The organism is Actinomadura sp. NPDC048394, from assembly GCF_040651755.1.
Lineage (GTDB): Bacteria > Actinomycetota > Actinomycetes > Streptosporangiales > Streptosporangiaceae > Spirillospora > Spirillospora montaniterrae.
Genome location: NZ_JBEZJL010000002.1, coordinates 1 through 57,671 on the forward strand (window position 1 = coordinate 1; position 57,671 = coordinate 57,671).

Genomic DNA, 57,671 nt, shown 5'->3' on the forward strand with positions numbered 1-57,671 from the left:
GCCCTCGTGCCGTACGGGACGAGGGCGGCACGCCACGGCCCGGCGGTGTCGCGGGCTCTGGGCGGGCGGGTCGCGGCATGAGACGATCCGCCGGAGTGGCGACGCGAAGGGGCGGCATGGAGCGGGACGGCGCGGACGGACGCGGGCGGGCGCCCGGCCGGCTCCCCTCCGGGCGGCACCGGCTGTCCCGCGACTACGTCGCCGGGCACCAGGTCGCGCGCATTCTCGCCGCCGTCGTGGAAATCGCCGGGACCGCCGGATACCGCAGCCTGACCGTCGATTCCATCATCGCCAATGCGGGCGTTTCCCGGGCGACGTTCTACGTCCATTTCAAGAACAAGGACGACGCCTTTCTGCGGGCCAGTGACGTCATCGTCGAGCAGATGATGGACCGCGTGGTCGAGGCCTATCAGGGCGAGCCGGACGCGCCCGGCCGGGTGCGCGCGAGCCTGGGCGCGCTGCTGGGCTACCTGTCCGAAAATCCGCGCGCGGCGCGGATGTGCGTGGTGGAGTCGATGTCGGCGGGCCCGCTCGCGGCCGAGCGCCGCGACCGGGCGCTGGCCGCGTTCGCGCAGGTCGTGACGGACAACATGCACGAGCTGTTCCCGCACTACCCGAACCCGGAGCTGATGGCGGAGACCATCGTCGGCGGGATCTACCAGGTCGCGTACTCGCGGATCGCGCGCGGCGAGACCGAAAGCCTGCCCGGACTGCGCGACGGCCTGCTCTACACGTTCGCGGCGCCGGACCCGGAGCGCTGGGGCCCGGACGCCCCGGCCCGCGAACCGGAATCCGCCGCGCGGGAGGCGCAGCCGTCCCGGAGCGAGTAGGGCGGCGGCCGGCGGCCATTCCGGCGGGCGCGCGGGAGTTGGCAGCGGGCGCGCAAATTCCAGAAACGCAGACGTTTTTCATTAGCGTCCGGCGCGCCCCGCCCGGACCGGCCCGCCGCCCGCCCGCAGCGGCGGCGGGGCGGCGGCAGGGCGCATTGGTCCAGTTGAAGCCCGCGATGCCAGCGGTCGCCGGGAAGGTCGGCGAAACCGGTGGCCGGATACGGCCAGCCGGACCGGGAACCGGAATGACCGGCCAGTCAGATCCGGTGCGGCCACCCGGTCACCGCGCACCTGCGCGTTCGCCGGCCGCCTCCACGCAGCGTGACCGCTATCACACCGGAGCGTCGGTCATATTCGGACACCGACCGGCGCCATAACCCGAAAGCTGAAACCCGGTCGAGGGCCGCGCCGGAATGGCCCCCCTCTTGATGAACGCCGTCATTCATGATTCTGTCCGGTTGCCGCGGCGTCCACCGACGCGGCCCCGGGCCCAGGCCGTGCGGACGCCCGCGCTCCCGCGTCTCCCACCCTGAAAGAGACAGCATGAGAAAGCTCGGCAAAATCGCCATTCCGCTCATCGGCTCGACCGCGCTGCTCATCGGCATGACCGGCTCCGCGTTCGCGTCCGGCACCATCACCTCCGGCGGCTCGCCCTACACCGGGAACGTGCTCGCCACCAACCTCGGCAACGTGACCCTGTCCGGGCTCAGCAGCCTCGGCTCGATCATCAACACCTGCACCGGCGCGTCCCTCGGCGCCTACACCAAGTCCGACGGCACCGGCGGGCAGCTCAACAGCGTGTCGCTGACCGGCTGCACGAACAACCGCGGCGGCACCACCACGGTCACCGCGCTCAACCTGCCGTACACCGGCGGCCACGTCGACTACGACTCCGCGCACACGAGCAACCGCGACGGCACGATCACCATCAACGCGCCGAACGCCTCGGTGGACGTCAAGGCCATCCTCACCCTGCCGGCCTGGGGCATCTCCAGCATGGAGTGCCACTACGGCCTGACGACCTCCACGCCGCTGACCATCAACGTCTACAACCCGACCAACGCCAACAAGCCCGTCCCGTCCAACTCGCACGGGCAGGGCAAGCTGGCGGGCCAGGCGCTGCAGTTCATCTCCGGCGACAGCAGGTGCCCGGCCTCGGCCTCGGCGAACGGCAACTTCCAGATCGTCACCGACCCGGGCGGCGCCGACCTGACGCTCGGCCCGTGATCCCGTCCCTCTGACCCCACCCCCACCCCCACGGGACGGGCCGTGATCCCACGGCCCGTCCCACCCTCTTCGCCCGGAGCACCCATGCGCCTGTCCCTCCGCCGCCGCCTCCAGGCCGGCGCCGCCTCCCTCGCCGTCACCGGCGGCCTGCTCGGCGGGATCGCCACCGCCCCCGCCGCGTCCGCCGACACCCTGCCGTCGTTCGACTTCTCCGCCTGCCCGGCCCTGCCCTCCGGCGCCGACCCGGCGTACGCGCAGTGCAACGTCGCCGTCACCACCGGCGGGTCGATGCAGCTCGGGTCCATCAAGGAGACGATCTCCTCCCCGATCACGCTCACCTACACCACCGGCTTCGACCCCGTGACGCTGGAGGAGTACACGATCTTCGGCTCGTTCAAGGCGAGCCGGTTCCAGGTGCAGCCGGGGCTGTTCGGCGACCCGTTCGTCACGGCCATCTACGCCCAGCCGCAGTACGCCGGCGGTCTGAACACCGACGGCGGCACGCTGAACCTGAACCTCAAGGTGAACGTGCAGAACCCGCTGCTCGGCGGCAAGTGCTACATCGGGTCCAACGCGAACCCGATCGCGCTGCACCTCACGCCCGGCACGACGAGCCCGCCTCCGCCGAACACCCCGATCTCCGGTACGCCGCCCGAGGTCGTCGGCACCAACCCGACCGTGCTGAAGACCACCGTGGTCGACAACGCCTTCGCCGTGCCGAAGGCCGACGGCTGCGGGCTGGATCTCGGCGTCGAGAACTGGGCCGTCAACCTCTACGCCGGACTGCCCTCGGCGGCCGGGCACAACACGGCGATCTTCAACCAGTACGTCGCCTACAAGACCTACACCGACCTCCCGTAGCCCGGCGCGACGGCAGCGCCGCAACCGGCCCGCGCCCGCACTCCCCCGCCGTGGGGCGCGGGCCTTTCATCCCCCCATGGAGTTGACACGATGAGAGCACCCTTCAGGCGGCTCACCGCCACGGCGCTCGGCGCGGGGCTCGCCGCCCTGGCCGTCGCCGGCCTGTCCCGGCCGGCGAGCGCGGACGTCCCGCCCGGCCTGGACTTCAGCGACTGCCCGACCGCCGACCAGCTGCCGCCCGGTTACGACCCGACCTTCGCGCTGTGCACCGTGACGGTGATCGGCGGCGGGGAGCTGAAGATCGGGAACATCGACCAGACGATCACCCAGCCCATCAAGATGACCTGGGCGAACGGCTACGACCCGGTCACCCTCGAACCCTGGGCCGTCTTCGGCCCGATGCGGGCCGAGCCGCAGCGGGTGAAGGGCGGCGTGCTCGGCATCGAGGGCTCGGACTTCATCCCGCTGCTGCAGATCAGCGCGCAGCCCCAGCTGGCCGCCGACCCGGAGCTGGCCCCCGAGGGCACGGTCGCGCTGCGCCTCAAGCTCAAGCTCAAGACGATCAACCCGCTGCTCGGCGACACCTGCTTCATCGGCAGCGACACCGACCCGATCGTGCTGAACCTCACCTACGTGACGACCGACCCGCCGCCGCCCAACAAGCCGATCACCGGGACCGGCCCGCACGACATCGGCGACGGCGTCCTCGCCTCCACGCCGGTCGACAACGCGTTCGCGGTGCCGAAGTCGTCGGGCTGCGGCTGGAACGGCATCCTCAACGGGATCGCCGACTTCCGCGCGGGCCTGCCGTCCGCCGCCGGCAACAACACGGCGATCTTCGAGTCGTACTCGAAGTACCAGGGCTACCCCGCGCTGGCCAAGACGTCCGCGAAGTACGGCGCGCAGAAGTAGGGACGCAAAAGCAGCGGCGCGGAAGCATCTGCGCTTTTGGCCGGTCCGCCCCGTCCGGTGCGGACCGGCCGTGCGTCTGCGGGGCCGGAGGGGGCGCGCTCAGCCCGCCTTGCGGGCGACGTGCAGGGCCCAGCCGATGAGGGGCGCCTGGAAGGGGAGGCGGCCGTAGGCGGCGGCGCGGAGCGGGAGGGGCTTGTCGCGCCAGTCGTAGGCCATCTTGATGTTGGCGGGGAAGACGGCCGCCATGAGGCCGGCCGTGGCGAGGGCGCCCGCGCGGCGGGTGCGCGGGTAGGCGACGGCGGCGGCGCACGCGAGCTCGGCGGCGCCGCTGAGGTAGGTCCAGGTCCGGGCGCTGCCGGGCAGCCGCTTCGGGATGAGCGCGTCGAACGGCCTGGGGGCGATCATGTGGGCGGCGCCCATCCCGGCCATGAGGGCGGCGAGGCGGCGCGTCGCGCGCGACGAGTCGGTCATGCCCGAAGTCTGGCAGATCAGACGATGCGTCCAATAGTGCCGGGGCGCGGCGAACCGATGTGACCGAGGTCACGCCCGCTGACCTGTGTGGCGGCCGGTAGAGCGGTCACGTGTCTGATGTCACCGATTCGTCGGGTGTGTTCGGTTTCCAGCGAGAGCTATCTTTGCACTGACCGGTCAGTTCAAAAACGCTCCGCGGAGGTACCGATGGCATCCGAGACTCCAGGGGCGGTCGCCGCGGCCGGGGGGACCGCCGCGGCCGTCTCTGGACCCTCCCGCGGCTCCGGGACTGGCGGGGGCCGTCCCGGAGCCGGACGCGGCGCCGCCGCCGGACGCGGCGCCGCCGCGCACGGCACGGCGGCGGCCGTCCGCACCCGCGGGCTGTCGCTGCGCGGCTCCCGCGGGTGGGTGTTCCGGGACGTCGACCTGGACGTCCCCGCCGGCACCCTCGCCGCGGTGAGCGGCATCGCCGGGTCCGGGCGCACCGCCCTCCTGCTGGCCCTCGGCGGCCGCATGAAGCCGGCCGCCGGCACCGGCACCGTCGGCGGGCTCGCGCTGGACGACCTGCGGGCCGTCCAGCGGATCGCGGCGCTCGGGATCGTCCCGGGGGTGACCGGGCTCGATCCGGCGCTGACCGTCCGGGAGCACGTGCGCGAGGCCCTCGCGCTGCACGAGGGGATCCTCGGCCGGTTCCGGGGCCGGAACGCCCGGATGCGCGCCGCCCTCGGCCGCGCGGGCCTGGACGCCGAGCCCCGCACGCTCGCCGAAGACCTCGACCCCGACGAGGCGCAGCTGCTGGGCGCCGCGCTCGCGCTCGTCGGCGCCCCCCGCCTCCTGCTGCTGGACGACGTCGACGAGGGCCTGCCCGCCGACCGGCAGCGCGCGCTCTGGCGGCGGCTGCGCGCGATCGCCGACTCCGGCGTCACCGTCATCGCCACCTGCCACGACCCGGCCCCGGCCATGGGCATCGCCCAGACCGTCGTCCACCTCTCCTAGCCGAACCCCTTCAGACACAGGGAGATCCCCCCGATGAGGCTTCCCGCGTTGACGCCGGGCGGTCTGGAACTGCGCCGGTTCGCCCGGAACCGGCTGACCCGCATCGCGCTGGCCGGGCTGGTGCTGCTGCCGCTGCTCTATGCCGGTCTCTACCTCTGGTCCTTCTGGGACCCGTACGCCCGGCTGCGGCACGTGCCGGTGGCGCTCGTCGTCGAGGACCGGCCCGCCACGGCCGGCGGGAAGACCGTGCACGCGGGCGCCGACCTCGCCGACGAGCTGAAGAAGCGGCAGGTCTTCGACTGGAAGACCGTCTCGGCGGAGAAGGCCGCGAAGGGCGTCCGCTCCGGGAAGTACTACATGTCGCTGACGATCCCGGCGGACTTCAGCGCGCGCATCGCGTCGCCGTCCGGGAGCGGGACGCCGACGGCGGCGGGGCTCCGGCTGCAGATGAACGACGCGAACAACTACGTCGTCGGGACGCTCGCGCAGGCCGCGTTCAAGGAGATCAGCGCCGCCGCGGGCGGGAACGCGGTGCGCGGCTACCTGGACCAGATCTTCCTGTCGTTCGACAAGCTCCACACGAAGCTCGGCAAGGCCGCCGAGGGCGCGGGCGAGCTCGCCGACGGGTCCGGGCAGGCGCACGACGGTGCCGGGAAGCTCGCGAAGGGCGCGGGCGACGCGAAGGCCGGCGCCGGGAAGCTCAAGGGCGGCATCGACGAGGCCCGGTCTGGCAGCGGGCGGCTCACGTCCGGGCTGGACGACCTGCGCACCGGGACCGGGCAGGTCGCGGCCGGCATGCAGAAGCTGACCACGACCGTCGACAGGGCCGGCGACACGCTCGTCCCGCTGCTGCGCGACCGCGCGCCGGAGATCAGGCAGGCCGCGCTGCTCGTCGCGCAAGGCGCGGACGTCCTCGCCGACGGCGCCGGACGGCTGCCCGAGCAGACCGGCGCCGCCGTGAAGCAGGCCGAGAAGGCTCAGGCCGAGCTGGAGACCTACCTCGCCGCGCACCCCGAGGTCCCGGCGAACGTCCGGCAGGACCTCACCCGGGCCGCTGCGCAGGTCGTCACCGTCGCCCGGCAGGTCGACGGCTACGTCCGCGACCACACCGGCGACCTGCGCAAGGTCGCCGCCGACGCCCGGACGGTCGGGACCGCCGCCCGCAGGCTCGCCAAGGACGCCCCGACGCTCGCCGCGAAGGTCGAGAAGGCGCGCCGCGACGTCGACCGCCTCAACGCCGGGACCAAGCAGGTGAACGCGGGCGCCGGGCAGCTGCTGTCCGGATCGTCGCAGCTCACGAGCGGTCTCGGCGCACTGTCGGGCGGCGCCGGCCAGCTGGAGGGCGGGCTCGGGCGGCTGTCCGGCGGCGCGGTGACGCTGGAGACGGCCCTCGCGCAGATCGCCGACGGCAACCAGCAACTCGCCCACGGCCTGCACGAAGGCGTCGCGCAGATCCCGTCCTACAGCGACGGCGAGCGGAACGCGCGCGACGACATGATGAGCAACCCCGTGCGGCTGGCGTCGTCGACGGAGAACAAGGCCCCGAACTACGGCACCGGCTTCGCGCCGTTCTTCGTGCCGCTGTCCCTCTGGGTCGGCGGGATGATCATCTACATGCTGCTGCGGCCGCTGAACCCGCGCGCGCTCGCGGGCACGGCGCCGGGCCGCCGCGTCGCCCTCGCCGGATGGCTGCCCGCCGCCGTGATCGGCGCCGCGCAGGCCTGCGTCGTGCTGGCCGTCCTGCACTTCGCGCTCGGCCTGCGCGCCGAGCACTGGGCCGGGCTCGCCGGCTTCCTGGCGCTGGCGTCCGCCGCGTTCCTCGCCGTGATCCAGTGGGTGAACGCCCGGTTCGGGCCGATCGGCCGGATCATCGCGCTGGCGCTGCTGATGCTCCAGCTCACCTCCGCCGCCGGCACCTACCCGATCGAGACGAGCCCCGGCTTCTTCCAGGCGATCCGGCCGTGGCTGCCGATGCCGTGGGTCGTCGACGCCGTCCGCCACCTGATCAGTGGCGGCGACCTGACCTCGGTATGGCAGGGTTGTGCGGTGCTGGTCGCGTTCCTGGCCGGCGGGCTCGCGCTCACCGCCCTGGCCGTCCGGCACAACCGGGTGTGGACGATGAAGCGCCTGCACCCGGCGCTGGAGCTGTAGAAGGCCCGACCGTGGGAGGCAGGCACGTGGCGCGCAGCGCGACCCGGGAGAAGCTGTTCACCGCGGCGATCGAGCTGATCGCCGAGAGCGGGCTCGCCGCCACCACCGTCGACCAGATCGCCGAGCGCGCCGGCGTCGCGAAGGGCACCGTCTACTACAACTTCGGCAGCAAGGCGGCGCTGTTCGCGGCGCTGCTGGAGTACGGGGTGGACCGGCTCGCCGGCGCGCTGCGGGACGCCGCGTCCGGCCGCCCGCCGCTGGACGCGCTGGAGGCGGTGGTGAGCGCCGAGCTGGCGTTCATCGGCGAGCACGAGTCGTTCGCGCGGCTGCTGATCGCCGAGACGTGGCGGTCGGGCGGCGACTGGCAGCACACCGCCCGGCTCATCCGGGAACGCGCCATCGGCGTGGTCGCGGACGTGCTGCGCGCCGCCGTCGAGGCGGGCGACCTGCGCGCGGACCTCGACACCGGCACCGCCGCGTCCGCGGTGTTCGGCATGGTGCTGACCGTCGCGCTCGACTGGCGCGCCCTCGACCCGGACCGCTCCTTCGCCGACGTCCACGCCACCCTGATGGACCTGCTGCGGGGCCGCCTCACCGCCCGGTGAGGCCCGGCGGCCGCGCGTCAGGGCAGGCCGCGCCTCCAGGAGGCCGCGTCGGGGAGGCCGCGCGTCAGGGCAGGTCGCGGACCTGCTCGATCACGCCGGGCATGGCGGCGTTGTTGGACCTGATCCAGTCGAGGAGGACGGCGATCTGCTCGTCGCTGTAGGACGCGAGGCGCTCGCGGAACACGCGGGCGATGGGCTCGAAGTACTCGCCGAACCGGGCGACGTTCTCCGGGACGAGCTCGACGATCACGCGGCGGCGGTCGTCGGGGTCGCGGGTCCGCTTGACGTAGCCGGCCTTCTCCAACCGGTCGATCACGGCGGTGATGGCGCCGCCGGTGGTGATGCCCATCAGCTCGGCGAGCCGGCCGGGGGTCTGCGGGCCGTCGAGGGTGAGCGCGTTGACGCACTGCGCGTCGGTGACGTTCATCCCCGCCTTGCTCGCGGTCGCGTGGTGCAGCAGCACGGTGAACATCGTGGAGCGCTGCATCCCCGCCTGCAGTTCCGCCATCATCCGCTCGCGGTCCGGGATCGCCACGCCCCACCCCTCGTCTTCTTTTCTCTGAAATAGAGAGGCTCAGTCTAATGCTCCGCGCGCGGAGCGGACCAGCCGGGGGACGGTCTCCGGCTGTGTCGCACGAGACACCGCGGAGGAACCGGGGCGGAACGGAACGCCACTAAACTGGTTTTTGTTAGGACCACTAAACAGGCGGTCCGCTCCTGGCCCCGGATCCCACGAAGGTTCGGGGCCGCCCCCTATCCGGCCCCCTCGCCCCCGACGCTGATCAGCCGCCGTCGGCCTCGCCGGCGACCTGCTTCGCCCACCGGTAGTCCGCCTTCCCGGCCGGCGACCGCTTCATCTCCGGCACGAACGCGTACACGCGCGGCACCTTGTACCCCGACAGCTCCTTGCGGCAGTGCGCGTCCAGCTCCTCGGCCGACGGCCGGTCGCCCGACGGCTGGATCACCGCCGCGACCCGGTTGCCCCACCGCTCGTCCGGAACGCTCGTCACCACCGCGTCGTACACGCCCGGATGCCCCTTGAGGACGGCCTCGACCTCCTCCGGGAACACCTTCTCGCCGCCGGTGTTGATCGCCTGCGACCCCCGCCCGTAGACGGCGATCGTCCCGTCCTCCTCGACGGTGGCGATGTCGCCGGTGAGCAGCCACCGCTTCCCGTCGACGACCGGGAACGTCCGGGCCGTCTTCTCCGGGTCGTTGTAGTAGCCGTGCGCGATGTAGCCGGTGCGCGCCACCTGCCCGATCACGCCGGACCCCGGCTTCACCGGCTGGAGCGCGTCGTCCAGGACCGTCACGTTCTCCACGTCCGGCGCGAACTTCAGGCCCTTCTCCGGCGTGGAGCCCGCCGTCGCCTCCGCCGTCGAGCCCGACTCCGTCGACCCGAACCGGTCGAGGATCATCGTGTTCGGCAGCAGCTTCTGGATCCGGTCGCGGACCGTCCCGGTCAGGATCGCGCCCGTCGACACGAACGCCAGCAGCGACGACGTGTCGTACCCGCCGCGCGCCAGCTCCTCCGCCATCGGGATCGCCATCGCGTCGCCGGTGATCGTCAGCGAGTTGACCTTCTCCCGCTCGATCGTCCGCCAGATCCCCGCCGCGTCGAACTTGCGCGCGTAGACCAGCGTCGCGCCCATGAACCAGGCGATCCACGTGGCCATCTGCGCGGCGCCGTGCATCAGCGGCGCGATCGGCATCATGATCATCGGACCGCCGTTGCGGGCCAGGTCGACGACGTCCTCCGGCTTCTCCGGACGCGGGAACGTGGGGTTCCAGAACGCCAGCAGCATCTGCTCGGTCGACCACATGACGCCCTTCGGCATCCCGGTCGTCCCGCCCGTGTAGATGATGTAGGTGTCGTCGGCGGAGCGGGCCGGGAACCCGCGCGTCCCCGGCTGCGCCGCCAGCGCCTCGTCGTAGGGGACGGCGCCGTCGATCGACGGCGCGCCCCCCACGGCGATCAGGTGCCGCAGCTCCGGCGCCTCCGGGACCGTCGCGGCGACCCGGTCCTCGAACTCCACGTCGTACAGCAGCGCGACGCTGTCGGAGTCCTTGTAGATGTAGAGGAGCTCGCTCTCCACGTACCGGTAGTTGACGTTGATCGGCACGGCCCGGATCTTCAGCGCCGCCAGCAGCGCCGCCGCGTACTCGACGCCGTTGTACAGCTGCATCGCGACGTGCTGCCCGGGCCGCACGCCCGCCGACTCCAGATGGTGCGCGAGCCGGTTGGCGTGCTCGTCCAGCTCGGCGTAGGTGAGCCGCCGGTCGCCGCAGACCACCGCGACGCGGTCCCCGATCGCGTCCGCGACTCCTTCGAACAGGTCAGCGTGGTTGTACTCCATCGGACGTCCTCCGGAGGTCTGGTCGCGCCTAACGGAACACGGACAAGAAGGGGAAACGGGAGCCTACGGCTTCTCGGCGCCGACGACCCACATCGCGAAGAACTGGGCGCCGCCGCCGTAGGCGTGGCCGAGGGCGCGGCGCGCCCCGTCCACCTGGTGCTCGCCGGCCTGCCCGCGGACCTGCAGCGCGGCCTCCGCGAACCGGATCATCCCGGACGCGCCGATCGGGTTGGACGACAGCACGCCGCCCGACGGGTTCCACGGGATGTCCCCGTCGAACGCGGTCGCGCCGGCCTCGGTGAGCTTCCAGCCCTCGTTGTCGCCGCAGAACCCGAGGTTCTCCAGCCACATCGGCTCGTACCAGGAGAACGGCACGTACACCTCGGCGCAGTCCAGCTCGCGGCGCGGGTCGCTGATACCGGCCTGCCGGTACACGTCCGCCGCCGCGTCCTTGCCGCCCTGCGGGCTGACGCTGTCGCGGCCCGCGAACTGCATCGGCTCCGACCGCATCGACGTGCCGTGCACCCACGCCGGCTTGCCCGGCGCCTTCTTCGCCGCGTCCTCGGACGCCAGCACCATCGCGCAGGCGCCGTCGGACGACGGGCAGGTCTCCAGGTAGCGGATCGGCTCCCACAGCATCGGCGTCGACTCGACCATCTCGCGGGAGATGCCGGGGATCTTCAGGTGCGCGTACGGGTTCCGCAGCGCGTTCTGCCGGTCCTTCACCGCGACGAGCGTGCCGATGTGGTCGGGCGCGCCGGACCGCGCCATGTAGGCGCGGATGTGCGGCGCGAAGTAGCCGCCCGCGCCGACGACCAGGGACGTCGTGAACGGCCCGTTCACCGTCAGCGCCCACGTCGCGTTCGACTCCGACTGCTTCTCCCACGCGATCGTGAGGACCCGCTCGTGCACGCCGGACTGGATCAGGTTCGCCGCGACGATCGCCGTGGACCCGCCGACCGAGCCCGCCGTGTGCACCCGCATCAGCGGCTTGCCGGTCGCGCCGAGCGCGTCCGCCAGGAACAGCTCCGGCATCACCACGCCCTCGAACAGGTCGGGCGCCTTCCCGACCACGACGGCGTCGATGTCCTTCCAGGTCAGCCCGGCGTCGTCGAGGGCGCGGCGGGCCGCCTCGCGGAGCAGGCCCGCCATCGACACGTCCAGCCGCTTGGTCTTGTACTGGGTCTGCCCGACGCCGATGACCGCACAGGGGTTAGCCATTGTTCTTCTCTCCCGACATCACGCAGACGAGGTTCTGCTGCAGGCAGGGGCCGGACGCGGCGTGCCCGAGCGTCCGGGACGCCGTCCCGTCGTGGATGCGGGACGCGGCCTCGCCGATGCGGATCAGGCCCGCCGCCATCACCGGGTTCGCCGACAGCGCCCCGCCGGACGGGTTGACCGTCACGCCGTCGCCCAGGCCGAGCGCCTCGCGCAGGATCAGCTCCTCGTGGCTGAACTGGGCGTGCAGCTCCGCGACCTCGACCCCGGCCGCGCCGGCCTTCTCCCCCGCGAGCCGGGCGGCCTCGGACCGGGTGAGGTCCCGGACGCCGAGGGCGTGCGGCTCGGTGCGGTGGTCGATCCCGGTGATCCACGCGGGCCGCTCGCACAGCTCCCGCGCCCTGTCGCCGGCGGCGAGGACGATCGCCGCCGCGCCGTCGGTGACGGGCGCGACGTCGTAGGGGTGCAGCGGCGCGACGTCGTAGTCGTCGCCCTCGGGGTCCGGCAGGTGCAGCGCGAACTCGTTGTCGCGGCCGGACGCCCGGGACCGCGCCGCGACGGCGCGCAGGTCGTCCTCCTTCACGCCCGCCTTGTCCATGTACGCGCGGGCCTGCATGGCGGCCATCGACACCTGGTCGACGCCGAGCGGCGCCAGCGTGTACGGGTCGAGCTGCTGGTTCATGATCGCGCGCAGGTCGCCCTGGGACGACTTGCCGAACCCGTACACCAGCGCGGTGTCGATCGCGCCGATCTGGAGCTTCACCCACGCCTCGTACAGCGCCCACGCGCCGTCCATCTCGACGTGGCTCTCGGAGATCGGCGGCCACGCGCCCAGCGTGTCGAGCGCGGACACGAACGCGAACGGCGCGCCCTGCAGGTAGTCGCACGAGCCCGAGCAGGTGAACCCGAAGCGGGACAGGCCCGTCCGCTCCTTGATCTCGGTGATCACCGGCAGGACGATCTCGGTCTCCGCGAGCCCCTGGTCCTCGGCGCTGTGATGGCTCTGTGCGAACGCGACGACTGCGACATCACGCATTACATGAAGTCCTTGATCTCTTCGAAGGGGACGTCGGGCTCGTCGATCGGCTCGAACCACTTGATGTTGGCCATCGACCGGTCCCACTCCTCGCGGGGCCGCCACGCCGCCTTCACCCGCATGCCCATCCGCACCTGGTCGGCGGGGACGCCCGCGATGAGCGTCAGCATCGTCAGGCCCGCGCCGTCCAGCAGGACGTAGCCGGACACGAACGGCACCTCGGGGGCGCGCGGGTCGGGGATGTTGTTGACCGCGAAGGTGGTGACGGTGCCGGTGTCGGGCAGCTCCACCTCCTCGGTCGTCGGCACGCCGTCGCGCGTGCAGAACCCCTTCATCGGGACGATGACCTTCTCGCACACCGGGCACCGCTGCCCGATGATGCGGCCCTCCGCGATGCCGTCGAGGAACCGGCCGAGCGCCTTGCCGCCCTTCAGCCGGAACTCCAGGCTCGCCTGCGGGTTGATCATCGTGACCTCGGGCAGGAAGCACTCGATGTCGCCGATCGTCCCGGTCCGCTCCGCGCGGTACTTCGGCCGCACCCGCATCCCGGTCTTCAGCACCTTCGGCGGCTTCGCGCCCGCCTCGAAGACGCCGAGGTCGAGGGCGTGCAGCAGCGCGGTGTCGGCGCCGTCCGGGCGGATCAGCGCCCACGCGAACGGCCGGTCGAACGGGTGCTCCTTCGCCGGGTTCGGCACCCACGACCAGGTCGTCACGGTCCCGGCGGGGCCGACCTCGACGAACTCGCCTGTGACGTCCTCGCCGGTCTCCGGGTCGCACTCCGCCGGCGGGACGAGCACCCGGCCCGCGGCCGTGCGGACGCCGACCAGCCGGCCGTCGCGCAGCTCGCTCAGGAAGCGCCCGATCACCGGGCCCACCGAGCGGGTGTAGCCGCCGGGGAACTCGACGACGTGGTTGATGTCAGATGGCACTGTCGCGGTCCTTCCAGTACGGGTCCCGCAGCTTGCGCTTGAGCAGCTTGCCGTTGGGCTCGCGCGGCATGGTCTCGATGAAGTCGATGGTCCTCGGCCACTTCATCTTCGCCAGCCGGCCCTCGAGGGACTTGAGGATCTCCTCGGCCAGCTCGGGCCCCGGCTCGACGCCCTCGGCGGGCTCCACCACGGCCTTGATCTGCTCGCCCCACTCGTCGTCGGGGATCCCGAACACGGCGACGTCCGCGACCTTGGGGTGCAGGGTGATCTCGTTCTCGATCTCGGCCGGGTAGATGTTCGCCCCGCCCGAGATGATCATGTCGGCCTTGCGGTCGGACAGGAACAGGAACCCGTCCTCGGTCAGGTAGCCGATGTCGCCGACCGTGAAGAAGTCGCGGAGCCGGTTCTTCTCCGTCTTCTCCTTGTCGCCCTTGTACTCGAACTGGACGCCGGCCATCTTCATGTAGATGGTGCCGTGCCGCCCGGTCGGGACCTCGTTGCCGTCGTCGTCGACGATCAGCAGCTCGCTGATCGGCCAGGCGTTGCCGACCGTCCCGGGGTGGGCGCGCCAGTCCTGCGGGCTGGCGATCGTCCCGCCGCCCTCGGTGGCCGCGTAGTACTCCCAGATGCAGTCGCCCCACCAGTCGAGCATCTGCTGCTTGATCGGCACCGGGCACGGCGCCGCCGCGTGGATCGCCCACTTCATCGACGACACGTCGTACTTGGCGCGGACGTCCTCCGGCAGCGCCAGCAGCCGCTTGAAGTGCGTCGGGACCATGTGGGTGTTGCTGACGCGGTGCTCCTGGATCAGCTTCAGCGTCTCCTCGGCCTCCCACTTGTCCATGTAGACGAGGGTGTGGCCCATCTGCAGCGCGGACCCGCCGAACTGGGTGACGGCGGTGTGGTAGTTCGGCGAGGTGATCAGGTGCGCCTGGTGCTCGCCGCCCGCCGGCCGTCCCGGCGTCATCCCGAACAGCGCCAGCAGGAACGTCATCAGCTCGGCGCTGTCGTCCGGGTCGAGCCCGGTCAGCGCCCGCTTGACGCCCTTCGGCCGGCCCGTCGTCCCGGACGTGTAGTGCATCGTCGCGCCGGCGCTGCGGTTCTCCGGCTGCGTGTCCGGCCGCCCGTCGACGAGCTCGGCGTACGGCCGGAAGCCCTCGACGTCCCCGAACCCGAACCGGCGGTGCGCCTCGAGCCCCGCCTCGTCGGCGGCGCGCACGCCCTCGGTGGCGTACCGCTCGTGCACGAAGAACGCCTTGGCCTCGCTGTCGGCGACGATGTAGCCGATCTCCGGGCCGGTCAGATGCCAGTTGATCGGCGTGTAGTACCAGCCCGCCTGGAGCGCCGCCAGATAGAGGACGAGCCCCTCGACGCCGTTCGGGACCAGCCCGCAGATGCCGTCGCCGTCCTTCAGGCCGAGCTCGCGGAGCCCGTGGACGAGCCGGTTCGAGCGGGCCAGCAGGTCGCCCGCGGAGTACTGCGTGCCGTCCGGATCGACGGCGGCGACCCACTCGGGATCGGCCTGCGCCAACCGCCAAAAGCCCAACGACCCCATCGGATCTCCCTTGCGTGATCACGGTGGGCACCGCCTGCCGGCGGCGCCCGGCGACCAAAGTAGATCACGTTCTCGTTTTGCAGGGCAACCCCTACCGGTAGCGCATCGCCTTAACTAGAATCTGTTCTTGTTTTGCCCATCGCAGGAGGACATCCATGGCCGAGCTGCTGCCGATCAGCACCGAGCACTGCACCGTCGAGCGGGACGGCCACGTCGTCATCGTCACGATGAACCGGCCCGAGGCGCGCAACGCGCTCAGCACCGCGATGCTGGTCGGCCTCGCCGACGCCTGGGCCTACATGTCCGACACCCCCGAGGTCCGCGTCGGCATCCTCACCGGAGCCGACGGCACCTTCTGCGCGGGCGCCGACCTCAAGGCCATGTCGCAGCCGCCGTCCGACCCCCGCGTCGCCGAGCGCGCCGCGCAGATCCCCGACTACCACTGGAAGGGCCTGCTGCGCGACGGCCGCCCCACCAAGCCGCTCATCTGCGCCATCGAGGGCTACGCCGTCGCCGGCGGCACGGAGCTCCTCACCGGCACCGACCTGCGGGTCGTCGCCGAAGGCGCCACCCTCGGCCTCTTCGAGGCCAAGCGCGGCCTGTTCCCGATGGGCGGCTCCGCCGTCCGCCTCCCCCGCCAGATCGGCTACGCCGCCGCCCTCGACATCCTCCTCACCGCCCGCGAGGTGACCCCACAGGAGGCCCTCGCCATGGGCCTGATCAACAAGGTCGTCCCCGACGGCCAGGCCCTCACCGCCGCCCGCGAGATGGCCGACCAGATCGCCGCCTGCGCGCCCCTCTCCGTCCAGGCCATCCTGCGCGCCGTCCGCGAGACCGAGCACCTCCCCGAGGAGGAGGCCCTCAAGGTCTCCGACGAGATCGGCTGGCCCGTCTTCACCACCGAGGACGCCAAGGAGGGCTCCAAGGCCTTCAAGGAGAAGCGCACCCCCATCTACCACGGCAAATAGTGCCGCCTCGCCGGAGGCCCTGGACGCCGCCGAAGCCGCCGCCTCCGCGGCATTGGATGAACGGGAGGCGGCCGGCCGCCCCGGTGCCGTGTCTCCGTCACTCGAAGGTGACGGAGGACAGGACGAGGCCGGCCAGCCGGCGCGCGTCGGAGGACGCCTGCGCGGCCGGCTCGGCGACGGTGTAGTCCACCGTGACCAGCACGTTCCCTCGCCGGACGACGACCCGGGCCCGTGCCTGGTCCCCGTCCCCGTCGACTCCGGTGCACGCCTCGTCGCCGAGGCCCGGAGTCCGGGACGGGCAGGTCGCGTCGGCCCGGAGGCGGAAGAGATGGTGCGCGCGCTCCGACGCGCCGCCTCCGGCGCCGATCCCGCGCGGCGACCGCTCCAGTTGCACGCCCAGCTTCGGCGGCCCGTGGTCGGTGCCCCACGCGCACGTCCGGTCGTCGGACGCGTCCGCGCCGACGGGTCCGTCGCCGGCGGCCGAGGCACCCGGGACGTAGCGTGCGAGCACCGCCTGGTCGAGTAAGGCGCATCCGGCGGGGAGCCGGCTCGCCTCGTCGCGTCCGGGCCACCAGGGCTGCGTCCACGGGCTGGCGACCTGAACGATGAGGAAAGTACCGCCCACCAGGACGGCCGCCAGCATGCACGTGGCGACCCGTGCCCCCGCTCTCACCCAGGGACCAGGCGCCCAGGCGCGGATATGGGCGCGGTGCGGACCGGACCTTGCGAGGAGGTCCTCGAGGAGCGCGTCCATCCTCCTGCCTCGGGCGAACAGTCCGAAGCTCCGGTATGGCGCGGGCACCAAAGCGCCGTGCGCATGGAAGAAGAGCCCGTAGCCCGGCGGTCCCGCGCCTCGCGGGAGGAACGAGATCCCGCCGATGTCGGCCCAGGGAATCCGCCCATTGGTCCTGCCGCCGTGGATCGTCACGCCGTGGGCGTCGACGAGCGTCCGCCGCCAGGGCGGCATCCGGCTCGACGAGACCAGCCACGGGACGACCGCGGGCGCGAGCGGCAGCAGAGCGAGCGCCCAGGTACCGCCGACGACCAGCAAGGCCAGGACGAACAGGAGCACGGCGGCGAGCGCCGCGTTCCACACCGCCCAGCGCAGGACCGACGGCCGGAGGACGAGGGGCTCCGGGGCAGGGGGCGGGGGCATGAGGGCGAGGCTAGCGGCGGTGCTGGATGGGGGGCATGCGGTGGAGTGGCCGGTTCCGGGCTAGGGGGTTCGTGGGGTCTCGCTGCGAAAGGTGTGGCCTAGTTCGGGGCCCAGGCCGAAGTAGTGGCGGAAGTTGTAGATGAGCGGGCTCCACTCGGCCGGGTCGACGTGGTGCGTGCCGGGGACGACGATGCGCGGGTCGGCGTGCACGCGCAGGACGGCGGCTTCGACGATGACGAAGTCGCCGGACGCCCCGGGACCCACCCGTTCGGCGCGGGCTTCCAGTTGCAGCGGGCACTCGGCGACGCGCGACGGGCCCACGGTCTCGGACGGCTCGGGCCGCAGCCCGGCGGCGGCGAACTTGTCGCGCTCGAACCGGAAGACGCCCGCCTTGGCCGCGGGCACCGGGTCGCGTCCGGTCAGCGGCGCCAGCCGCTCCACGGCCCGCCACTGGTCCGGGCCGGGCACGTTGATCACCAGTTCGGGTCGCTGCCGGAGGTTGCGCGCGGTCTGCCCCTCGGCGCCGAGCCCGAGCACGACCGTCCGGCCGAGGGCCCAGGCCGACGACATCGGCGCGAGGTTGGGCGTGCCGTCCTCGTTCTCCGTCGACAGCAGGACGACGGGCGTGCCGAAATACAGGATGCTGGGCTCGATCGCGACGTGGGCGGCCTGCTCGGCGGCTGCGGCTTCCATGAGCCGCAGCGTAGGGCGGGGTCGTTTCGACGCCGGTGGAAATGTGATCGCGGGTGGTATCGGGCCGTCCGTAAAGGGGGGTGGCGTTTGCGGGGGCCTGTCCGTGGCACGGCTGGACGCAAGCCGGTCATGGAAGGGATGAGCAGGCGATGGCTCTCCAGATAGGACGGTACCTGGGACGCGGGCGGACGGCGGCCGACGAGCCCCCGGCGGAGCCCCGGAGACGGTGGGCCTGGCCCCGGCGCACGCCGGCGGCGGCGCCCCCGGCCGAGAGCGCCGGAAAGACCGTCGTGGTGCGCAGGCCGCGGCGATGGCTTCGCACCCGGCACAACCCGGTCAGCGCGATGATCCTGGCGGCGGGCTGGGCCGCGGCGTTCATCCTCGCCCTCGGGATGCTGCTGACCTGGGGCGGCGCCAATCCGGGCAACGACCTGGTGCACGCGACGCTCAACACCGGCCGCTGGCTCGCGACGCCGTTCCACGACGTCTTCACGCGGACGGACCCGAAGGAGCAGCTCTACATCAACTGGGCCATCGCGGGTGTCGTGTACTACGTCATCGCGCGGGCCCTGTCGTGGATGACCCGGTTCTGACCCCGCGGAAAGGCGGCGGCGGCCGGAGCGCTGTGCGCCCCGGCCGCCGTCCCTGCCCTGGTGGGGGTCAGCCTTCGGTGATCGAGTTCAGCCGCTCGATCGACTCGACGTACTCCTCGATCAGGTCGTAGACGACCTGGGCGGCCGGCTTCACCTGGTTCATGGAGCCGACGATCTGGCCGACCGGGAAGGTGACCAGCTCGCCGTCGCCGGACCGGGCGATGCGCGGCAGCGCGTCGGCGATCAGCATGAACTGCATCGGCATCGGCAGGTAGCCGGGCGACTTCTCGCTCTCCCACGCCTCGGTCCACGCGGTCTTGAGGAACCGGGCGGGCTTGCCGGTCCAGGCGCGGGACCGGACGGTGTCCCGGGAGGTGGCCGCGAGCAGCTTCGGCAGCGCCCGCTCGGGGGTGTCGGCCTCGTCCACGGTCAGCCAGATGGACCCGGTCCAGACGCCGTCGGCGCCGAGCGCGAGGCCGGCGGCCATCTGCCGGCCGCGGCCGATGCCGCCCGCCGCGAGGACGATGGTGTCCTCGCCGACCGCGTCCACGACCTCGGGGATCAGCACCATCGTGGACACGTCACCGGTGTGGCCGCCGGCCTCGGTGCCCTGCGCGATGATGATGTCGACGCCGGCCTCGACCTGCTTGCGGGCGTGCCGCGCGTTGGAGGCCAGGCCGCCGACCTTGACGCCGTGCTGGTGGGCCAGCTCCGCGACGTCCGCCGGGGGCGGGCCGAGGGCGCTCGCCAGCAGCGCGATCGGGTGCTTGAGGGCGATCTCGACCTGCGGCCGGGCGGTCTGGTCGGTCCAGCCGAGCAGCACCTTGCTCGCGCTCTCGGTGGACGGCTCGACGCCGTGCTCCTCGAGCAGCTCCTCCAGGAACCTGCGGTGCTCGGCCGGGATCATGCCCTGGAGCTTGCCGACCAGTTCCTCGGCGTCGCCGAGGTCGGCGCCCTCGTACTTGGCGGGCATCACCACGTCCACGCCGTACGGCTTGCCGCCGACGTGCTCGTCGATCCACTTGAGCTCGAGCTCGAGCTCCTCGGGGGTGAAGTACAGGGCGCCGAGGACGCCCATGCCGCCGGCGCGGCTCACCGCCGCGACGACGTCGCGGCAGTGACTGAACGCAAAGATCGGGTACTCGATGCCGAATTGTTCGGTGACTCGTGTCCGCACAGCCTCGACCCTAGGCGCGTCCACGCAAAACTGCAACAGGTTCTAGTTAAGGAAATCGCGGAAGCCTGCAGAACAGGCGGTCCAGGGCGTGCGGCGGGCGCTAGAACACGTATCAGCGAAGGCGGAGACACGTGAAGGCCCCGCGGCCGGACGGGGCGGCGGGGCCTGGCGGAGGGGCGTTCAGCGGCGCCGGGACGGCAGCCGGCGCTGGCGGCCGTCGGACGGCGCGCGCCGCGCCTGCGGCTTGGCGCCCTGGGACGGCGCCACGGCGGGAGAGTCCGCAGCGCCCGCGGGCCGGGCGGCGGCGCGGGCCGCGAACGAGCCCGGCGGGGCGGCGGCGGAACCCGGCGCGGCGGAACCCTGCGGGGCCGAAGCGGGCGGGGCGGGCGCGCCGGGAGCCGGCGCGCCGGCGGCAGCGGTGGCCCCGGCGGAACCGGGGGCGGCCGGCGGCGCGGGCGGTCCCGCGTCGCCGAACTTGCCGTCGGCGCGGCGGGGCGCCTCGACGGGCGGCGGCGTCCGGTCGCGCATCAGCCCGAGCAGGCCGCCGGCCAGCAGCATCACCAGGCCGAAGAACACCGCGGCGGCCGGGATGTAGCTGCGCACCAGGTCGATCTGCAGCGCCGTCTTGTCCGACATCGAGACCAGGCCGCGCTGGTCCTTCTCCAGGGTGACGAGGTCGGCCTGCGCGACGAGCATCTTGCCCTTGCCGTCCGGCGTCTGCACCCAGCTGCGGATGTTCTCGCGCTGCTTGACCGGGATGCCGGTGCGCGGGTCGACCCACATCGTGTTGTAGGCCTCGGTGTAGCGGTCGACCTTCTGGTCGCCCTTGCTCGCGGGCAGCCCGAGCATGGTCGCCGGCATCTTGGTGTCCAGCGCGGCGGTCTTGGTCAGCGGGATCTGCTGGGTGAACCGGTAGGTCGCGAGGCCGTGCACCCGCTCGACGGCGCCGAACCGCATCGGCGCCTGCTGCTTGGTGGTCATGTCGAAGAACGGGTAGTCGCGCTTCTGCACGTTGCCGATCGGGAACAGCAGCCCGTACCCGGACATGCGGACGGTGCTGTCGCCCTCGACGTTGGCGCCGCAGCAGTTGACGAGGACGCCCGTCCGGCGGTCGAACGCGATCCGGAACTTCTGGATCTGCACCGGGGTGTCGGGCTTGGCCTGGTCGTAGATGTCGGTGGTGGAGTCCCAGACGGCGATCTTGTTGTTGCCGCCGTTGGCCCGCACGTCGCCGCGGATGGTGTTGTTGGCCCGCAGCGTGACGCCGTTCTTCAGCTTCAGGTCGGACTGGTCGAAGTAGGTGCTGTTCGGCGACTCCAGCCGGGTGACCTGGTAGCGGTTCAGCGGGGCCTGGACCACCTGGTCGGCCACGTAGAACCGGACCATGGGCGCGAGCGCGAGAAAGAAGGCGCCCAGGCCGATCAGGATCAGGCCGACCACCGGTCGCCGCATGAACACCTCCGGGACTGCGGTCCGTCTCCCCGGGCCGTGAGGCCGGAATCCGGCGTGCCCGGTCAGGCTACAGGACTTGCCAAACCGGCCGTCCAATAGCATCGACCACTCATCGTGCGAATCCGAAGAATCTTCCCATATTGGTCATGGCCCGCGGGCGCGGTCGGCGCATCCCCGACCGGGCCCGCCGGCGACGCCTCCCGGCGACCGCATACCGGCCGGTAAGCTCCGCCTGTACTCCCCGTGATCCGTGAGGTTGCCCATGGACTCGCCGGCAGCTGCCTCGGCGCCCGAGCAGGACCCCCGCCCCGAGCAGGACGGTCGCGCCGAGCAGGACCCCCGCCCTGAGCGGGACGGCGGTGCCGCGCCGGGCCACCGCGCCACGTTCGGCCGGTGCCTCCGGCTGTTCAGCGCGTTCCGGCGCGAGGGCACCGATCCGGAGTACTTCTACGGGCTCATGGCGCAGGACACCGTCGCCCAGCTCAGCACCTACACCCGCCTGGACGGCGCCACCATCGTCGATGTGGGGACCGGTCTCGGCCAGTTCGCACGCGCGCTGGAGAACGCTGGGGCGCGCTGCACCGGCATCGACCACGACATCAAGGAACTGACCGCGCTCGGCCCTCCAGCGCCGAACACGCTCGTCGCCAGCGCGCTCGCCCTGCCGTACCGGACGGGCTCGGTCGACGTGTGCTTCTCGTCCAACGTCCTTGAGCACGTCCCCGACCCGTGGCGGATGGCCGGGGAGATGGTCCGGGTGACGCGCCCGGGCGGCCTGGTGTTCCTGTCGTTCACCAACTGGCTGTCCCCGTGGGGCGGCCACGAGACGTCGCCCTGGCACTACCTCGGCGGCGACCGGGCCGCCCGCCGGTACGAGCGCCGCACGGGACGCCCGCCGAGGAACCGGTTCGGCGAGAGCCTGTACCCGGTGTCGGTGTCGGCGGCGCTCGCCTGGGCGCGCGGCAACGGCGACGTCGAGGTCGTGGCCGCGGTGCCGCGCTACCTGCCGCGCTGGGCGTCCGGGATCGTCCGGGTCCCCGGCCTTCGAGAGATCGCGACCTGGAACCTGCTGCTCGTGCTGCGGAAGACGGGCCCGTGAGGCCGGCGCCGCCGCAGGCCGCCGGGCCCGCCCCGCCGCCGATCTCCGGGCACCAGGACGCGCTGGACGGCGTCCGGGCGCTCGCGGCGCTGGCCGTCCTGGCGTTCCACGTGGCGAGCGCCTCGGGGGCGATGACCCGGGAAGGCGGCTCCGGCTGGCTGTTCAACGGCGGCCAGGTCGGCGTGCCGATCTTCTTCACGCTGTCCGGCCTGCTGCTCTACCGCCCGTGGGCGGCGGCGGTGCTGGACGGGCGGGCTTCTCCGCGCGTCGGCGGGTACCTGCTCAAGCGCGCGCTGCGGATCATGCCCGCGTACTGGGCGCTGATCGTCGTCTTCATGGTCACGTCCGCGCGCGCGCATCTCAGCGACCCTCTGACGTGGGGCTCGCTGCTGACGCTGACGCAGACGTACCTGTCGCACCCCTGGTGGGGCGGCGGCCTCGGCCCACCCCGGATCGGGCAGACATGGAGCCTGGTGGTCGAGGTCAGCTGGTACGCGCTGCTGCCGCTGACCGCGCCGCTGCTGGCCTGGTACGCCAAACGGGTCCCGACGCGAGACCCGGGCGTGCGGGCGAAACGGCTGCTGCGCGCGATCGGCGTGTACGGGGCGCTCTCGTTCGTCTACGTGGTCTTCATGTTCGTGCCGGACCGGCACAAGCAGATGGGCCTGTGGCTGCCGCACTTCTTTGTATGGTTCGCCATCGGCATGGCCATGGCCGTCGTGACGGTGTGGGCCCGGCTGGACCAGCGGCGCCCGGTCGCGGCGATGTGCCGGGCCGTCGTCGACTCGTGGGGCGCGTGCTGGGCGGCGGCGGCGATGCTGTACGTGGTCGCCGCGACGCCCGCGACCGGCCCCTACACGCTGCAGACGCCGGACGCGCTGTGGACGTCCGTCCTGCACCTGGTCGTGTTCGGGCTCGTCGCGGCCGCGCTGGTCGCGCCGATCGCGTTCGCGCCCGCCGGGCATCCGGTGATCGAGGGGGTGCTCGGCAACCGGGTGATGCGCTTCCTCGGCCGGATCTCCTACGGCGTCTTCCTCTGGCAGATGATCATTCTTCTGGCCTGGTACGACGCGGCGGACCGGATGTACCGGGGGCACGTCCTGACGGATCTGCCCCTGCTGGCGGCGGCGTCCATCGCAGCGGCGACGGCGAGCTACTACCTGGTGGAGAAGCCGGTGATGGCGCTGCTGCGCCGGCGCCGCCCGCGCGCCGGGCGCGACGTCCACGACGATCCCGGCCGGACGGTTCCGGACCCGGTGGCGCCGCCGGAGCGGGCCCGTTCCCGGCGGGCCCCGTCCCGGGGGCGGCCCAGCTGAGCTCGATCCGGCCGCCGGACCCGCCGCCGGGCCCGCCGCGCGGCCGGGGCCGCCACAGCTCCACCGCGACCCGCCCGACGATCACCAGCCCGAGCAGCTGAGGCACGACGTCGCCGAGCAGCCCGTCCGGCTTGGACGGGTTGTCGAGCAGCCCGAACCGGTTCCCGGCGGCGAGGCAGCCGGCCCCGGCGACCATCGCGAGCACGACCGTCCAGGGGGACGCGAGGGCCCGCAGCGGCCAGGCGCGGCCGGTCCTGGCCCAGCCGCAGACGGCCGCGACGGCGGCGGTGACGGCGAGGCCGGGGATCCCGGCGATCCAGCCGCCGAGCGCGGCGGCGAGACCGATCGCGGCCCAGGCGGGCCAGCCGGTCCCGGCGACCAGGGCGCGGCCGGACGGCCCCGGCCCGCGCCGCTCCCGGGCGGGCCAGACGGCGACCAGCAGCAGGACGAGCAGCAGGTTGAGCCCGGCGACCACGGCGATCCGCTGCGACCGGTCCGGGGTGTAGGTGAGCTGGACGGCGCCGTTCGTCCCGGCGGGGACGACCCAGCCCTGCTTCCAGCCGTCGAGCCGGACGGGGCGCAGCACGGTGCCGCCGGCGGTGGCGCGCCAGCCGCTGTTGAAGTTCTCGTTCACGGTGAGGAACGAGGTCTTCGCGGCGTCGACCTCCAGCTTGCGGGAGCTGGATCCCCAGCTCAGCACCTTGACCGGCTGCGGCGCGCCCGCGTCCGTGCCGCCAGTTCCGGTGCCGGTGCCGGTGCCGGTGCCGTTCGCGACGGCCTGCGGGCCGACGGTGACGGTGTCGATGCGGTAGGCGTCGAGCGGCACCGAGGTCAGGTGGTTGCGGCCGGCCTTCAGCGGCGCCTGCCGGCAGGCGGCGAACCGCAGCGGCCGCCCGGCGAGCAGGTCGCCGAAGGTGCCGGTGGCCTTGGTCTGCACGGTCGTCCCGTCCACCCGGACCTTCGGCCCGTATCCGCAGGCGAGCGTCAGCGGGACGCCCGACACGTCCGGCAGCGGCCTGACGCCGGGGATGACCAGGTCGGTGAGCTGCACCGGCCCGACCCGGTCGTCCTTGAGGAACGTGATCGTCAGCCGGTCGGTGGTCATCGGCGCGAACGACAGCCGGCCGAGCCCGTCGGACAGGCCCTCGCGGTACTCGCCGTTCCGCCCCTCGACCCGGACCCGGACCGGGCCGGACGCGCCGGGCGGCCGGCTGAGGGTGAGCTTCGACAGCCGCTTGCGGCCCTTCCACTGGACGGACAGGGCGGGCGTCTCGTCCCGGTCGGCGGCGATCCAGGTGGTGGACGGGTCGCCGTCGAACGCCGACCGCGCCTGGTCGGCGGGATGGTCGGACTGGACGGAGGTGGCGGTGACGAGGGGCTGCCCGGTCACGGCGGTGTACTGGGCGATCAGCCGCTCGTCGGTGAGGACGGCGGTGCCGGTGAGCGGCGACTTCCCGGCCACGGCGGAGGTGTAGGCGCGGTCGAAGCCGTCGCCCTCCTCGTCCCCGCTCGCGAGGCTCGGCGAGCACACCCAGCGGGCACTGCCCTGCATGCATTCGGACGTGCCGCCGGGCGCCCGGCTCATCACGTAGGTGGCCTGGCCCTTGACCCCGGACGGCGCCGGCAGCGTGTACGTGCGGGTCGGGTGGACGCCGCCGATGCTCAGCTCCGACACCCCGGCGCGGGCGAAGGCGGGCACCGCCGGCTTCGTCGCGAGGCCGGTGATCCGCAGCTTCAGCCAGCGGCTCGTCCCCTCCGGGGCGCGCAGCGGCTGCGCGGCGGAGGTCCGCTGGACGTCCTGCTCCACGGTGCCGCTCTCGGTCTGGACCGCGACCCGCGCGACCGCCGGGCCGAGCGTGGAGTCCTGGTCGAACACGGCGGTCAGGTTGCGGACGTCGCGGGGCTGGTCGAAGTCGATCCGCAGCCACTGCCCGACCGGCCCGTTCCACCCGCCGGTCTGCCAGGAGGTGAACGGGTCGCCGTCCAGCGCGGCGTACGGCTCCGCACCCGGCTTGCGGGACTGCGGGATGGCGTCGTCGGCCGCCGCCGACGACGACGCCGTGACGTCCCGGACCCCGCCGCCGTAGACCACGTGGGTGGTGTACCGGTTCCAGCCCTTGTCGAGGACGTCGGTGGCCTGGCCTCTGTGCGCCTGCGTCAAGGTCGGCGAGGTCTGGTGCAGCTCCCCGTAGTTGCGCTTCAGCAGCCGTGGCGAGTCGGTCACGACGGGTTCGCCTCCGAGGTCGGGGGCGTCGTCGTCGAGCAGGACGGGCCCGGACGGCAGCGCCCGGTCGTCGGCCATCGCCAGCAGCGACTCCGGCCCGCCGTACACGCGGAGGGCGCCGGACGCGTCCGACAGGTTCGCGACGTCGTCGGCGCCGGAGACCTCGTAGACCTCCAGCGCGGGGTACCGCTGGTCGGTGGCGGAGACGGCGTCGTCCACCAGGTCGCCGCCGACGGGCGCGCCGAACGAGGCGGCGCGGCGGATGCCGGGCGAGTCGGCGAGCGCCTGGTGCAGCCGGGCGGGCCAGGCGCCGCGCAGCGTCTCGCGGCTCAGGTCGTTGCGGACGAGCAGGTACCGCACGCCCATCCGGCCGAGGAACGCGGCGAGGCCCGGCGAGCCCTGCCCGGAGCGAACCTGCAGGTCGATCGCGTCCAGCGCCCGCGTGTACCCGGGCGACCCGGCCGGGACGAGCTGCCGGACGCCCCACCGGGCGGTGAGCAGCGGCTGGACGATGTCGTCCATCGGCCGGCCCCACAGGTACTCGCCGAACGGCGCGCCGGGCAGCGCCACGACGCCCTGCTGCCCGGCCCGCGCGTTGATCCACGACGCCGCGTCCCGCCAGTACTTCGGGACCTGGGGGAAGGAGCCGGGCCCGGTCAGCCCGTTCGACACGGCCGTGACGCCGATCCCGGCGAGGGCGACGAGCGCGACGGCGGGGACGCTCAGCACGGCCCGCAGCGCGCCGCCGAGGACGGGACGGCGCTCGGCGGCCAGGCCGCTGACCCGCGCGCGCGCCGGCTTGCGGACGGCCACGACGAGCAGGTGCGCGAGCCCGAGCGCGAGCGGCAGCCGGACCACGGCGTCGAACTTGTGCAGGTTGCGCAGCGGCGCGAGCGGGCCGTCCAGCAGGTCGCGGGCCTGCGCGGCGAACGGCCCGGGCAGGTCGCTGAGGTGGCCCACCGTGATGATCGCGACCCCGGCCAGCAGCGTGACCAGCAGGAACGTCCGTTCCGGCAGCAGCCGGCCGAGCAGCCCGGCCAGCCCGAGCGCGGCGATCAGCCCGGTGCAGACGACCGGCAGCGCCCCGGTCGACAGGCTGTGCCCGACCGGCCACCAGATCCGCCCGTCGACGATCAGGTAGTTCACCCAGCGCTCGGCGCCCCGGAACACGTTGATCAGGCCGGTCGGCGCGGTCGTCGTGGCGGCCTTCTCGGTGTAGGTCAGCCACGAGAACCCGTACGTGCCGGTGAGCAGCAACGGGACCAGCCACCATGCCATCGCCGCGCCGGTCGCCGCCGACCACCACGCCAGCAGCCGGATCCGGAACGACCCGCGCGGCCGCGTGAGCACGTACACCAGCGGGACGATCAGCACCGCGACGGTGGCGGTCGCGTTGATGCCGCCGCAGCAGGCGACCGCGAGCCCGGACCGGGCCGCCGCCCGCACCCGGCCGCCCTCGCCGGACGCGGCGGTGACCAGCGGCAGCACGATCCACGGCAGCATCGCGACCGGCATGTACTCCGAGGAGATCTGGCCGAGGGTCGCGAGGGCGTTCGGCGCCAGTGCGTACGCCATCGCCGCGATCAGCCGGCTCCCCGGCCCGCCGATCCCGAGCCGGTTCGCCAGCTTCCACGTCCCGGCGAACGCCAGGCACAGCAGCAGCGACGTCCAGAACCGCTGGGTGATCCACGGCGGCATCCCGATCACGTGGCCGAGCGCGTAGAACGGGCCCATCGGGAACAGGTAGCCGACCGCCTGGTTCTGCAGCTGGCCGAACTGCTCGGCGTCCCACAGGTGCAGCGCGCGGCCGAGGAACCCGAGCGGGTTCACCGCCATGTCGATCTTGGTGTCGGCGAGGATGAGGCCGGGCCGGGTGCCGAACGCCAGCGCGGTCAGCGCCAGGCAGCAGGCCGCGACGCGGAGCCGCTCGCGCAGCCGGCCGGCGGCGTCCGGGCCGTCCGGCGGGCGCGGACCGGGGGCGGGCGGGCGCGGCGCGCCGGCGCGCGGCGGGCTCGCCTCTCCGACTGCCATGCTCGCCCCTTCTGCTGCCACCCCTCCGACGACGTTCCCGGCGCGGCCTACTCGAGGTCGCCGCGGGCGGCCTCGCCGGTGGAGCGGGGCCGGCCGAGCAGCCGCTCGACGGTGGTCGCCTCGCGGACCTCGCGGACCTCGCCGGGCCCGGCGAGCAGCTCGTCGCGCACCGGCCCCTCGACCACGCGCAGGTGGACGTCACCGTACCGGTGCACGACCTGTGCCCGGTCATCGGCGGTGGACGACGACCCGGCCCGCACGGCCGCCTCGACCAGATCCGCCATCCGGGCGGCGGTCCGCGCCCAGTCGAACTCGGCGGCCCACGCCCGGCAGCGCGCGGCGATCTCGTCGCGGCGGCCCGGCTCGGCCAGCTCCTTGAGCGCGCGTTCGACCACCTCGGCTGGCTCGTCGTCCGGCCCGACGAGCCAGCCGGTGACGCGGTCGCGGACGGCGTCGCGCAGCCCGTCCACGTCGAACGCGACGGACGGGACGCCGAGCGCGGCGGCCTCGATCACGCTGAGCCCCCAGCCCTCGCCCTGCGAGGTGCTGAGGTGCAGGTCGGCGGTGGCGACCAGGGCGGCCTTGACGTGCTCGGTCACGTAGCCGTGCGCGACCGCGACGCCGTGCAGGCCGCGCTCCTCGATCCCGGCGGCGAGCGCGTCCGCCTCCGGGCCCGACCCGATGATGTGGAGGCGGAGCCCCGGATGCCGGTCGGCGAGGCCGCGGGCCAGGTCGAGGAGCAGGCCGAGCCGCTTGTGCGGGACGAGCCGGGTCACGCAGGCCAGCTGCGGGTGCCCGGTGGCGACGGCGCCGTGGACGTCCGGCGGTTCGTCGGAGCCGTTCGGCACGACGTACACCGGGCCCTTCCAGGCCAGCCGCTCCCGCACCGCGCGCAGCGTGGACGGTGACACGACCACGTACGCGTGCCGCCGGTACGTCCAGCGGCTCACGGGCCCTTCGAGCACCCGCCCGACCCACGCCATCCACGGCGGGAAGTGGACGCCGAACTGGGCGTCGTGCACGTGGTGGATCACGCAGAACACCGGGACGCGGCGCGGCAGCGCCCAGGGCGTGAAGAACGGGATGCCGTTCTGGCAGTCGATCACCGCGTCGAAGCGGCCGCCGCGCCGGAACCGGCGCCGCAGCAGCCACAGCAGGACGAGCGGGTACACGGTGAACCGCCCGCCGAGCCGGACGAAGTCGACGCCGTCGACCCGGTCGCGGCGGGGCTGCCCGGGCGCCCGGGACGTCACGTAGTGCACGCGGGCGCCGCGTTCCGCCGTCCGCCGGGCGATCTCCCACGCGTACCGCTCCGCGCCCCCGGCGGCCGGATGCCAGGGATCGCGCCAGTTCACGACCGCCAGCCTCAAGGGTCCGCTCATCCTTGCCCGGCGCTCGACGCGGACGGCAGGCCCCGGTCCGGCAGGGCGGGCAGCGGGCCGAGGACGGGCTCGGACGCCGGCGCCGGGGCGGGGACCAGCGGGCCCGTGACGCGGGCCCGGATCCGGGCGAGGTCGATCAGGCACTGCAGCGAGTGCCGGCGCACCGAGAACGTCGACCCGGGGCGGTCGCGCCACACGACCGGGATCGCGGTGACGGGCGCGCCGCGCCGCACGCAGTGCGCGAGCAGCTCGACGTCGAACGAGAACCCGGTGGTGCGCAGGTCGCGCGCGGCGGCGCGGCCGAGCGGCCCGGCGAAGAACTTGAACCCGCACTGGGTGTCCTGGATGCCGCCGACCAGGTCGCGGACGATCCGGTTGAACGTGATCGCGCCGAGCCGGCGGACCGGCAGCGCGTACCCCTCGACGACGGACGCCTCGTGCCGCCGCGACCCGACGACCACGGTCCGGCCCTCGCGGAGCAGGACGAGCGCGTCGTCGAGAGCGGCGAGGTCGGTGGCCATGTCGGCGTCCATGAACCCGATGTAGGGGGCGCGGGTGGCGAGCAGGCCGGTGCGGACGGCGGCGCCCTTGCCGGGCCGGTCGCAGGTCAGCAGCCGCACCGGGACGGGCCCGCGCCAGGAGCGGACGATCTCCGCCGTCGCGTCCGTGCTGGCGTTGTCGACCACGATCACCTCGGCGCGCGCCGGCAGCGCGGCGAGCCTGTCGCTCAGCAGGTCCAGCCCGGCGGGCAGCCGGCCGGCCTCGTTGCGGGCGGGCACGACGACCTCGAGCAGGGCGGGACCGGGACGCCGGTTCCCCATCAGGTCACGCGGGTCAGGGGGCGCCGTAGTTGTACATCGGCTTGATGACCGGGTCCTTCTGCGAGGAGTTCGCGAGCTGCACGACGCCGAACGAGGCTCCGGCGGCGAGGAGGACGCCGACGAGTGCGGCGATGGCGATGCGCATCAGGGGGCCCTTCGACTGTGGTGAGGGAGGCGGTCGGGGCTGCGGCTACGGATACTCCCGAGTAACGGAAGCCCCAGAGTAGTGCCTGAGGCCAGGAATGACCAGAAAACCACCACACTCGCCGCGATCCAGGCAACGATCACCGGCGCCGCCGGGACGCGGTCCTCGCGCGGCGGCGCGGCGCCGTCGATCCGGTAAACGGCCAGGTCAGCGCCGGTGAGCACGGGTACCGCACCGGTGGGCCGGTACTTGCCGGTCTCCGCGTCGACGACGACGTACCGGACGCCCTGGTCACGGAGCGTGGCCGCGTCGGGGTGCGCGGCGGCCGGGGCGAGGGCGAGCGCCCGCGGGTCCTCGGCGGCGATGGTCGTCCGGCCGACGATCAGCGCGTCGTTCACCACGACCCGCCGGTTCAGGTAGCGGGGCAGCGGGTCGAGGACGCGCCGTCCGTGGTTCCAGGGGTAGCTGCGGTACAGCGCCCACGGCAGCACGAGCACGTCCCCGGGCGCCGAGTCGGCGGCGATGATCTTCCGCGCGCGCGCCCAGTCCGCGGGGTAGTGGACGGCGCGCAGGTCGCCCGCCGCACCCCACGCCAGCGTCGGCAGCAGCAGGACGGGCGCCACGACCGCGCCGACCGCGACCATCGCGTACCGCGCGGTGATCGCCCGGTCGGCGGCGACGCCGAGGCCCACCGCGACCACGACGGCCAGCGGCGCGACGTACTGCTGGCCGTCCCGCAGCACGGCGAACCCGGACCACAGCCCGACCGCGCCCCGCAGCACCGGCGCGGCCACCGCTCCGAGCGCCGCCAGGACGAACCCGGCGGCCGCGGCGACGGCGGCGCCGCGGCGCCACTCCGGCTCCCGGCACCATTTCCAGTACGCGAAGAGAGAGCCGAGGACGACGGCCAGCCAGAACGCGGCCAGGACCGGCGTCCCGTAGCCGCGCGGCACCGTCTCGCCGTTCCAGATGCCGCCGAGCGTCAGGAGGCTGCCGAGCACGCCGAACGGGGTGTCGGCCCGCGCCGCGAAGACGTCGACCGCCGTCCCGTTCCCCGGCACGCCCGCCGGACGCAGCGCCCCCGGCACCAGCCACGGCAGGCTCAACGCGGCCACGACCCCCGCGACCCGCACCGCGCCGCGCAGCCGTGCCGACACCAGCGCGACGACCAGCGCCGCCAGCCCGGACACGGTCAGCGCGGCGAACCCGCCGATCGCCGCCGGGATCAGCGCGCGGACGAGACGGCGCGTCCCGCCCTTCTCCGTCGTGCGGGCCGCCGACGCGACCACCCACGGCAGCGCCGCGTACCCGAGCAGCAGCGCCCACTGGCCGAGCAGGAGCCGCTCGGCGACGAACGGGTTCCAGGCGTAGCAGACCCCGGCGGCCAAGCGCGGCAGCAGCCGTTGCGACGGCACCAGCGACGCCGCCGACATGCACGCCATCACGAAGATCGCGAGCAGGAGCAGCTTCTGCACCGCGCCGGCCGGGATCACCGTGGCCAGCGCCGTCACGAACGCGTCGCTCGGCACCTGCCGCGGGACCGTCCCGGTCAGCCCGAACGTCATCGGCGTGAACGCCGGATCGGGCGTGAACACCATGTCGTAGGACAGCACGAACCCGGGCCTGAGCCCCGGCCCGAGTGCCGCGAGCCCGAGCCCCAGCCCGGTCAAGGCGGCCACCACCTGCCGCGTCCGCTCCCCCATCGGCCTGGACGCTACCCGAACTCCGTTCACTCGCGGCGAGCCGCCGTCATGGACGCCGCCATGACGACGCCTCGCCGCGACTCAACGCGCGCGAGCGGTGGGGTCGGGGTCGCGGGGGAGGCCGAGGATGCGCTCGCCGATGACGTTGAGGTTGACCTCGGTGGTGCCGCCGCCGATCGACATCGCGCGGGACGCCAGCAGGTAGCGGGTCCAGCGCGGGCGCAGATCGTCCTTCCAGCCGCCGGTCAGCGCGCCCTCCTCGCCGAGCAGCGTGAACCCGAACTCGGTCACCTGCTGCCCGTGCTCCATCGCGACCAGCTTCCGGACGTTCGCCGTCGCGCCCGGGTCGGTGCCCGACAGCTGCTTGAGCGTGGCGCGCAGGCCGAGCAGGTTGAACGCGTGCTCGTCGCAGGCGAGCCGGCCGATGCCGTCGCGGACGACCGGGTCGCCGTCCAGGCCCAGCCCGGCGGCGAGGCTCAGCAGCTTCGGGACGTCCCCGCCGAGCTGGAACGAGCTGGTCAGCCCGACGCGCTCGTTGGCGAGGGTGTTGCGGGCGACGCGCCAGCCCTCGTTGACCGGCCCGACGACCCGGTCGTCCGGGACGAACACGCCGTCCAGGAACACCTCGTTGAACACCGCGTCGCCGGTGCACTCGCGCAGCGGCCGGACGTCGATGCCGTCGGACGCCATGTCCACGATGAAGTAGGTGATGCCGTCGTGCTTGGGCCGGTCCGGGTCGGTGCGGGCGACGCAGACGCCCCACTGCGCGTCGCGGGCCAGGGACGTCCAAATCTTCTGCCCGCTGATCCGCCAGCCGCCCTCGACCCGCTCCGCGCGGGTGCGCAGCCCGGCGAGGTCGGAGCCCGCGCCCGGCTCGGAGAACAGCTGGCACCAGATGATCTCGCCGCGCAGCGTCGGCGGCAGGAACCGCTCCTGCTGCTCCGGGGTGCCGTACTGGACCAGCGACGGGACGACCCACGCCGCGATCATCAGCGGCACCGGCTTCACCTTCGCGGCCTTCAGCTCCTGCTGGATGACGATCTGCTCCAGCGGCCCGGCGTCGCGGCCCCACGGCTTCGGCAGGTGCGGCGTCACCCAGCCGCCCTCCGCCATCGCGGCGCGCTGCGCGAGCGGGTCCATCGCGGCCATCTCGGCGACGCGGCCGCGGATCTCGTCGCGCAGCGGCGCCGCGTCCTCGCCGAGCTCGATGCTCATGGGGCGGCGGACGCCGCCGACCGCCAGCGCCGCCACGTCCGCGCGGTACGCGCTCGCCCTTCCGAGGAGCGCGCGCAGGGTGAGGGCGCGCCGGTAGTAGAGGTGCGCGTCGTGCTCGTAGGTGTAGCCGATGCCGCCGTGGACCTGGATGTTGCCCTCGGCGCACAGGACGGCGGCGTCGGCGGCGAGCGCTCCCGCCACTCCGACCGCGTAGGCACGCTGCTCGGGCTCGTCGCCGAACGACCGCGCCGCGTCCCAGACGGCCGCCCGCGCGCGCTCTAGCGCGATGAGCATCCGGGAGCACTTGTGCTTGATGCCCTGGAACTGGCCGATCGGACGCCCGAACTGCTCGCGGAGCTTGGCGTAGGAGACGGCGTCGTCGAGCGCGCGGCCCGCGACGCCGCACGCCTCCGCCCCGAGCAGGACGACGGCGAGGGCGCGGGCGCCGGGCGCGTCGAGGAAACGGCCGTCCGGGACGTCCAGGCCGTCGGCCGTCACCGAGCCGACCGGACGGGTGATGTCGAGCGACTCCAGGTCCCCGACCGTGACCTCGCCCCGTTCGGCGATCACCCAGCGGTCGCCGGCGGGCAGCAGGAACACGTCGGCGAGCGGCGCGCCCAGGACCGGCTGGACCGTCCCGGACACCGTGTTCCCGTCGACGTCCAGGCCGCCGGAGAGGCCGACCGCCGCCTTGCGCGAACCGTCCGCGAGACCGGCGAGCAGGTCGCCGCCGGCGCCCGCGGCGTGCAGGATCGCCGAGGCCAGGACGGTCGGGGTGTACGCGCCGGGCGCGACGGCCCGGCCGAGCTCCTCCAGCGCGACGGCCTGCTCCAGCAGCCCGTACCCCTGGCCGCCGGCCTCCTCGGGCAGGTGCAGCCCGAGCAGGCCCTGCGCCGCGAGCGCGGGCCAGAACCCGGTATCGGCCTTGCGCGCCGTCTCCGGCGGGACGTTCCGCTCGGCGAACCCGCGCACCGACGCCGCGAGCGCCTCGTGCTCCTCCGTCAGCCCGATCGCCATGACTGCACCTCTCCGTCGGGGATCGGAGCCAGCCTATTAGAACGGCATTCGGTACTTAAGGGGGGTCAGGCCGCGACCTTCAGCTGCGCGAGGAACTCGTTGAGGTCCGGCCACATCTTCCGGTGCGTGTTCGGCAGCGACGCGAACACCGCCGCCGGCGTCTTGCGCCCGGTGTCGATCACCGCGGTCGCGACGATCTCCCCGGTCGCCCGCACCCCGGCCCGCTTGTAGGTCAGGTACGAGGCGATCAGCCAGCCCTTGTGCCCGTCCACGTTCAGCGGCTGCGACGCCAGCGGCGCCGACTTGTGCGGGAACGCGTAGTACTGCGACAGGTAGCCCTGCTCCGCCAGCGCGGTCGTCTTCTTGACGCTCCCCGGCCCCTTGTACGCGCCCAGCAGCGTCGGCGGCAGCACGCCCGTGAGCAGCTGGCCGTACCAGAGCTGCTGCCCGTGCCGCTCGGTGACCACGATCTGCTGCCCCGACCAGCCCGGCGTGCTCAGCTTGTTCTTCTTCGTCGGCAGCTGCCACGGCGGTGCGAGGCGCGGGTACGACAGCCCGGACGCCGCGTCCGTCAGCCGCCCGAGGACCTTGCTCGCCTTGCCCGGGAACCGCTTCAGCGTCTTGTCCGCGGGGACCGTCACCTGCGGCTCGTCGGGCTCCGCCGCGGCGCCCGTCGGGCCCGTCTTGACGGGCGTGTCCGCCGGCGCGTCATCGGTCCGGTGCGTCATGTAGTAGACGCCGCCTGCCGCGAGGAGCGCCACCACCAGCAGGCCCACGCCGCCGATCAGCACCAGCCGGGACCGGCCGCCGCCCTCGTCGAACGCGTCGCCGGACGACCCGGGCGAACCGCCGAGCTTGGCGTCCGCGGCGGCCTCGTCGGCCATCCAGTCCGGCATCTGCCAGTTGCCGCTGCTCGGCTTGCCGGCCTTCGCCGGGCCCGCGAGCCCGACCTGCACCGCGGGCGTCTCGTCCGCGGGGGCCCCGCCGGGGCCGTCCTCGAACAGCGAGCCCTCCCAGCCGGGCGGCTCCTGCCCCTCCGCGGGGACGGGCGCGACCCGCACGTCGTCGGCGTCCGGCAGGGCGCCGGGCTCGCGCTCGGCGGCCGGCTCCTCCCAGGCGGGCTCTTCCTCGGCCTCGGGCCGTCCCCACGGGCCGGGCCGCTCCTCGCGGGCCGGCTCCTCCCAGGTCGCGGGCCCCTGCCCGGCCGCGCCCTGCTGCTCGTACGCGGGTTCCTGCTCGTACGCGGCCTCCCGCGCCGAAGCGGCCTCCCGCGCGGACGCGGGCTCCTGCTCGTACGCGGCCTCCTGCGTGGAAGCGGGCTCCCGCTCCTGCGCGGCTTCGCCCTCCGGCGCGCCCGCGCCGGGCCGGCTTTCGACCTTGCCCCAGATGTCGTGCGCCTGCTCGTCGCCGCCGTCGGAGAAATCCGTGCGGCCGTGCGGCGCGGGCATGAAGACCTCCGGCACCTTCGGCTCGGAGGAGACCACCTGCGGGCCGGTCGAGCGCCCCGCGTCGGGCGCCGGCGGCCGGCCGGCCTCGTCGCTCTCGCTCATGTCGGTCCAGCGCACACCGCGCTCCCCCTGATCGGACATGCGGAACACGGTACGCGAAGATCATTCATTTCGTTCCGCGGGTCATCACGCTGAGGACACATCTTCCTATCGCCTCAGTTCCGGCCCGCGACGCCGGGATCACCGCCGGTGACCGCCGGACCGTCCGCGAGCCGCTCCCTGGCCAGCAGGGTCGCGCCCGCCACGGCGCCCGGCATCGCGAACACCGCGCCGAGCGGGATGAGAAAGACCACAAACGTCGCGGCGCCGAACCCGACGGCCAGCGCCCGGTTCGCCTTCAGCCGCGCGAACCGCTCCTTGCGCAGCAGCCCGCGGCGCTCCAGCGCGATCGACGTCAGCTCCCCCGCCAGGTAGTACCCGGACACCAGGGCCGCGATCACCGGCACCACCGTCTGCCCCACCACCGGCAGGAACCCGGCGGCGAAGAACACCACCGCGAACAGCAGCGCCACCAGCCCGAGGATCAGCGCGTCCTTCAGCGCCCGCCCGATCTGCACCAGCAGCGGGACGTCCGGCTCCGGCGGCGCGCCGCCCTGCGACTCCTCGACCCGCACCGCGATCGCCTCGTAGAAGGGGTCGCCGACCAGCAGCGTCACGGCCGTGAACGTCAGGACGGCGAGGAACACCGCCGCGCCGTAGATCGCGATGCCGGCGACGACGCGCGCCGTCGCCCGCGCCGCCTCGGACCAGCCGTCCGCGAACGGCGTCACCCAGCCCGCGAGGTCGTCCAGGTAGAAGGCCAGCGTCACCAGCCCCGCCGCGTAGGCGGCCAGCACGATCAGCGCCGGGATCAGGCCGAACAGCCACTGCGCGGGGTTGCGCGCCGTCCAGCCGATGCCGCGCAGCAGGTACCCGACGCCGTTGAACAGGTCCTTGAACGCCGACGGCCTGGCGGCGGCCGGGCCCGGCGCGGGCGCGGCGGGCGGCGGCGGATGTCCGGGCGCGGACGGGCCGGGCGCGGCCGGCGGGCCGGGCGGGCCCGGCTGCGGGTTCCACGGCGCGGGCTGATTCGGGGGGTGGCTCACGCGCTCAGAGCCTAGAGCCTCGCCCCGGAGCGCCCAAGCGTTGCGGCGAAGCACGCCCTGCGCAGCGCGGTCTCAGCGGACCGGCAGCCCCACGAGCCGGGCCGACTTGTCCCACACCGCGCGGCGGAGCACCTCGTCCTTCAGCGGGCCCGCCTCCGGGATCAGCCCCGCGCCCGGCGTCGAGCTGTAGAAGCCGCCGGTGCGCCCCTCGTACTCCTCGTCCAGCGCGAGCTTCAGCGCCATCCGCGCGCCCTGCTCCGGCGTCCGCATCACGGGCGTGTGCGACAGCAGCCCGCCGATCCGCGCGCTGCCCGGCAGGTCGCGGGCGAGGGACGTCGCGACGAACCCCGGGCACATCGCGTTCACCGTCACGCCGGTGCCGTCGAGCCGCCGCGCCAGCTCCTGCGCGAACAGGATGTTCATCAGCTTCGACCGCCCGTACACCCGCAGGGACCCGGCCGCCCGGTAGTTGCCCGGCTCCGCCATCCGGTCGACGTCCAGCCGGCCGGCGAACCGGTGCGCCTCGGACGCGACCACGACGATCCGCGACGGCGCGCCCTTCTTCAACGGCCCGAGCAGCAGGTTCGTCAGCAGGAACGGGCCCAGGTGGTTCGTCGCGACCATCCGGTCGAACCCGTCCGCGCTCTCCTTCGCCCGCATCAGGTGCGCGCCCGCGTTGTTGACGAGCACGTCCAGCCGGTCGAACCGCTCCTCCAGGGACGCCGCGACGCGCCGCACGTCCTGCTGCGCGGACAGGTCGGCGAAGAACGTCTCGATCCGCGCGCCCGGCACGTCCCGGGCCAGCTCGTCCACCGCCGCCTCCGCCCGCATCTCGCTGCGGGCCACGATCCCGACGAGGAACCCGGCGCGCGCCAGCCCGCGCGCGATCTCCTTACCGATCCCGGACGTCCCCCCGGTCACGATCGCGATCTCGTCCCTCATCCCCCCACCGAACCACCGCGCCGGACGCGCGAGCAAGGGGGGAATGTGATTTCTTGCACAAGCCGTGATGCGGGGCCCGGCGCGGGCGACCCGCCCACCGGGACGCCCCCTGGCCCCGAACTGAAACCGGTTCTACTATCGGTCGGCATGAGGTTCACCTACGCCGAGGCGATGACCGACCCGTCGTTCTACCTGCCGCTGGCCCGGGCCGCCGAGGCCGCCGGCTACACGAGCATGTCGGTCGCCGACTCGCTCGCCTACCCGCGCGAGTCCGACTCGACCTACCCCTACACCGCCGACGGGAACCGCGAGTTCCTCGAGGACAAGGCCTTCATCGAGACGTTCACGCTGATCGCCGCGATGGGCGCGGTGACGAGCACCCTGCGGTTCACCCCGTTCGTCCTCAAGCTGCCCGTCCGGCCGCCGGTGCTCGTCGCCAAGCAGGCCACCTCGATCGCCTGCCTCACCGGCGGGCGCCTCGGCCTCGGCGTCGGCGTCAGCCCGTGGCGCGAGGACTTCCAGGTCATGGGCGTGCCGTGGGAGCGGCGCGGCAAGCGCATGGACGAGGCCATCGACATCGTCCGCGGCCTCGCCGGCGGCGGCTACTTCGAGTTCCACGGCGAGTTCTTCGACATCCCGGCGATCAAGATGACGCCGGCGCCGGCCGAGCCGATCCCGATCCTGGTCGGCGGGCACAGCGAGCCCGCGCTGCGGCGCGCCGCCGTCCGCGGCGACGGCTGGATGCACGGCGGCGGCCCCGACGACCTCGACGACCTGCTCGCCCGCCTCACCCGCATCCGCGAGGCCGAGGGCAAGGCCGGCGAGCCGTTCGAGGTGCACGTCATCTCCCCCGACGCCTACACCCCGGACGGCGTGAAGCGGCTGGAGGACAAGGGCGTCACCGACGTGATCGTCGGCTTCCGGATGCCCTACATCAAGGGCCCCGACACCCAGCCGCTGGACAAGAAGATCGCGGCCCTCGAGCGGTTCGCCGAGACCGTCATCGCGAAGGTGAACGGCTGACCGCAAAACGAGAACACGTTACAGTTCGGTCATGGACGCCCTCATCTGGCACGCCCCCGACGCCGACCACCCCGCCCGCCGGGCCGCCCGCGCCTCCATGACCGCGGTCGGCGCCGGCCGCCGGGACGAGTGGCTGGCCCTGTTCGCCCCCGGCGCCCTCGTCGAGGACCCCGTCGGCCCGTCCTTCCTCGACCCCTCCGGCGAGGGCCACCGCGGCCCCGACGGCATCTCCGCCTTCTGGGACTCCTTCATCGCCACCATCAGCGGGTTCCGCTTCGAGATCAAGGACTCGTTCGCCAACGGGCCCTGCTGCGCCAACGTCGCCACCATCACCACCACCATGGGCGACGGCTCCACCATGTCCATCGACTGCGTCCTCATCTACACCGTCGACGACGCGGGCCTCATCACCTCGCTGCGCGCCCACTGGGAACCCGACCGCGCCATGGCCACCGTCACCAGGCCCGCGACCTGACCTCAGTCCCCCGGCGGCAGCAGCAGCCGCGCGGTCGTCCGCTCCAGCCGCCGCACCGCCATCGACTCGCCCACGAACCCCCGGACGGCCTGCAGGAACTGCTGCAGGCCGCCCGGGTAGTCCAGGCACGTCTGCAGGATCGCGAACAGGTCCGCCTTCGCCTCCGGCGCCCGCGGGATGACGCCCGCGATGGCCGGCGACAGCGCCCCGACCAGCCGCTCGCGGCCCCGCTCGTTCCGCATCTGCGGGATGTCCATCAGGTCGTCCACCATCTGGAACAGCACCGGCACCGGAACCTCCGCAGGCGGCACGAACACCCGGTCGTCACCCGGGTCGTCCTCTTCCCGGTCGCTCAGGCCGTCCTCCCGCAACGCGAGCGGCCCCGTGCTCGCCGCCGGGGCGGGCCGCACCCCCGGCACCATGATCCAGGCCCCGCCCTCGGTCTCCTTCACCTCGACCTCGACCGGGTAGTAGTCCCCCGGATCGACGAGCCCCCGGCCATGCCGCACCACGTCCTCGTACACCCGCCGCGACACGATCACCGCGATCGCCGTCTCCGCGGCGGCCACCGCCTCCTTCAGCGGCGCGGCGTCCAGCAACCGGAACGCGTGCGTCAGCTCCGCCCCCACCACGCCGTGCCCGTCCGCCACGGCCTCCCCCACGTTGACGGCCACCCGCAACCGCATCTGCGCGGACTCGCTCGCCGCCCGGTTGTGGTGCCGCACCTCCGCGCGCAGCCGGTCGACCACCGTCGTCAGCAGCCGCTCCGTCCCGACCTCCGCCGGAAGGACGACCATCACCCCGTCGCCGCGGTCCTCGTGGTAGCAGTCGTCCAGCCGCACCCCGGCCCCGTCCGCCAGGCTCCGGTCGAGGCCCTCGTACATCGCCTTCCGCACCCGCACCCGCACCGGATCGTCCCGCTCCGCGGAGCTGAACCCGGCGATGTCGCACACCAGGAACGAGCACAACCCCCCGGGCCGCCATCCCCCCGTCCGCGCCGCATCCCCCACGCGCCCTCCCTTCCACCCCCCTCAGCGTCCTCGACCGCCCGCGCCACCGGCAAGACCACCGCGAAAATCACCGGCGCGTCTTGTCCCGATCACCGCCCTGCGCGGCCACCCGGCTCTATGATCGTCTCGTCGCGGACTAGGCTGGTGCCCCTGAGCCCACAGAGGGAGCGCGACACCTTTCCGATATCGCGGGACCACGAGGGGGAGACGGCCGTGCCGGGTACTCATGGCAGCACTTCGCAGTCCGTCGATGGCGCGATTGCCTTCGCCTGGGTCCGCCCCGAACGCGACGCCCTCGACGCCCTCGCCCGCTCCGCCGCGGCCGAGGGCACCGTCTTCGGCGAGGCCGTCCGCCGCGCGGGCACCGAGCGTCGCGAGGCCGCCCGCGTCTCCGCCGGATTCGACAACCGCCTCCTGTGACGATCGCCTCTGATGTCCGCGGCGGATTCCCCCGAATGGCCGTCTGACGGCCTGGACGTCGCGGCCCTCGCGGGCGCCGGATGGCGGCCCGTCCCCTTCTCCGAGGTCGTGCTCAAGATCCACGGCCGCTGCAACCTGGCCTGCGACTACTGCTACGTCTACGAGAGCACGGACCAGACGTGGCGGACGCGCCCGCGCGCGATGGCGGCGGACGTCATCGCGAAGACCGCGGCGCGGCTCGGCGAGCACGTCCGCGAGCACGCGCTCCCCGCAGTGTCGGTCGTCCTGCACGGAGGCGAGCCGCTGCTCGCGGGAAGGGCGGTCATCGCGGCGGCCGTGGAGAGGTTCCGCGCCGCGCTGCCGGCGTCGTGCGACCTCGAAGTGACCATGCAGACGAACGGCGTGCTGCTGTCCGACACGATGCTCGCGATGCTCGACGACAACGATGTGGGCGTGGCCGTCAGCCTCGACGGCGACCGCGCGGGACACGACCGGCACCGGCGCCGCGCCGACGGGCGGGGAAGCCACGCCGACGTGATGCGGGGGCTGCACCGGCTCGCCGGCCCGTACCGGCGGCTCTACCGGGGCCTGCTCTGCACGGTCGACCTCGACAACGATCCGATCCGGACGTACGAGGCCCTCATCGAGACGCGTCCGCCGCGCATCGACTTCCTCCTGCCGCACGGAACCTGGAGCGCTCCGCCGCCGCGCCGTCCGGCCGACGGCGAAGGGACCCCCTACGCGGACTGGCTCATTCCGATCTTCGACCGCTGGTATCACGCGCCCCGCAAGGAGACGGGCGTCCGGCTGTTCGAGGAGATCATCAACCTGCTGCTCGGCGGGCAGAGCCGCAGCGAGAACATCGGCCTGTCCCCCGTCGCCATGCTCGTCGTCGACACCGACGGGACGATGCAGCAGGTCGACACGTTGAAGACCTCGTACGCCGGGGCACCGGAGACCGGTCTGACCGTGTTCGGGAACGGCTTCGACGAGGCGCTGTGGCATCCGGGCGTCGTCGCCCGCCAGATCGGAGCCGCCGCGCTGTCGCCGACATGCGGGACGTGCGCGGTGCGCGACATCTGCGGCGGCGGCGCGTACGCGCACCGGTACCGCGAGGGGGACGGTTACCTCAACCCGTCGGTGTACTGCCCCGACCTGATGGCGCTGATCAGCCACATCGGACGCACCGTCCAGCACGATCTGGCCCTCGCAACGGCCGCGCCGGGCCGCTGACCGGGCGGTCTGACCCGGGGGCTCACAGGGCGGTCGGCTCGATGTCGCATTCGAGCGGCTCACCGCGTTCGGCCGCACGCACCTCGGGATGATCCGCGCCCAGTGCCTGCCTCAGCGAGGCCAGCACGGGACCGGAGACGTCGTCGCCCTCCCCCATGGCGGCGCGCGCCCGCGCCAGGTTCAGCTCGACGGCGAGCGAGTAGGGATGCCGCTCACCGAGACAGCCGATCATCTTCTCCCGGACGTCCGCCAGCAACCGGGCCGCGGCGTCCAGCTCGCCGAGCAGGTAGTAGTCGTTCGCCAGGCCGACCGTGGCGCAGAACGCGTAGTAGTGGTCCGGGCCGAGGACGCCGCCTTCGAGGTCCGCCAGGGCCGACTGATCGGTCTCCTGGGCCGCGTACACCTCCGCGAGCCGCCGGAGTACCACACCGCGGTCGATGGCGCAGACCTGGACGAACGGGTGCCCGTCCCCCATCACCCGGCGGTAGCCGTCCAGCGCCCGGTCGATGATCGGCAGCGCCTCCTCCGGGCGCCCGATCGCACTGGTGGCGAGCGCCAGGCAGACCCGGCTCGCGAGCGTGTTCGGATGCTCCTCGCCGAACCGGCGGACATGAGCGGCGAACGTCTCGGTGGCCAGCCGGTGCGCCTCCTCGGTCCGCCCGAGCTTCCGCAGTGTCCCCGCATGGCTCATCTTCGCCTGCAGGACGTGCGCATGGCCCGGCGCGAGGACGGGCCTCAGGTTGTCCAGGCTTTCCGCCTGGAGCCGGTGCGCCTCTGCGTACCTTCCGAGCGCGTGGAGGTTCCGGGCGAGGTTGTGGGTGGCGCGGAAGCGCTGCCGGTAGGCCTGGTCCTCGCCGCCCCAGACTTCCAGATCGAGGTCGTACGCCTGCTGGAACTCGCCCAGGATCCGCAGGTCGATGGCGAGGTTGCTGGCCGCGAGCCGGGTGGCGGTGTCGGCGTCCCCGTGGATCCGGCGCCGTCGCCGCCAGGCGTCGAGATCGATCTCGTAGGCCCTGCGGAACTCGCCGAGGAACCGCAGGTCCGCACCGAACCCGTTGGCGGCGAACAGGGTCTGGAAGTTGTCGGCGCCGAACTTGCGGCGCGTCCGGGCGAGGTTGTCCTCGCTGAGGTCGGCGGCGGCCCGGTTGTCGCCGAGGCCGCGCAGGGCGTTCGCCAGGACGCGGGAGATGTCCAGGACGTCGTCGTCGTCGGGGCCGTACCGGTCGCGCCACCGGTCCAGCGCGATCTCCGCCAGCCGCCGGCTGCCCTCGTACTCGCCGGACTGGTAGAGGAACTTGGCCTGGTCGATGCCCACGTAGCGGATCTGCGGATCGTCCGCCTCGAACACCCCCGACGGGATGACGTGCGGGGTGATCTCGGAGCGGCGCTCCCAGGTCGACTCCACCTCGGGCTGGTCGGCCGGGGTCGCCTCCTTGAGGATCGCGTGGACGCAGGCCCGGACGCGGCGCCGGCCGTCCTCGCCGAGCCGGTCGTCGAGGATCGCCCGGACCAGCCGGTGCACCTGGAGGCTGCCCGGTTCCTCCGCGAAACGGGCGAGGGAGAAGCGGGAGATGTCGCGCATCGCGCCGCGCAGCGCGGCCTCGTCGGCGAGCAGGGCGGTCAGCTCGACGGGGAGGTCTGCCGACCGTCCCGCGGTCAGCAGCCCGCAGGGCACGGGTTCCGGATCGAAGACGGCCCACAGCTCCAGCAACTGGCCGGCGACCGGGTTCTCCTCGCGGAGAAGGTCGAGGTTGAGGCTCACACCCGCCGCCAGCGGGCCGGGGAGCTCGTCGGACACGCCGTCACCGCTGAACTCGGTGAGGCGGCGGTCGAACAGCCGGAGGTACTCCTCGACGGTGCCGCCGGTGACGACCTGCCAGGCGGCCGCCTGACCGACGGCGAGCGGAAGGTCCCCGACGCGTTCCGACAGCAGGTCGGCCTCGGCCTCCGACAGGCGCGGGACCCGGCGGCGGAGCAGGGCGATGCTCTCGCTCCGCTCGAAGACGCCGACGTCGACGACCGACGCGTGCCGTTCCCAGCCGCGGTCGCGGGACGTCACCAGAACGTGGCGCCCCGGCCCCAGACCGGATCCGCCGGCGTCGACGGAGAGCGGGGTCAGCGGGACGACCTGGTCCGGATCCTGCGCATTGTCGTAGATGAGCAGCCAGCGGCCGTAGGGCCTACCGTCGCGGAGCGCGCGCAGGACGCCGTCCACGGTGTCCTTGATGTCGTCGCTCATCGGCATGCCGAGCTGGCGCGCCAGCACGGCGAGGGCGGCGCGGGCGGACGTCGTCTGCTCAGCCGGGACCCACCACACCAGGTCGTAGTCGCCGGCGTGGCGGTAGGCGTACTCGACCGCGAGGTTGGACTTGCCCTCCCCGCCCATGCCGAACTCCGACTCCGGCAGCAGCGCCGCCATCCCGTCGCGCAGTGCTGCCCGTACCGCGGTGAGGAGCCGGTCCCGTCCAGTGAAGTCGGGGTTGCGGGCGGGCAGCCCGCTGCGGAGCACCGGCGCGGGCGTGTGGCCTTCCGGCCTCCCGGTGGCCCGGATCACGTCCACCAGATCATCACCGGACGGGCCGGACGCGTCGGGCGCGCCGGACACCGAACCGGTCGCCAGCTGCCTCGCCACCTCGCGGTACTGCCCGCCGAGACCGGCCAGCGCCTGGGCCGCGACCTGCGCGAACGGCAGGTCGGGCGGGAGCCGCACGTCGCCGCGGCCGACCGCCGCCAGCAGCGCCGGGAAGTCGAGCGACGAGCCGATCCGCTCGCGGACGACGTCCCACACGGCCCGCAGCACCTGCTGGACCTCACGCCTGCGCATCCCCTGCAGCAGGATCTCCCGGACGCCGTCGTGGAACTCGTAGGCGATCTCCTCCTCGCCGCCGTCCGCCGGGCGGCCGACCATCCGCAGCAGCCCGCTGAGGAACACCTCGGCGAGGACGGAGGACGAGGACGACGGCAGCATCGCCTGCTGGACGAGGCGCATGACGGGCAGCCGCAGCGGCGCCGCCGCGAGGTAGGTGGCGAGCTTGAACGCCGCCGGAGACGACGAGGCCCGGAACTGCTTGACGCGCATCTCCGCCGACATCGCCTCGTCGTCGGCGGGCGGCGCGTCGGCCACGGGACGGCCGGTGAACAGCGCCGCGCCCATGATGTCGCGGCCGCCGTGCGCGACCATGTTCGCCCACGACCGCAGCCACCGTTCGTTCAGCTCCACGACCGGGATCGGGACGCCGAGCGGCCGGCCGTCCGGCGGCTGGAGCGGCGCCCGGGTCACGGTGAGCCGCTCGTTCGGCAGCGCAGGTCCGGACGCCCCGAACCGCACCGGCTCGATGGCCGCGGGGGTCCGCCACCAGAGCCGCTGCGGCAGCGGCTGGGCGATCGCGACGGTCCCCGTCCGGCCCCAGCGGCCGAGCATCGCCGCGGCCCGGCCGTCCCGCCACGCCGCGCCGATGCAGTCGCTGACGACGAGGATGACGCGGCGGCGCGTCGGGTCGACCAGCTCGTCCGGGTTGCGGTCGGCGCCGACGCCGAACGCGGACCCGGTGCGCAGCGACAGCCGCTCGCCGCCCGTGTCGAGGTACCAGGTCCGCAGGTCGCGGAACGCGCCGAGCTGCTGCAGTAGCGCGCGCAGTTCCTCGATGGTCTGCCGCCACACGACCATGGACGGCCCGACGTCCGCGACGAGGGCGAGGTCGTGCCGGCGGTCCCGCGCCGGGACCATGACGGGCTCGCACACGCCCGTCTCGGCGATCCGCTGCGCGGTCGCGGTCTCGTTGAGGATCTCGCGGGTCAGCGACGGGACGGTCGCGCGCAGCGGGCGCAGTGCCCGCGCCAGCGGCAGCGTCCGGGAGATGGCGGGCATCGCGGGCATCCGGACGGGGAACGACGCGGCCGGCACCTCCTGCCCCGCCATGTACAGGCCCGCCTCCGCGGGGCGCGGCGGTGGAGGCTCCGGTCCGGGCGGCGCGGACGGTTCCGCGGGACGCGGCGACGGCGGCGGGTCTGCGGGGCGGCCGTCAGGGCCGGCGGCACCGGCCGGGACGTGATGGGCCGGGCCCTCGTGCGTCCGGAACCAGTCGGCGAGCCACAGCGCGTCCGCGATCTCCTCCGCCGTCGGCTGCGGGTCGAGCCCCTGCAGCGCCTCGACGAGCCGGCGGATCATCCCGCGCCGGGCATCTCGATCGGGCGGAGCACCGCGTCGAGGATCTCGTCCAGCTTGCCGTCCGGCGGCCTGCTGCCCGACGTCGCGAGGTAGACGGCGTTGAGGAGCTGGTCGGTGGCGAGGGCGCCGTCGGCGCGGCGGGCGAGGAACTTCTCGATGAGCTCCTCGCTGCCCGCGCGGGCCGCCGGGCCGAGATGCGCCTCGATGATCTCGGCGAGCCGGTCCCGGCTGGGCGGGTCGATCACCAGCCGGACGCACCGGCGCAGGAACGCGGGCGGGAACTCGCGCTCGCCGTTGCTCGTGATGAACACGATCGGGAAGCTGGTGCACCGCACCTCGCCGTGCTCGACCGGCACCCGCGGGCCGCCGTCCTCGGTCATCACGTGGATCCGCGCCTGCTCCTCGGGCAGCCGCTGCAGCTCCGGGATGGTGAACCGGCCCTCCTCGAACACGTTGAGCAGGTCGTTCGGCAGGTCGATGTTGCTCTTGTCGAGCTCGTCGATGAGCAGGACGCGGGGCCGGTCGCCGGGCAGCAGCGCGGTGCCGAGCGGGCCGAGCCGGATGTAGCGGCCGATGTCGGGCGGCTCGGCGGTGTCCGCCCGCCCGCCCACGCCGCGCAGGCTCGTCTCGTGGAGGCGGCCGATCGCGTCGTAGTGGTAGAGGCCGGTCTCCAGCGTGGTGTTGCTGGTGATCGACCAGTACAGGACCGAGCCAAGACCGAGCTCATAGGCGACGTTGTAGGCGAGCGTCGACTTCCCCGACCCCGGCTTGCCCGTCACCAGCAGCGGCCGCCGCAGCAGGACCGCCGCGTTCACCTTGTCGACCACCGACTCGTCGGGCCGGTAGGAGACGGCCTGCTGCTCCCGCCGCCCGCGCCCCTGCACCGCCTCCTCGGGGCTGAACCGGCGCCACGGCGGCGGCGGAGGCAACCGCCGGACGCGCTCGTGCGGCAGGCCGTCACCGCGGTAGATGCGCCAGTCCCCGATCGGGTCGCTGGATTCCGGTTCTGTCGTCATGGCGGCCTTCCGGTGCTATGCGGGGGGTCGGAGCCGGACGTACGGCTCGGGGATGCGGTCGGCGTCGTCGAACACCAGCGTCAGGTGGAGCCCGAGGTGGCCCGTCCCGGCCTCCTCGGCTCCGGCGGACAGCGCCTGCCGGCGCAGGTCCATCGTCCGCCGGGGCAGCCTCATCAGATCGGCGGCGAGCAGGTCCTTGACCTCCCGCGCGAACCGGGCGGGGTCGCGGCCGTCCCGGCACCAGGCGATCACCGGGGTTCCCGACAGCAGCCCGACCCAGTGCTCGTCCGGCTCGTCGGCCGCCGCCCACGGCGGGAACGCCAGCGCGAGGACGGCCGGGTCCGACAGCTTGGAGAACAGCTCCTCCTGGTCGTACTCGCCGCGCCGCGTGACCAGGCAGACGGGCGCGTCCGCCGGGCTGCCGCGCAGCATCGACCACTTGTGCCGCCAGTCCTGGTGGACGGCGGCGAGCCGCATCCGGTCGAGGCTGCGCACCACCACCGGGTACTTGATCCCGATGCGGTGCTCGAACCCCGCGATCTTGATCTTGGAGTCCTCGACGGGGTGGTCGAGCAGCCGGCGCGGCAGCACGAACTCGACGGTGAGGTCGGGGGTGGGCCGGTCGAGCACCGAGGTCTCCGCGGTGAGCAGCCGCTCCAGCAGCTCGGGGATCCGGCTGAGCGGCAGCGCCTCGTCGCTGCACTGCAGAGTGCTGCCGGGTTCGCGGTCGACCTGCAGCCACGCCGTGACCAGGTACCGGTCCGGCTCCAGCGCGTCCGGCGTGCACGCGATGATCAGGTACGTCTCGGACGGCTCGGGCCGCGCCCGCGCCTCGACCTCGGCGTTCTGCCGCCGATAGAGAGCGGCGTCCACGCCCTGGACCACCGCCTGCCGGCGCACCCAGTCCCGGATGGCGGGCGCCGCCGGCGGCGCCGCGGACCGGGCCAGGTCGTCGGCGAAGATCAACAGCGGCGGCACCCCGTCGGGCCCGGCGGGGATCTCCTCGAGCAGCGCGACGACGTCGTGGAGGTCGCGCATCTCCCGGTCCAGCAGCGGCCACGCGGGCCCGACGGCCCGCCGGTAAAGCACGGGGAACCGGCCGAGATGGGTCAGCCCCGTGTCGAAGCGCTCCAAGGAGGTCATCAGCTGGTGCAGTTCCCGCCGCGCCTCCTGCCCGAGCCACGGTTCGGGGATCAGCTCGCGGACGAGGTCGCGCAACGCCGCGACGGAAAGGCTGTTCTTGTAGAACCGCTCCAGATTCCGCACTAGCGCCTGCGCGGCCCCCGGATAATTCAGCAGGACGTCGACCAGCGCCCACACGTCGAGCCGGTCCTGGTCGTGGTGCTCGAAGGGGAGCCGGTGTCCGAGATCGCGCTCCAGGGCCGCCAGAAGCACCTCGCGCGCCCGCCTGGCCCTCATCCCGTCGATCCGCAGGATCGCCTCGACGAGCCGATGCTGATCATCGACGTGCAGCGACGTGACCAAACGCTCCGCCTCCGACCGAACGGTGCCGAAAAGAACGCCTGCCGTTTCCGATGCGGGAAGCCTACCTCCGCACCGCCCACCGGAAGGGCCCCGCTCCGCCAACTCGGAAGCGACCGGAACAGGACGCCCGCAATGCGTCACCGAACACAATGCGCCCGGCCCGGAAGTGATGGCCGCCCAGCGGCCGAAGGCTAGCGGTCCTTACCCGCCGGGACCGCCGCGGCACCGACGGCCAGAGTCCCTCCCGCTAGGGCCGGCTCGCGCCGCCTCGCGCGCCGGCGCCCTCGCCCGAGAACCGGCCTCGGTAGCACCGACCATACGGCGACCAAGGCCAGCAGGAACAGCACGACGAGGAGCGTCGGTTCCCCCGCGGGACTCGGTCTCCGCAGCAGGCATAAGACCGCGGCGACGATCCCGAGGAACGTTCCGGCGACGAGAAAGGCCGTCGGGCGGGGGCCGAAGAATTTGATCACATAACCGCTGGCGGAGGCTCCTAGGGTCACCGCCCCCGTCGTCAGGAACTGCAGGACGCCCTCCACCCGGCCCAGCACCTCTTTCGGAATGGCCTTGCTCTGGTGCACCGCGAGAGCCACATTGATGTAGGCGCCCATGAAACTGCAGGCCCCCCATGCGCACATCCCGAACACCGGGTTACCCGTCATGGCGACGATCAGCACGAACGGGAACCAGGCCGCCACGCACCACTTGACCGTCGCCTGCGGCCTGAAGCGCCGCACGATCCTGGGCGCCGTGATCGCGCCCAGGAAGCCGCTGATCCCCGACGTCGCGAGAAGCGAGCCGATGACCGACCCGGAGAGGTGACTGCGCTCCGCCTCGACGACGAGCAGCAGGATGACGATCTGGAAGCCGATGTTGGCGACGGCGCAGACGATGATCGACGAAAAGAGGAAACGGTCGCGGCTGATCCAGCGGAACCCTTCCTTGAAATAGGGGGTCATCCTTCTCATCGGCCTTCTGAGCCCCGATCCCCGCGTCGGTTCGAAGGATTGGAGATGCTTCGTCCGCAGCATGCGGAGGGAAACAAAGGAGACGAAGGAGGTCACCGCGTCCAGCACATAGGGAAAGGCGTGGCCCAACGAGAAGAGCAGCCCTCCGACCGGCCGCCCGAGGACCAGGGCCAGATGGTGCCGCGCCTCGCTCTTGCCCATCGCGTTCTCGGCCTCGCCGTCCGGCACCACGTGCCGCACGGCGGCGAGTTCGGCGATCCGGAAGAAGACCGCGCAGGAGCCGTCCACCACCGCGGCGACGACGAGGAACGGCCAGGGCTCGGGGGCGGTGAAGAGGGCGGCGAACAGCACGACGGAGTTGAGCACCCGGATCAGCTGGCTGCGCTGCATGATCCGGCGCCGGTCGCAGCGGTCGGCGATCAGCCCGGCGGGCAGATGCAGGAACAGGCCGGGCAGCGTGCTCGCGGCCGACACCCAGCCCGCCACGATCGGCGAGTCCGTCAGCGCCAGCGCCAGCAGCGGATTGGCCGCGGCCGCTCCGAGCGTGCCGAGCTGCGAGAACGCCGATCCGCCCATCAGCAGGGTGAAATCGCGGCGCCACACGCGGTCCTGCGCCTCTTTCGGCTCCCCGGTCCGGGAGTCCTCAGCCCCGCCGCCGCCCCGCACGTCCGGTTCGGGTGGGGCGGTGCTCACCTCTGACTCTCCTTGCTCCGACCGTGGTCACCGTCCGAGCGCTCCGCTGCTCCGACGTCTTATCATATTGCCCAGCCAGATTGCGAACTAAAGTCAAAGCTGAGCATACAATTTTGCCAGGACTCGCCAAAGAAACCCGGTTCATCCGCTTTACCGGCGACCGGATTCAGTCGCGCAGGGATCCTAGCAGCAGACATATGCATCTCCGTAGAGGGGAGCTAGGAGTATCGGAAAGCGGACAAGAGCTTAGCGAATGATGCATGGGCCGCATACGTCTAATTCACCGCTAAAACGGGACGAACGTGAGCTTGTACTTAAAGCTCAGCGTTCGTCACAGCGAGGCACGATCGCTCCCAGATAACACCCGCCGCGAAGGGCCCGATGGCGAATGCCTACGCGGTTCCGGTCAGGGCGCGCTTGGCGATGAGGGCCTCGCGGTTGCGGCTGTCGTGGCCGAGGACGTCCTCGAACACCGCGCGGGCGGCACGCGTCCGCCCGGACCGCCAGAGTGCCTGCCCGAGCGCCGTCTGGATCGACAGTTCGTGCGGCAGCCGGCTCGCCGCGGCCTGGAGCTGCCGCACGGCCTCACCGGCGTCGCTCGCCAGGAGGATCCGGCCGACCGCGGCCAGGAGCCAGCCGACCGCGGCGTTGTCCGGAACGGCCTCGCAGATCGTGGCGGCCTCCTTGTACCGCGCTATCGCCGTCGGAGGGTCCCCATGCTCGTAAGCGATGTCGCCGAGGAAGGTGGTCGCAGCGGCGAGGACCTTCATGTCGCCTTCGCCGCAGGCGCGGACGGCCGCCTCCGCGTGCCGCCGCGCGAGTTCCGGATCGCCGTCGAGAAGCGCCAGCCGCGCCTGGTGCAGCCGTATCGAGGGCCCGGGGCGCCTGATGGGGACCGCCCCGCCGTCGAGCTTCCCGATCGGCTCGATAAGCCGGGGATGCTGCAGTTCGAAGCACCGGTCCTTGTCACGGAGGCGCGCTCGGATGAGGTGACTGTCCTGCACCGCGTCGACGACCGCCTTGGGAACGTCCTCGTACAGCCGCGACTCGGAAACTCCCGCGCGCCCCCACGGCCCGACGAACACGCCGCGGAACCAGGACAGGACGTTCGCCGCCCGGAGGCTCTGATCAGCGGCGATCGTGACCAGGCTGTGCGCGCAGTACTCCCCGAGAACCCGGTTGACCTCGCCGCGCAGCCGCTCCGATGAGATCTCGGTGTCCGCGGGCAGGTCCTCCCAGAGGCGGGCGCAGACGAGCCGGAGCAGCGCGGGCTCCACCCGCGAGGTGGTCTGCACACCGCCCGCCATGCGGACCGTCCGCAACTCCCGTACCAGCGCGTCGGCAAGGCCCCCGCTACTCCGTCCGGACGTGCGCAACAGCACGTCCGCCGCTTCGCGCGCCGCCTCGGGCGTCAGCGGCTCCAGGGAGCACGTCGCCGGCGACTCCTGCCCCAGCCGGCCGGCGAGTTCGAGCGCCTCGTCGACCGCGTCGTCGCGGACGACCAGGAGCAGATGCAGGTCCGGCTCCTCCTTCATGACCGCCGTCAGGTCGTCGAGGAGCTCGCGGCGGTCCCGCTCATGCCGGGGCGAGGGCCGCAGCAGCCCTTCCACCCCGTCGACGGCGGCGAGCGCGGGAAGCCGGCTGCCGAACCGGTCCACCCGGCGGTGCTTGCGGAGGAACGTCCCGATCGGCAGTTCGGAGATCTGCACCGGTGACGCCCGCTCGTACCACGACGCGAGCACGGCGAGCCGGAAATGGTTGTACTCAGGCAGCGCCGCCACCGGGAACGCCGGCCGGTACGCGATGTGCGCGACGGGCAGCACGTTCGCACCCTGCTCCCGCAGCTGCGGCACGACGCCCGCGCGCAACAGCGAGGTCTTGCCGACGCCGGCGGCGCCGTGGAGCACGGTGAGCCGGTTCTCCGCCCACTTCTCCCGGACCTCGCGCGCCTCCGGCTCCCTGCCGCGGAAGACGTCCCGGTCCACTTCGTCGAGCGCGTGCCCACCCGCATGCGGACCCGGTGAGCCGGAGGGAGAGTGCGCGATCATCATTCCGTCCCATAGCAGGCACCCGTGGAAAGATGTGCCGGCAAGCTCACCCGAGCGTAGCGCACGGCCGACTGAATGGACCCGGTAATGCACCGATGGCCGTCGCCGTCGCCCCGTCTCGACTATGCCCTGGTCGTTCCCGTCTTCCCGCTCGGACGCCTTGACATCTTGTTGTCGAATCCGGCCCTTGCGTTACCCGGCTTCGACAGTTCCAATCCGATTCGCCGCATCCCCGGAGAGAGATCGGAAGCGGTGGCGACCTCCAGGGCCTCGCGAGCGAAGCCGAATGAGCGGTTCTGCATCCGTACCTCCTCCGTACTGGTGCCGCGGAGGCCCCGCCGGCGCGTTCCCTCCGGGCACCGCAAGATGATCGGTCCCATCGTCTCAAAAACCGGCTTGCGGCACCAGAGCGGCGCCACCTGCGGCGCCCTCCATTCGGTCGGCCGACAAGTGCGATATAACGACGTCCGAAAACAGGTCGCCGATCAACGTGTCACCTGACACAGACTGGTACGAGCAGCTTCAATACACTATCTTCATTGACGGAATTACTTGACCACGACGTGATGCGGCGTGTCCGGTGGGGGCGCGGGCGTGGCGCAGGGGGATCGAGTGACCAACGCACAGCCGGATTCATCGTTCGCCACGGATCGCGTACCCCAGATCTGGGGCAAGGTCCCTCCGCGGAACAAGAACTTCACCGGCCGGACGGATCTGCTCGAGCGACTACGCGGAGGCCTGGCCAACCGGGTCACGGCGGTCGTTCCGCACGCGCTGCACGGTCTCGGCGGTGTCGGCAAGACCCAGATGGCGGTCGAATACGCCTACCGGTACAGATCCGAATACGACCTCGTGTGGTGGATCCCCGCCGACCAGCCCGTCCTGGTGCGCTCCTCGCTCGCCAGCCTCGCGCAGCCCCTCGGCCTCCCCTCGGCCTCCGTGAGCGGTGTCGAGGACGCGGCCAACGCCGTCCTGGACGCGCTGCGCCGCGGCGAGCCCTATACCAACTGGCTGCTGATCTTCGACAACGCCGACGAGCCTGAGGAGTTGACCGAGACGCTCCCGCAAGGCCCCGGCCACGTCCTGATCACCTCGCGGAACCACCGCTGGGCGGGCGTCGTCGACGCGGTCCCGATCGACGTCTTCACCCGCGAGGAGAGCATCGAGTTCCTCACCCGCCGGGTCCCCCGCGGCATCAGCGCGGAGAACGCCGACAGGCTCGCGGAGGAACTGGGCGACCTCCCCCTCGCCTTGGAGCAGGCGGGTGCGCTTCACGCGGAGACCGGGATCGCGGTATCGGACTACCTGCAGCTTCTGGGCGAGCGCACGAGCCAGCTGCTCTCCCAGGGAAAGCCGACCGAATACCCGGTGTCGATGACGGCAGCATGGGCCCTTTCGGTCGCCAGTCTCGAAGAAAAGATGCCCGAGGCCCTGGAACTCTTGCGCTATTGCGCGTTCTTCGGTCCCGAGCCGATCCCGCGAGACGCCCTGAGCAAGGCCGTGCCCGGGCTCAGCCCAGGCCTTTCGACCCTGATCAGCGACCCCATCCGGCTGAGCCGGGCCATCGGTGAACTGGGACGCTTCGCTCTGGCACGCCTCGACCTCCCCGCACGGACCATTCAGGTCCACCGGCTGATCCAGGCGCTCGTCCGCGATGAATTGTCGGAGGCGGAGCAAGGCCGCCTCCGCCACGAGGTCCACCTGCTGCTGGCCGAATACACCAAGTCGGACCCGAACGACGCCGCGAACTGGCCGAAGTACCTGAACGCCCTCGGCCACTTCGAGCCGGCCGGGGTCGCGCAATGCCAGGACCCGGTGGTGCGCAATCTCTCCCTCGACCTCATCACCTACCTCTACACGTCCGGAGACTACGGCTCCGCGCGCAATTTCGTGCAGTCCTTCCTCGAGGAATGGACCGTCTCGTCCGGCGCCGACCACGAGAACGTCCTCAGGCTCCACGTGGAAATGGGCAACCTCCTCCGCGAACTCGGCCAGTACCCGGACGCCACCGAGCGCGGCCTGCAGACGCTGGACGTGGCCGAGAAGACGCTCGGCCCCGACCACGACACGACCCTGCGCGCCCTGCGCGGGCGAGCCACCGACCTGCGGTCGAGCGGTGACTTCCAGCAGGCCTTCGAAAGCGACCAGGAGGCGCTGCGCCGGATCGAGGCCAAGTCGAGCGAAAAGAGCTTTTCCCTCTGGCGCGCCATCAACAGCGTCGCGCTCGACTATGGACTTCAGAGCGACTACGCGAGCGCCCGAACCCTTCTCGAGAACGTCTTCCGGGAAGTGCTCATGGCTGGCGGCCAAGCCACGGACCCGAGTTCCTATGTGAACATGTACACCGGGCTGGCACGGGCGGTCCGGCTCAGCGGGGACTTCTCCGAAGCCTGCGACCTCGGTGAGGACGCCTACGCGTTCAGCGTCGAGAGCCTGGGCCCGGACCATCCCTGGACGCTGCGCACCGGCAAGGACCTGTCCATCGCCTGGCGCCGCGCGGGCGACTACGACCGGGCGCTGGAGATCGCGGAGGACATCCATCAGCGCTACGTGCGGGCTTTCGGCGTCGGGCACCCGGACACCTTGGCGGCCGCCACCTGCCTGGCGAACATCCGCCGCACCATGGGCGAGTTCCAGGACGCCCTGACCCTCGCCGAGGACACCGTCCGCCGCTATCCGCGGATCTATCCCGCCGAGCACCCGTACTACCACGCCTGCTCGGGGAACCTGGCGATCCTGCAGCGGGTCACCGGCGACGTGGCCCAGGCCCGCAAGACGAACGAGAAGGCGCTGACGGGCCTGGAGTTCAAGCTGACGCGCGATCACCACTACTCCCTGACCGTGGCGCTCAACCTGTCCAGCGACCTCGCGGAACTGGGCGAGATGGAGTCGGCGCACAAACTCTGCTCCGGCACCATGCGCCGGCTGCGCGCCCTTCTGGGCGACGAGCACCCGCTGACGCTGTCGGCCGCCGCGAACACCGTGGCCAACCTGCGCGCCCTCGGCCAGGACGAGGAGGCCGACGCGCTGTTCACCGAGACCGAGCAGGGCTACCGCCACACCCTCACGCTCGAGCACCCGGACGCCCAGGTCTTCCTGGAGGGACGCAGGCTCGACGCGGACTTCGACCCGCCGCCGATCTAGGAAGGGAACGGATCACGCCACCGGGAGCGCCGGCCGTGCGGCCGTGCCCTCCAGGTCGCGGCTGAGGATGTCGCGGATGTGGGTGATCAGTTTCAGGAGGTCGTGGCAGTACACCGACGGGTTGCGGAATCCGGTGCCCGACTTGTACCGGTGCGGGTACAGGCCCGCGCCGCACACCTCGTGCGCGTCGCAGGCCAGGCACTGCGCCGACAGCGCCTGGCGGCCGATCTGCCGGGCGGCGACGGACGGCAGCGACAGCACGGTGTCGAACGGGTCGCGGGACACGTGCAGCCGGGTGCCCGCGGCTCCGTCGTAGACGGACTTCAGCGAGTCGACCTGCTCGATCTCGCCGTTGGTCTCCACCACGGCGACGGCCACCGGGGACAGTCCCACCGCCTCGCTGGCGGACATGCGCCCGAACAGCAGCCGGATGATCTCGCTGAACAGCCGGATCCGCACCTGGTCGGCCTCGCGTTCGTACCAGCGGTCGAAGATGGCGATGAGCCAGTCCCCGTACGGCGTCGACTCGTCCGGGTGACGGCCCGGAGGCGGGGTGTCCCAGTTCCCGTGCGGGAGCAGGAAGTCCATCTCCGGGGGCCCGAACTCCAGCAGCGCCTCGTAGGTGGCGATCGGGTCGTTGCGCAGTTCGATCGTGCTGAGCAGGCCGCCGAACAGATGCCGGTACCGGGGTTCGGTCAGCCGCTGCAGGCCCGTCCGGACGTCCTGGTAGCTGCCTCGCCCGTTCGCGCGCCGCCGGTGCCGGTCGTGGCCCTCCTCGTCGCCGTCGACGCTCACGCCCACGCTGACGCCGTGCTCGGCGAACAGGTCGAGGAACATCTCGTCGAGCAGGACGCCGTTGGTCTGGACGCTGAAGCCGGCGCGCACGTCGGGCTCGCAGGCGGCGCGGATCGTCTCGACGGCGTGCCGCAGATGCTCGACGCCCGCGAGGAGGGGTTCGCCGCCGTGCAGGACGACCTCGACCTCGGGCAGCAGGTTCATCCGGGCGTGCTCGGCGATGCGCTCCGCCGCCCACCCGACGACCTGCCGCGACATCCGCCGGGGCTGCCGCCGCCAGCCCTGGTCGGCCATCTCGTACATGTAGCAGTAGTCGCAGGCGAGGTTGCACCTGCTGTGCACCTTGAGGATGAAGTCGCGGATCGGGGTCGGCCGCCAGCCGCGTTCGAGGAGCGCGCGCACGTCCAGTGCACCCGGCCACTCGATCTCGCGGCCGGGTTCGTCCCTGCGGACGCCCACGCTTGCCGACCTCCTAGATGAGACCAAGACGCGGCGCTGCGCTTGTATTTTGTACTGGTATATCGGGCTTACATGATCAATAAACGCGATCAACTCTCGTTCGTCAAGGCCCACCGCTCGTGGTCCCGCCACGCACCGCCGATCTTGATGTACGCGGGCGAGAACCCCTCCCGGCGGAAGCCGAGCCGCTCCACCAGCCGCAGGGACTCGGCGTTCCCCGGCTGGATGTCGGCCTCCACCCGGTGCAGCCCCAGCCGATCGAAGGCGTACCGGACGGCCAGCGCGACGCCCTCGGTCATGTAGCCCCGCCCGGCGTGCGGCAGGAACGCCGCATAGCCCAGCACACCCCGCTGGTACGACCCGCGGACGATCTCGTTGATGTTCACCATGCCCGCGAGGTCCCCGCCGTCGCGCAGGCAGACGACCATCCCCACCGCGGTCGCCTCGTCGAACCGCGCGAGGTACGCCGCGAACTCCTCCGCGGACCGCGGCAGCGAGACCCACGGCCCGTGCAGCGCCGTGCTCGCCTTCACCAGTTCGAGGAACCGGGACTCGTCCTCCGCCCGCACCCGCCGCAACAGGACCCGGGTGCCCACCGTCAGCTCCACGCCCACCCGCGAAATCTACGCCACCCCGGGCACTTCGCCCTCGTCCTCCCCCGGAACCCGGGGCGGGGCGGCCGGGACCGGCGCAAGCCCGGCCGGAATCGGCGCAAGCCCGGCCGGGACCGGCGCAAGCCCGCCGGGAGCGGCGCAAGCCCGGCCGGGAGGCAGGCGAGCCGGGCCCGGCCGACGCTCTGCGGGTCCGAGAAGGTCAGTGCGCCAACGCGCGGGTGTGGAGGGCGGTGACGGCCTGGCGGGCGGAGAGGATGGCGCCGTGCTGCCAGGCGTCCATGTAGGAGAGCCAGTCGCCCGCGTAGAGGACGCGGCCGGTGGGCGCGGTCAGCGGCTTGAGGACGGGGGCGTCGGGGGTCCAGCCGGGGAGGTTGTGCCAGGCGCCTTCGATGTGCGGGATGTAGCGCCACGACTGGGAGAAGGACGAGGCGAGTTCTGTCCGGTA

44 protein-coding genes and 1 pseudogene (1 of these 45 running past the window's edge) are annotated in these 57,671 nt (G+C 72.8%); 16 read left to right on the forward strand and 29 right to left on the reverse strand.

The window, feature by feature from the left end:
• Positions 1–95 precede the first annotated feature (95 nt).
• The 4 genes from AB0C78_RS01345 (at position 96) to AB0C78_RS01360 (ending at position 3,830) form a co-directional block, all read left to right on the forward strand.
• Positions 96–830, forward strand: a complete 735-nt coding sequence (locus AB0C78_RS01345; protein WP_225992363.1) for a TetR/AcrR family transcriptional regulator — start codon at positions 96–98, stop codon at positions 828–830.
• 543 nt (positions 831–1,373) lie between these two features.
• Positions 1,374–2,057: a hypothetical protein gene (locus tag AB0C78_RS01350; RefSeq protein ID WP_360740460.1), complete on the forward strand. Its 684-nt coding sequence runs from the start codon at positions 1,374–1,376 to the stop codon at positions 2,055–2,057.
• A gap of 84 nt (positions 2,058–2,141) precedes the next feature.
• Entirely contained in the window at positions 2,142–2,918 is a 777-nt protein-coding gene (locus AB0C78_RS01355) for a hypothetical protein (protein ID WP_360740462.1), read from the forward strand.
• A gap of 90 nt (positions 2,919–3,008) precedes the next feature.
• Positions 3,009–3,830 carry a hypothetical protein gene (locus tag AB0C78_RS01360; protein ID WP_360740464.1) on the forward strand — a complete coding sequence of 274 codons (822 nt, stop codon included), beginning with the start codon at positions 3,009–3,011 and terminating at the stop codon, positions 3,828–3,830.
• Positions 3,831–3,929: 99 nt separating this feature from the next.
• On the opposite strand, the gene AB0C78_RS01365 is transcribed toward AB0C78_RS01360, so the two are convergent.
• Entirely contained in the window at positions 3,930–4,301 is a 372-nt protein-coding gene (locus AB0C78_RS01365) for a hypothetical protein (RefSeq protein ID WP_360740466.1), read from the reverse strand.
• 207 nt (positions 4,302–4,508) lie between these two features.
• Here AB0C78_RS01365 and AB0C78_RS01370 point away from each other — a divergent pair, with 207 nt between their 5' ends.
• The 3 genes from AB0C78_RS01370 to AB0C78_RS01380 are packed head-to-tail and all read left to right on the forward strand — an operon-like array spanning position 4,509 to position 8,053.
• Positions 4,509–5,297 (forward strand): ATP-binding cassette domain-containing protein, encoded by a 789-nt coding sequence (locus AB0C78_RS01370; RefSeq protein ID WP_360740468.1) that lies wholly within the window; start codon positions 4,509–4,511, stop codon positions 5,295–5,297.
• A gap of 33 nt (positions 5,298–5,330) precedes the next feature.
• Positions 5,331–7,448 carry a YhgE/Pip domain-containing protein gene (locus tag AB0C78_RS01375; RefSeq protein WP_360740470.1) on the forward strand — a complete coding sequence of 706 codons (2,118 nt, stop codon included), beginning with the start codon at positions 5,331–5,333 and terminating at the stop codon, positions 7,446–7,448.
• 11 nt (positions 7,449–7,459) lie between these two features.
• Positions 7,460–8,053: a TetR/AcrR family transcriptional regulator gene (locus AB0C78_RS01380; RefSeq protein ID WP_360740472.1), complete on the forward strand. Its 594-nt coding sequence runs from the start codon at positions 7,460–7,462 to the stop codon at positions 8,051–8,053.
• A gap of 64 nt (positions 8,054–8,117) precedes the next feature.
• On the opposite strand, the gene AB0C78_RS01385 is transcribed toward AB0C78_RS01380, so the two are convergent.
• From AB0C78_RS01385 to AB0C78_RS01410, 6 genes are all read right to left on the reverse strand, one after another.
• Complete coding sequence (locus AB0C78_RS01385; RefSeq protein ID WP_360740474.1) at positions 8,118–8,588, reverse strand: MarR family transcriptional regulator; 471 nt, start codon at positions 8,586–8,588, stop codon at positions 8,118–8,120.
• Positions 8,589–8,835: 247 nt separating this feature from the next.
• Positions 8,836–10,410: an acyl-CoA synthetase gene (locus AB0C78_RS01390; protein WP_360740476.1), complete on the reverse strand. Its 1,575-nt coding sequence runs from the start codon at positions 10,408–10,410 to the stop codon at positions 8,836–8,838.
• A gap of 63 nt (positions 10,411–10,473) precedes the next feature.
• The gene (locus AB0C78_RS01395; protein WP_360740478.1) at positions 10,474–11,631 is read right to left on the reverse strand and encodes a thiolase domain-containing protein; all 1,158 of its coding nucleotides are present in this window, start codon (positions 11,629–11,631) and stop codon (positions 10,474–10,476) included.
• Complete coding sequence (locus tag AB0C78_RS01400) at positions 11,624–12,664, reverse strand: thiolase domain-containing protein (RefSeq protein ID WP_360740480.1); 1,041 nt, start codon at positions 12,662–12,664, stop codon at positions 11,624–11,626. The genes AB0C78_RS01395 and AB0C78_RS01400 overlap by 8 nt, the downstream gene beginning before the upstream one ends.
• Complete coding sequence (locus AB0C78_RS01405) at positions 12,664–13,593, reverse strand: OB-fold domain-containing protein (RefSeq protein ID WP_360740482.1); 930 nt, start codon at positions 13,591–13,593, stop codon at positions 12,664–12,666. The genes AB0C78_RS01400 and AB0C78_RS01405 overlap by 1 nt, the downstream gene beginning before the upstream one ends.
• Positions 13,583–15,148 (reverse strand): acyl-CoA synthetase, encoded by a 1,566-nt coding sequence (locus tag AB0C78_RS01410; protein ID WP_360740484.1) that lies wholly within the window; start codon positions 15,146–15,148, stop codon positions 13,583–13,585. Before AB0C78_RS01410 ends, AB0C78_RS01405 begins: the two co-directional genes overlap by 11 nt.
• A 155-nt stretch (positions 15,149–15,303) precedes the next feature.
• On the opposite strand from AB0C78_RS01410, the gene AB0C78_RS01415 reads away from it, so the two are divergent.
• Complete coding sequence (locus AB0C78_RS01415) at positions 15,304–16,116, forward strand: crotonase/enoyl-CoA hydratase family protein (protein WP_360740486.1); 813 nt, start codon at positions 15,304–15,306, stop codon at positions 16,114–16,116.
• A 97-nt stretch (positions 16,117–16,213) separates the two neighbouring features.
• Here the strand turns inward: AB0C78_RS01415 and AB0C78_RS01420 are convergent, their stop codons facing one another.
• Both AB0C78_RS01420 and AB0C78_RS01425 read right to left on the reverse strand, forming a co-directional pair.
• Entirely contained in the window at positions 16,214–17,272 is a 1,059-nt protein-coding gene (locus tag AB0C78_RS01420; protein ID WP_360740488.1) for a hypothetical protein, read from the reverse strand.
• A gap of 60 nt (positions 17,273–17,332) precedes the next feature.
• Positions 17,333–17,965, reverse strand: a complete 633-nt coding sequence (locus AB0C78_RS01425) for a flavin reductase family protein (RefSeq protein WP_360740490.1) — start codon at positions 17,963–17,965, stop codon at positions 17,333–17,335.
• 149 nt (positions 17,966–18,114) lie between these two features.
• Here AB0C78_RS01425 and AB0C78_RS01430 point away from each other — a divergent pair, with 149 nt between their 5' ends.
• Positions 18,115–18,558 carry a hypothetical protein gene (locus AB0C78_RS01430; RefSeq protein ID WP_360740492.1) on the forward strand — a complete coding sequence of 148 codons (444 nt, stop codon included), beginning with the start codon at positions 18,115–18,117 and terminating at the stop codon, positions 18,556–18,558.
• 67 nt (positions 18,559–18,625) lie between these two features.
• On the opposite strand, the gene AB0C78_RS01435 is transcribed toward AB0C78_RS01430, so the two are convergent.
• Together AB0C78_RS01435 and AB0C78_RS01440 are read right to left on the reverse strand one after the other, a co-directional pair.
• Positions 18,626–19,735: a nitronate monooxygenase gene (locus tag AB0C78_RS01435; RefSeq protein ID WP_360740494.1), complete on the reverse strand. Its 1,110-nt coding sequence runs from the start codon at positions 19,733–19,735 to the stop codon at positions 18,626–18,628.
• Positions 19,736–19,915: 180 nt separating this feature from the next.
• On the reverse strand, positions 19,916–21,187 hold the full coding sequence (locus AB0C78_RS01440) for a DUF3068 domain-containing protein (RefSeq protein ID WP_360740495.1): 1,272 nt from the start codon (positions 21,185–21,187) through the stop codon (positions 19,916–19,918).
• Between the two features lie 262 nt (positions 21,188–21,449).
• On the opposite strand from AB0C78_RS01440, the gene AB0C78_RS01445 reads away from it, so the two are divergent.
• Together AB0C78_RS01445 and AB0C78_RS01450 are read left to right on the forward strand one after the other, a co-directional pair.
• The gene (locus AB0C78_RS01445) at positions 21,450–22,286 is read left to right on the forward strand and encodes a class I SAM-dependent methyltransferase (protein WP_360740497.1); all 837 of its coding nucleotides are present in this window, start codon (positions 21,450–21,452) and stop codon (positions 22,284–22,286) included.
• The gene (locus AB0C78_RS01450; protein WP_360740499.1) at positions 22,283–23,602 is read left to right on the forward strand and encodes an acyltransferase; all 1,320 of its coding nucleotides are present in this window, start codon (positions 22,283–22,285) and stop codon (positions 23,600–23,602) included. Before AB0C78_RS01445 ends, AB0C78_RS01450 begins: the two co-directional genes overlap by 4 nt.
• A 2,149-nt stretch (positions 23,603–25,751) precedes the next feature.
• On the opposite strand, the pseudogene AB0C78_RS01455 reads toward AB0C78_RS01450, so the two are convergent.
• From AB0C78_RS01455 to AB0C78_RS01495, 9 genes and pseudogenes are all read right to left on the reverse strand, one after another.
• Positions 25,752–27,857, reverse strand: a pseudogene (locus AB0C78_RS01455) (alpha-(1->3)-arabinofuranosyltransferase family protein); the annotation flags it as partial.
• 47 nt (positions 27,858–27,904) lie between these two features.
• Entirely contained in the window at positions 27,905–29,227 is a 1,323-nt protein-coding gene (locus AB0C78_RS01460; protein WP_360740501.1) for a glycosyltransferase family 4 protein, read from the reverse strand.
• A gap of 8 nt (positions 29,228–29,235) precedes the next feature.
• Positions 29,236–30,060 (reverse strand): glycosyltransferase, encoded by an 825-nt coding sequence (locus AB0C78_RS01465; RefSeq protein WP_360740503.1) that lies wholly within the window; start codon positions 30,058–30,060, stop codon positions 29,236–29,238.
• A 13-nt stretch (positions 30,061–30,073) separates the two neighbouring features.
• Positions 30,074–30,205, reverse strand: a complete 132-nt coding sequence (locus AB0C78_RS01470; protein ID WP_264159724.1) for a hypothetical protein — start codon at positions 30,203–30,205, stop codon at positions 30,074–30,076.
• Positions 30,205–31,908, reverse strand: coding sequence for a hypothetical protein (locus AB0C78_RS01475; protein WP_360740505.1), 1,704 nt, complete (start codon positions 31,906–31,908; stop codon positions 30,205–30,207). The genes AB0C78_RS01470 and AB0C78_RS01475 overlap by 1 nt, the downstream gene beginning before the upstream one ends.
• 81 nt (positions 31,909–31,989) lie before the next feature.
• Complete coding sequence (locus AB0C78_RS01480) at positions 31,990–34,140, reverse strand: acyl-CoA dehydrogenase (protein WP_360740507.1); 2,151 nt, start codon at positions 34,138–34,140, stop codon at positions 31,990–31,992.
• A gap of 65 nt (positions 34,141–34,205) precedes the next feature.
• Positions 34,206–35,729 carry a hypothetical protein gene (locus AB0C78_RS01485; RefSeq protein ID WP_360740509.1) on the reverse strand — a complete coding sequence of 508 codons (1,524 nt, stop codon included), beginning with the start codon at positions 35,727–35,729 and terminating at the stop codon, positions 34,206–34,208.
• Positions 35,730–35,803: 74 nt separating this feature from the next.
• Positions 35,804–36,733 (reverse strand): EI24 domain-containing protein, encoded by a 930-nt coding sequence (locus AB0C78_RS01490; protein WP_360740511.1) that lies wholly within the window; start codon positions 36,731–36,733, stop codon positions 35,804–35,806.
• Between the two features lie 72 nt (positions 36,734–36,805).
• A complete protein-coding gene (locus AB0C78_RS01495) occupies positions 36,806–37,675 on the reverse strand; it encodes an SDR family NAD(P)-dependent oxidoreductase (protein ID WP_360740513.1) in 870 nt (289 codons plus the stop codon).
• 147 nt (positions 37,676–37,822) lie between these two features.
• On the opposite strand from AB0C78_RS01495, the gene AB0C78_RS01500 reads away from it, so the two are divergent.
• Together AB0C78_RS01500 and AB0C78_RS01505 are read left to right on the forward strand one after the other, a co-directional pair.
• Positions 37,823–38,698 (forward strand): TIGR03619 family F420-dependent LLM class oxidoreductase, encoded by an 876-nt coding sequence (locus AB0C78_RS01500; protein ID WP_360740515.1) that lies wholly within the window; start codon positions 37,823–37,825, stop codon positions 38,696–38,698.
• A 31-nt stretch (positions 38,699–38,729) separates the two neighbouring features.
• Positions 38,730–39,173 (forward strand): nuclear transport factor 2 family protein, encoded by a 444-nt coding sequence (locus tag AB0C78_RS01505; protein WP_360740517.1) that lies wholly within the window; start codon positions 38,730–38,732, stop codon positions 39,171–39,173.
• Between the two features lie 2 nt (positions 39,174–39,175).
• Here the strand turns inward: AB0C78_RS01505 and AB0C78_RS01510 are convergent, their stop codons facing one another.
• A complete protein-coding gene (locus AB0C78_RS01510; RefSeq protein ID WP_360740519.1) occupies positions 39,176–40,183 on the reverse strand; it encodes a hypothetical protein in 1,008 nt (335 codons plus the stop codon).
• A gap of 213 nt (positions 40,184–40,396) precedes the next feature.
• On the opposite strand from AB0C78_RS01510, the gene AB0C78_RS01515 reads away from it, so the two are divergent.
• Together AB0C78_RS01515 and AB0C78_RS01520 are read left to right on the forward strand one after the other, a co-directional pair.
• Positions 40,397–40,603: a hypothetical protein gene (locus tag AB0C78_RS01515; protein WP_360740521.1), complete on the forward strand. Its 207-nt coding sequence runs from the start codon at positions 40,397–40,399 to the stop codon at positions 40,601–40,603.
• Between the two features lie 12 nt (positions 40,604–40,615).
• On the forward strand, positions 40,616–41,836 hold the full coding sequence (locus AB0C78_RS01520; RefSeq protein ID WP_360740523.1) for an FxsB family cyclophane-forming radical SAM/SPASM peptide maturase: 1,221 nt from the start codon (positions 40,616–40,618) through the stop codon (positions 41,834–41,836).
• A 22-nt stretch (positions 41,837–41,858) separates the two neighbouring features.
• Here AB0C78_RS01520 and fxsT (AB0C78_RS01525) read toward each other — a convergent pair whose 3' ends face one another.
• The 5 genes from fxsT (AB0C78_RS01525) to AB0C78_RS01545 form a co-directional block, all read right to left on the reverse strand.
• Positions 41,859–46,004, reverse strand: a complete 4,146-nt coding sequence (fxsT, locus tag AB0C78_RS01525; protein WP_360740525.1) for an FxSxx-COOH system tetratricopeptide repeat protein — start codon at positions 46,002–46,004, stop codon at positions 41,859–41,861.
• Positions 46,001–47,020: an AAA family ATPase gene (locus AB0C78_RS01530; RefSeq protein ID WP_360740527.1), complete on the reverse strand. Its 1,020-nt coding sequence runs from the start codon at positions 47,018–47,020 to the stop codon at positions 46,001–46,003. Before AB0C78_RS01530 ends, fxsT (AB0C78_RS01525) begins: the two co-directional genes overlap by 4 nt.
• 15 nt (positions 47,021–47,035) lie before the next feature.
• Positions 47,036–48,505: a hypothetical protein gene (locus AB0C78_RS01535; RefSeq protein ID WP_360740529.1), complete on the reverse strand. Its 1,470-nt coding sequence runs from the start codon at positions 48,503–48,505 to the stop codon at positions 47,036–47,038.
• Between the two features lie 191 nt (positions 48,506–48,696).
• The gene (locus AB0C78_RS01540) at positions 48,697–50,166 is read right to left on the reverse strand and encodes an MFS transporter (RefSeq protein WP_360740531.1); all 1,470 of its coding nucleotides are present in this window, start codon (positions 50,164–50,166) and stop codon (positions 48,697–48,699) included.
• Positions 50,167–50,558: 392 nt separating this feature from the next.
• Positions 50,559–52,217, reverse strand: a complete 1,659-nt coding sequence (locus tag AB0C78_RS01545) for a hypothetical protein (RefSeq protein WP_360740533.1) — start codon at positions 52,215–52,217, stop codon at positions 50,559–50,561.
• Positions 52,218–52,808: 591 nt separating this feature from the next.
• Between AB0C78_RS01545 and fxsT (AB0C78_RS01550) the strand changes: the two genes are divergently transcribed.
• Complete coding sequence (gene fxsT, locus AB0C78_RS01550) at positions 52,809–55,358, forward strand: FxSxx-COOH system tetratricopeptide repeat protein (RefSeq protein ID WP_360740535.1); 2,550 nt, start codon at positions 52,809–52,811, stop codon at positions 55,356–55,358.
• 12 nt (positions 55,359–55,370) lie between these two features.
• Here the strand turns inward: fxsT (AB0C78_RS01550) and AB0C78_RS01555 are convergent, their stop codons facing one another.
• The 3 genes from AB0C78_RS01555 to AB0C78_RS01565 all read right to left on the reverse strand — a co-directional run.
• The gene (locus tag AB0C78_RS01555; RefSeq protein WP_360740537.1) at positions 55,371–56,612 is read right to left on the reverse strand and encodes an FxsB family cyclophane-forming radical SAM/SPASM peptide maturase; all 1,242 of its coding nucleotides are present in this window, start codon (positions 56,610–56,612) and stop codon (positions 55,371–55,373) included.
• Positions 56,613–56,701: 89 nt separating this feature from the next.
• Positions 56,702–57,226, reverse strand: coding sequence for a GNAT family protein (locus tag AB0C78_RS01560; RefSeq protein WP_360740539.1), 525 nt, complete (start codon positions 57,224–57,226; stop codon positions 56,702–56,704).
• 199 nt (positions 57,227–57,425) lie between these two features.
• Positions 57,426–57,671 carry the final stretch of a flavin monoamine oxidase family protein gene (locus AB0C78_RS01565; RefSeq protein ID WP_360740541.1) on the reverse strand. The gene runs 1,383 nt beyond the window's last position, so 246 of the gene's 1,629 nt are visible here — the last part of the coding sequence; its start codon lies off the right edge, out of view; it ends in the stop codon at positions 57,426–57,428.

Bases quoted from the DNA above. Each gene is read 5' to 3' on its own strand.
- AB0C78_RS01350 (WP_360740460.1), top strand. From the start codon at position 1,374: ATGAGAAAGCTCGGCAAAATCGCCATTCCGCTCATCGGCTCGACCGCG.
- AB0C78_RS01355 (WP_360740462.1), top strand. From the start codon at position 2,142: ATGCGCCTGTCCCTCCGCCGCCGCCTCCAGGCCGGCGCCGCCTCCCTC.
- AB0C78_RS01360 (WP_360740464.1), top strand. From the start codon at position 3,009: ATGAGAGCACCCTTCAGGCGGCTCACCGCCACGGCGCTCGGCGCGGGG.
- AB0C78_RS01365 (WP_360740466.1), bottom strand. From the start codon at position 4,301: ATGACCGACTCGTCGCGCGCGACGCGCCGCCTCGCCGCCCTCATGGCC.
- AB0C78_RS01370 (WP_360740468.1), top strand. From the start codon at position 4,509: ATGGCATCCGAGACTCCAGGGGCGGTCGCCGCGGCCGGGGGGACCGCC.
- AB0C78_RS01375 (WP_360740470.1), top strand. From the start codon at position 5,331: ATGAGGCTTCCCGCGTTGACGCCGGGCGGTCTGGAACTGCGCCGGTTC.
- AB0C78_RS01390 (WP_360740476.1), bottom strand. From the start codon at position 10,410: ATGGAGTACAACCACGCTGACCTGTTCGAAGGAGTCGCGGACGCGATC.
- AB0C78_RS01395 (WP_360740478.1), bottom strand. From the start codon at position 11,631: ATGGCTAACCCCTGTGCGGTCATCGGCGTCGGGCAGACCCAGTACAAG.
- AB0C78_RS01400 (WP_360740480.1), bottom strand. From the start codon at position 12,664: ATGCGTGATGTCGCAGTCGTCGCGTTCGCACAGAGCCATCACAGCGCC.
- AB0C78_RS01410 (WP_360740484.1), bottom strand. From the start codon at position 15,148: ATGGGGTCGTTGGGCTTTTGGCGGTTGGCGCAGGCCGATCCCGAGTGG.
- AB0C78_RS01415 (WP_360740486.1), top strand. From the start codon at position 15,304: ATGGCCGAGCTGCTGCCGATCAGCACCGAGCACTGCACCGTCGAGCGG.
- AB0C78_RS01420 (WP_360740488.1), bottom strand. From the start codon at position 17,272: ATGCCCCCGCCCCCTGCCCCGGAGCCCCTCGTCCTCCGGCCGTCGGTC.
- AB0C78_RS01425 (WP_360740490.1), bottom strand. From the start codon at position 17,965: ATGGAAGCCGCAGCCGCCGAGCAGGCCGCCCACGTCGCGATCGAGCCC.
- AB0C78_RS01430 (WP_360740492.1), top strand. From the start codon at position 18,115: ATGGCTCTCCAGATAGGACGGTACCTGGGACGCGGGCGGACGGCGGCC.
- AB0C78_RS01440 (WP_360740495.1), bottom strand. From the start codon at position 21,187: ATGCGGCGACCGGTGGTCGGCCTGATCCTGATCGGCCTGGGCGCCTTC.
- AB0C78_RS01445 (WP_360740497.1), top strand. From the start codon at position 21,450: ATGGACTCGCCGGCAGCTGCCTCGGCGCCCGAGCAGGACCCCCGCCCC.
- AB0C78_RS01465 (WP_360740503.1), bottom strand. From the start codon at position 30,060: ATGGGGAACCGGCGTCCCGGTCCCGCCCTGCTCGAGGTCGTCGTGCCC.
- AB0C78_RS01470 (WP_264159724.1), bottom strand. From the start codon at position 30,205: ATGCGCATCGCCATCGCCGCACTCGTCGGCGTCCTCCTCGCCGCCGGA.
- AB0C78_RS01475 (WP_360740505.1), bottom strand. From the start codon at position 31,908: ATGGGGGAGCGGACGCGGCAGGTGGTGGCCGCCTTGACCGGGCTGGGG.
- AB0C78_RS01480 (WP_360740507.1), bottom strand. From the start codon at position 34,140: ATGGCGATCGGGCTGACGGAGGAGCACGAGGCGCTCGCGGCGTCGGTG.
- AB0C78_RS01485 (WP_360740509.1), bottom strand. From the start codon at position 35,729: ATGTCCGATCAGGGGGAGCGCGGTGTGCGCTGGACCGACATGAGCGAG.
- AB0C78_RS01495 (WP_360740513.1), bottom strand. From the start codon at position 37,675: ATGAGGGACGAGATCGCGATCGTGACCGGGGGGACGTCCGGGATCGGT.
- AB0C78_RS01500 (WP_360740515.1), top strand. From the start codon at position 37,823: ATGAGGTTCACCTACGCCGAGGCGATGACCGACCCGTCGTTCTACCTG.
- AB0C78_RS01505 (WP_360740517.1), top strand. From the start codon at position 38,730: ATGGACGCCCTCATCTGGCACGCCCCCGACGCCGACCACCCCGCCCGC.
- AB0C78_RS01520 (WP_360740523.1), top strand. From the start codon at position 40,616: ATGTCCGCGGCGGATTCCCCCGAATGGCCGTCTGACGGCCTGGACGTC.
- fxsT (WP_360740525.1), bottom strand. From the start codon at position 46,004: ATGATCCGCCGGCTCGTCGAGGCGCTGCAGGGGCTCGACCCGCAGCCG.
- AB0C78_RS01530 (WP_360740527.1), bottom strand. From the start codon at position 47,020: ATGACGACAGAACCGGAATCCAGCGACCCGATCGGGGACTGGCGCATC.
- AB0C78_RS01545 (WP_360740533.1), bottom strand. From the start codon at position 52,217: ATGATGATCGCGCACTCTCCCTCCGGCTCACCGGGTCCGCATGCGGGT.